Origin of the sequence: Micromonospora sp. C97, from assembly GCF_018070385.1 — a bacterium.
Taxonomy (GTDB): Bacteria; Actinomycetota; Actinomycetes; order Mycobacteriales; family Micromonosporaceae; genus Micromonospora; species Micromonospora parva.
The window spans coordinates 340,494-395,019 of record NZ_JAGPXU010000002.1 but is presented as its reverse complement, the minus strand read 5'-3'; the positions used below and the strand labels follow the sequence as shown (position 1 = coordinate 395,019).

61 protein-coding genes, 2 pseudogenes and 1 riboswitch (2 of these 64 only partly in view) are annotated in these 54,526 nt (G+C 72.2%); of the genes and pseudogenes, 33 read left to right on the top strand and 30 right to left on the bottom strand.

Going from position 1 to position 54,526, the window contains the following annotated elements:
* Positions 1–504, bottom strand: partial view of an FAD-binding oxidoreductase gene (locus KBX26_RS05045; RefSeq protein WP_030327796.1) — the start only. It extends 897 nt beyond the left edge of the window; the window shows 504 of its 1,401 coding nt (coding positions 1–504); its start codon is at positions 502–504; its stop codon lies beyond the left edge, outside the window.
* A gap of 68 nt (positions 505–572) precedes the next feature.
* Here KBX26_RS05045 and KBX26_RS05040 point away from each other — a divergent pair, with 68 nt between their 5' ends.
* Positions 573–857, top strand: coding sequence for a DUF4031 domain-containing protein (locus KBX26_RS05040; protein ID WP_030327795.1), 285 nt, complete (start codon positions 573–575; stop codon positions 855–857).
* Here the strand turns inward: KBX26_RS05040 and KBX26_RS05035 are convergent.
* A complete protein-coding gene (locus tag KBX26_RS05035) occupies positions 829–1,485 on the bottom strand; it encodes a metal-dependent phosphohydrolase (RefSeq protein ID WP_245233485.1) in 657 nt (218 codons plus the stop codon). The genes KBX26_RS05040 and KBX26_RS05035 overlap by 29 nt on opposite strands.
* Positions 1,486–1,567: 82 nt before the next feature.
* Between KBX26_RS05035 and KBX26_RS05030 the strand changes: the two genes are divergently transcribed.
* Positions 1,568–2,827, top strand: coding sequence for an FUSC family protein (locus KBX26_RS05030; RefSeq protein WP_051708135.1), 1,260 nt, complete (start codon positions 1,568–1,570; stop codon positions 2,825–2,827).
* 24 nt (positions 2,828–2,851) lie between these two features.
* Here KBX26_RS05030 and KBX26_RS05025 read toward each other — a convergent pair whose 3' ends face one another.
* Positions 2,852–4,111, bottom strand: a complete 1,260-nt coding sequence (locus KBX26_RS05025; RefSeq protein ID WP_210862467.1) for an aminotransferase class V-fold PLP-dependent enzyme — start codon at positions 4,109–4,111, stop codon at positions 2,852–2,854.
* Positions 4,112–4,157: 46 nt separating this feature from the next.
* A riboswitch (SAM riboswitch) is annotated at positions 4,158–4,278 on the bottom strand.
* Between the two features lie 23 nt (positions 4,279–4,301).
* Here KBX26_RS05025 and KBX26_RS05020 point away from each other — a divergent pair.
* Positions 4,302–5,792, top strand: a complete 1,491-nt coding sequence (locus KBX26_RS05020; protein ID WP_210864820.1) for a PrsW family intramembrane metalloprotease — start codon at positions 4,302–4,304, stop codon at positions 5,790–5,792.
* A gap of 32 nt (positions 5,793–5,824) precedes the next feature.
* On the opposite strand, the gene KBX26_RS05015 is transcribed toward KBX26_RS05020, so the two are convergent.
* Positions 5,825–5,992 carry a hypothetical protein gene (locus tag KBX26_RS05015; protein WP_167337262.1) on the bottom strand — a complete coding sequence of 56 codons (168 nt, stop codon included), beginning with the start codon at positions 5,990–5,992 and terminating at the stop codon, positions 5,825–5,827.
* Positions 5,993–6,085: 93 nt separating this feature from the next.
* Positions 6,086–6,424, bottom strand: a complete 339-nt coding sequence (locus KBX26_RS05010; protein WP_030327790.1) for a co-chaperone GroES — start codon at positions 6,422–6,424, stop codon at positions 6,086–6,088.
* A 159-nt stretch (positions 6,425–6,583) separates the two neighbouring features.
* Here KBX26_RS05010 and KBX26_RS05005 point away from each other — a divergent pair, with 159 nt between their 5' ends.
* On the top strand, positions 6,584–7,894 hold the full coding sequence (locus tag KBX26_RS05005) for an AI-2E family transporter (RefSeq protein WP_030327789.1): 1,311 nt from the start codon (positions 6,584–6,586) through the stop codon (positions 7,892–7,894).
* 229 nt (positions 7,895–8,123) lie between these two features.
* Here the strand turns inward: KBX26_RS05005 and KBX26_RS33150 are convergent.
* A pseudogene (locus KBX26_RS33150) lies at positions 8,124–8,819 on the bottom strand (ATP-dependent DNA helicase); the annotation flags it as partial.
* 111 nt (positions 8,820–8,930) lie between these two features.
* Positions 8,931–10,328 (bottom strand): annotated as a pseudogene (locus KBX26_RS33145) (ATP-dependent DNA helicase); the annotation flags it as partial.
* Between the two features lie 102 nt (positions 10,329–10,430).
* Here KBX26_RS33145 and KBX26_RS04995 point away from each other — a divergent pair.
* Entirely contained in the window at positions 10,431–10,937 is a 507-nt protein-coding gene (locus KBX26_RS04995) for a DUF402 domain-containing protein (RefSeq protein ID WP_210861133.1), read from the top strand.
* Between the two features lie 10 nt (positions 10,938–10,947).
* Here KBX26_RS04995 and sigJ read toward each other — a convergent pair whose 3' ends face one another.
* Complete coding sequence (gene sigJ, locus KBX26_RS04990; protein ID WP_210864819.1) at positions 10,948–11,913, bottom strand: RNA polymerase sigma factor SigJ; 966 nt, start codon at positions 11,911–11,913, stop codon at positions 10,948–10,950.
* Between the two features lie 189 nt (positions 11,914–12,102).
* On the opposite strand from sigJ, the gene KBX26_RS04985 reads away from it, so the two are divergent.
* The 3 genes from KBX26_RS04985 (at position 12,103) to KBX26_RS04975 (ending at position 14,810) form a co-directional block, all read left to right on the top strand.
* Complete coding sequence (locus KBX26_RS04985) at positions 12,103–13,044, top strand: PPK2 family polyphosphate kinase (protein ID WP_030327785.1); 942 nt, start codon at positions 12,103–12,105, stop codon at positions 13,042–13,044.
* A gap of 127 nt (positions 13,045–13,171) precedes the next feature.
* Complete coding sequence (locus KBX26_RS04980) at positions 13,172–13,798, top strand: DUF47 domain-containing protein (protein ID WP_030327784.1); 627 nt, start codon at positions 13,172–13,174, stop codon at positions 13,796–13,798.
* Positions 13,799–13,802: 4 nt separating this feature from the next.
* Positions 13,803–14,810 (top strand): inorganic phosphate transporter, encoded by a 1,008-nt coding sequence (locus KBX26_RS04975; protein ID WP_030327783.1) that lies wholly within the window; start codon positions 13,803–13,805, stop codon positions 14,808–14,810.
* A gap of 56 nt (positions 14,811–14,866) precedes the next feature.
* On the opposite strand, the gene KBX26_RS04970 is transcribed toward KBX26_RS04975, so the two are convergent.
* Positions 14,867–15,835 (bottom strand): Gfo/Idh/MocA family protein, encoded by a 969-nt coding sequence (locus tag KBX26_RS04970; protein ID WP_210864818.1) that lies wholly within the window; start codon positions 15,833–15,835, stop codon positions 14,867–14,869.
* A 218-nt stretch (positions 15,836–16,053) separates the two neighbouring features.
* Between KBX26_RS04970 and KBX26_RS04965 the strand changes: the two genes are divergently transcribed.
* Complete coding sequence (locus KBX26_RS04965) at positions 16,054–16,887, top strand: NUDIX domain-containing protein (RefSeq protein ID WP_210864817.1); 834 nt, start codon at positions 16,054–16,056, stop codon at positions 16,885–16,887.
* A gap of 178 nt (positions 16,888–17,065) precedes the next feature.
* Here the strand turns inward: KBX26_RS04965 and pstB are convergent, their stop codons facing one another.
* The 7 genes from pstB to KBX26_RS04930 form a co-directional block, all read right to left on the bottom strand.
* Positions 17,066–17,842 (bottom strand): phosphate ABC transporter ATP-binding protein PstB, encoded by a 777-nt coding sequence (pstB, locus tag KBX26_RS04960; RefSeq protein ID WP_030327780.1) that lies wholly within the window; start codon positions 17,840–17,842, stop codon positions 17,066–17,068.
* A 17-nt stretch (positions 17,843–17,859) separates the two neighbouring features.
* Complete coding sequence (gene pstA / locus KBX26_RS04955; RefSeq protein WP_030327779.1) at positions 17,860–18,948, bottom strand: phosphate ABC transporter permease PstA; 1,089 nt, start codon at positions 18,946–18,948, stop codon at positions 17,860–17,862.
* Positions 18,945–20,036, bottom strand: coding sequence for a phosphate ABC transporter permease subunit PstC (gene pstC / locus KBX26_RS04950; protein ID WP_030327778.1), 1,092 nt, complete (start codon positions 20,034–20,036; stop codon positions 18,945–18,947). The genes pstA and pstC overlap by 4 nt, the downstream gene beginning before the upstream one ends.
* 34 nt (positions 20,037–20,070) lie before the next feature.
* Entirely contained in the window at positions 20,071–21,177 is a 1,107-nt protein-coding gene (gene pstS / locus KBX26_RS04945) for a phosphate ABC transporter substrate-binding protein PstS (RefSeq protein WP_030327777.1), read from the bottom strand.
* Positions 21,178–21,467: 290 nt separating this feature from the next.
* On the bottom strand, positions 21,468–22,394 hold the full coding sequence (gene mshD / locus KBX26_RS04940; RefSeq protein ID WP_030327776.1) for a mycothiol synthase: 927 nt from the start codon (positions 22,392–22,394) through the stop codon (positions 21,468–21,470).
* A 58-nt stretch (positions 22,395–22,452) separates the two neighbouring features.
* A complete protein-coding gene (locus KBX26_RS04935; RefSeq protein WP_036410602.1) occupies positions 22,453–23,322 on the bottom strand; it encodes a polysaccharide deacetylase family protein in 870 nt (289 codons plus the stop codon).
* Between the two features lie 154 nt (positions 23,323–23,476).
* A complete protein-coding gene (locus KBX26_RS04930) occupies positions 23,477–24,196 on the bottom strand; it encodes a response regulator transcription factor (protein WP_209444464.1) in 720 nt (239 codons plus the stop codon).
* Between the two features lie 241 nt (positions 24,197–24,437).
* Between KBX26_RS04930 and KBX26_RS04925 the strand changes: the two genes are divergently transcribed.
* From KBX26_RS04925 to KBX26_RS04900, 7 genes are all read left to right on the top strand, one after another.
* Positions 24,438–25,496: a hypothetical protein gene (locus KBX26_RS04925; RefSeq protein ID WP_030327773.1), complete on the top strand. Its 1,059-nt coding sequence runs from the start codon at positions 24,438–24,440 to the stop codon at positions 25,494–25,496.
* A 104-nt stretch (positions 25,497–25,600) separates the two neighbouring features.
* Positions 25,601–26,389 (top strand): DUF2993 domain-containing protein, encoded by a 789-nt coding sequence (locus KBX26_RS04920; protein ID WP_210862595.1) that lies wholly within the window; start codon positions 25,601–25,603, stop codon positions 26,387–26,389.
* Positions 26,390–26,494: 105 nt separating this feature from the next.
* Entirely contained in the window at positions 26,495–26,572 is a 78-nt protein-coding gene (locus tag KBX26_RS33140) for an Ms5788A family Cys-rich leader peptide (protein WP_310503780.1), read from the top strand.
* Between the two features lie 206 nt (positions 26,573–26,778).
* Positions 26,779–27,627, top strand: coding sequence for a sulfurtransferase (locus tag KBX26_RS04915; protein WP_030327771.1), 849 nt, complete (start codon positions 26,779–26,781; stop codon positions 27,625–27,627).
* A gap of 2 nt (positions 27,628–27,629) precedes the next feature.
* Positions 27,630–27,950: a DUF1416 domain-containing protein gene (locus KBX26_RS04910; protein WP_030327770.1), complete on the top strand. Its 321-nt coding sequence runs from the start codon at positions 27,630–27,632 to the stop codon at positions 27,948–27,950.
* 193 nt (positions 27,951–28,143) lie between these two features.
* Positions 28,144–28,584, top strand: coding sequence for a winged helix-turn-helix domain-containing protein (locus KBX26_RS04905; protein ID WP_247680255.1), 441 nt, complete (start codon positions 28,144–28,146; stop codon positions 28,582–28,584).
* A gap of 71 nt (positions 28,585–28,655) precedes the next feature.
* Positions 28,656–29,519, top strand: coding sequence for a hypothetical protein (locus KBX26_RS04900; RefSeq protein WP_030327768.1), 864 nt, complete (start codon positions 28,656–28,658; stop codon positions 29,517–29,519).
* A gap of 18 nt (positions 29,520–29,537) precedes the next feature.
* On the opposite strand, the gene KBX26_RS04895 is transcribed toward KBX26_RS04900, so the two are convergent.
* From KBX26_RS04895 to KBX26_RS04885, 3 genes are all read right to left on the bottom strand, one after another.
* A complete protein-coding gene (locus KBX26_RS04895; protein ID WP_030327767.1) occupies positions 29,538–31,592 on the bottom strand; it encodes a glycogen debranching N-terminal domain-containing protein in 2,055 nt (684 codons plus the stop codon).
* On the bottom strand, positions 31,589–31,969 hold the full coding sequence (locus tag KBX26_RS04890) for an SCP2 sterol-binding domain-containing protein (protein WP_030327766.1): 381 nt from the start codon (positions 31,967–31,969) through the stop codon (positions 31,589–31,591). The genes KBX26_RS04895 and KBX26_RS04890 overlap by 4 nt, the downstream gene beginning before the upstream one ends.
* A 79-nt stretch (positions 31,970–32,048) precedes the next feature.
* Entirely contained in the window at positions 32,049–32,423 is a 375-nt protein-coding gene (locus KBX26_RS04885) for a DsrE family protein (protein ID WP_030327765.1), read from the bottom strand.
* Positions 32,424–32,435: 12 nt separating this feature from the next.
* On the opposite strand from KBX26_RS04885, the gene mtfM reads away from it, so the two are divergent.
* Entirely contained in the window at positions 32,436–32,540 is a 105-nt protein-coding gene (gene mtfM, locus KBX26_RS32670) for a small membrane protein MtfM (RefSeq protein WP_030327764.1), read from the top strand.
* 5 nt (positions 32,541–32,545) lie between these two features.
* Positions 32,546–33,136 (top strand): FABP family protein, encoded by a 591-nt coding sequence (locus tag KBX26_RS04880; RefSeq protein WP_030327763.1) that lies wholly within the window; start codon positions 32,546–32,548, stop codon positions 33,134–33,136.
* Positions 33,137–33,139: 3 nt separating this feature from the next.
* Here the strand turns inward: KBX26_RS04880 and KBX26_RS04875 are convergent, their stop codons facing one another.
* Positions 33,140–34,021: an aminotransferase class IV gene (locus KBX26_RS04875; RefSeq protein ID WP_051708108.1), complete on the bottom strand. Its 882-nt coding sequence runs from the start codon at positions 34,019–34,021 to the stop codon at positions 33,140–33,142.
* A 68-nt stretch (positions 34,022–34,089) separates the two neighbouring features.
* Here KBX26_RS04875 and KBX26_RS04870 point away from each other — a divergent pair, with 68 nt between their 5' ends.
* The 4 genes from KBX26_RS04870 to KBX26_RS04855 all read left to right on the top strand — a co-directional run bounded on the left by KBX26_RS04870 (position 34,090) and on the right by KBX26_RS04855 (position 37,532).
* On the top strand, positions 34,090–34,518 hold the full coding sequence (locus KBX26_RS04870) for a Fur family transcriptional regulator (RefSeq protein ID WP_030327761.1): 429 nt from the start codon (positions 34,090–34,092) through the stop codon (positions 34,516–34,518).
* Entirely contained in the window at positions 34,515–35,627 is a 1,113-nt protein-coding gene (locus tag KBX26_RS04865; protein ID WP_030327760.1) for a folate-binding protein YgfZ, read from the top strand. The genes KBX26_RS04870 and KBX26_RS04865 overlap by 4 nt, the downstream gene beginning before the upstream one ends.
* A gap of 23 nt (positions 35,628–35,650) precedes the next feature.
* Positions 35,651–36,478, top strand: a complete 828-nt coding sequence (locus tag KBX26_RS04860; protein ID WP_210859728.1) for a 3-keto-5-aminohexanoate cleavage protein — start codon at positions 35,651–35,653, stop codon at positions 36,476–36,478.
* A 94-nt stretch (positions 36,479–36,572) separates the two neighbouring features.
* Positions 36,573–37,532: an asparaginase gene (locus KBX26_RS04855; protein WP_210864815.1), complete on the top strand. Its 960-nt coding sequence runs from the start codon at positions 36,573–36,575 to the stop codon at positions 37,530–37,532.
* A 185-nt stretch (positions 37,533–37,717) separates the two neighbouring features.
* Here the strand turns inward: KBX26_RS04855 and KBX26_RS04850 are convergent, their stop codons facing one another.
* The gene (locus KBX26_RS04850; RefSeq protein WP_307857748.1) at positions 37,718–38,515 is read right to left on the bottom strand and encodes an alpha/beta hydrolase; all 798 of its coding nucleotides are present in this window, start codon (positions 38,513–38,515) and stop codon (positions 37,718–37,720) included.
* A gap of 112 nt (positions 38,516–38,627) precedes the next feature.
* On the opposite strand from KBX26_RS04850, the gene KBX26_RS04845 reads away from it, so the two are divergent.
* The 6 genes from KBX26_RS04845 to KBX26_RS04820 all read left to right on the top strand — a co-directional run bounded on the left by KBX26_RS04845 (position 38,628) and on the right by KBX26_RS04820 (position 42,873).
* The gene (locus KBX26_RS04845) at positions 38,628–39,236 is read left to right on the top strand and encodes a helix-turn-helix transcriptional regulator (protein WP_210864814.1); all 609 of its coding nucleotides are present in this window, start codon (positions 38,628–38,630) and stop codon (positions 39,234–39,236) included.
* Positions 39,233–39,883, top strand: coding sequence for a hypothetical protein (locus KBX26_RS04840; protein ID WP_030327755.1), 651 nt, complete (start codon positions 39,233–39,235; stop codon positions 39,881–39,883). The genes KBX26_RS04845 and KBX26_RS04840 overlap by 4 nt, the downstream gene beginning before the upstream one ends.
* Before the next feature lie 71 nt (positions 39,884–39,954).
* Positions 39,955–40,269, top strand: a complete 315-nt coding sequence (locus KBX26_RS04835) for a DUF2516 family protein (protein WP_030327754.1) — start codon at positions 39,955–39,957, stop codon at positions 40,267–40,269.
* Complete coding sequence (locus KBX26_RS04830; RefSeq protein WP_030327753.1) at positions 40,266–41,153, top strand: alpha/beta fold hydrolase; 888 nt, start codon at positions 40,266–40,268, stop codon at positions 41,151–41,153. Before KBX26_RS04835 ends, KBX26_RS04830 begins: the two co-directional genes overlap by 4 nt.
* 11 nt (positions 41,154–41,164) lie before the next feature.
* Entirely contained in the window at positions 41,165–41,902 is a 738-nt protein-coding gene (locus KBX26_RS04825) for an alanyl-tRNA editing protein (RefSeq protein ID WP_030327752.1), read from the top strand.
* Between the two features lie 56 nt (positions 41,903–41,958).
* On the top strand, positions 41,959–42,873 hold the full coding sequence (locus tag KBX26_RS04820) for an SDR family oxidoreductase (protein WP_030327751.1): 915 nt from the start codon (positions 41,959–41,961) through the stop codon (positions 42,871–42,873).
* Here KBX26_RS04820 and KBX26_RS04815 read toward each other — a convergent pair.
* From KBX26_RS04815 to KBX26_RS04795, 5 genes are read right to left on the bottom strand one after another with little or no spacing between them, the layout of a single operon-like run.
* Positions 42,864–43,832 (bottom strand): YafY family protein, encoded by a 969-nt coding sequence (locus KBX26_RS04815; RefSeq protein WP_030327750.1) that lies wholly within the window; start codon positions 43,830–43,832, stop codon positions 42,864–42,866. The genes KBX26_RS04820 and KBX26_RS04815 overlap by 10 nt on opposite strands.
* Positions 43,833–43,855: 23 nt before the next feature.
* Positions 43,856–44,497 (bottom strand): response regulator transcription factor, encoded by a 642-nt coding sequence (locus KBX26_RS04810; RefSeq protein WP_030327749.1) that lies wholly within the window; start codon positions 44,495–44,497, stop codon positions 43,856–43,858.
* The gene (locus KBX26_RS04805; RefSeq protein WP_247680194.1) at positions 44,494–45,762 is read right to left on the bottom strand and encodes a sensor histidine kinase; all 1,269 of its coding nucleotides are present in this window, start codon (positions 45,760–45,762) and stop codon (positions 44,494–44,496) included. The genes KBX26_RS04810 and KBX26_RS04805 overlap by 4 nt, the downstream gene beginning before the upstream one ends.
* A gap of 11 nt (positions 45,763–45,773) precedes the next feature.
* Positions 45,774–46,508 (bottom strand): ABC transporter permease, encoded by a 735-nt coding sequence (locus tag KBX26_RS04800; protein ID WP_210858934.1) that lies wholly within the window; start codon positions 46,506–46,508, stop codon positions 45,774–45,776.
* Positions 46,509–46,520: 12 nt separating this feature from the next.
* The gene (locus KBX26_RS04795) at positions 46,521–47,429 is read right to left on the bottom strand and encodes an ABC transporter ATP-binding protein (protein ID WP_210858932.1); all 909 of its coding nucleotides are present in this window, start codon (positions 47,427–47,429) and stop codon (positions 46,521–46,523) included.
* Positions 47,430–47,627: 198 nt separating this feature from the next.
* Here KBX26_RS04795 and KBX26_RS04790 point away from each other — a divergent pair, with 198 nt between their 5' ends.
* From KBX26_RS04790 to KBX26_RS04770, 5 genes are all read left to right on the top strand, one after another.
* Complete coding sequence (locus KBX26_RS04790; protein ID WP_051708107.1) at positions 47,628–48,458, top strand: EI24 domain-containing protein; 831 nt, start codon at positions 47,628–47,630, stop codon at positions 48,456–48,458.
* Position 48,459: 1 nt separating this feature from the next.
* Positions 48,460–48,975, top strand: a complete 516-nt coding sequence (locus KBX26_RS04785) for an O-acetyl-ADP-ribose deacetylase (RefSeq protein ID WP_210858929.1) — start codon at positions 48,460–48,462, stop codon at positions 48,973–48,975.
* Between the two features lie 235 nt (positions 48,976–49,210).
* Positions 49,211–50,341: an FtsX-like permease family protein gene (locus tag KBX26_RS04780; RefSeq protein WP_030327743.1), complete on the top strand. Its 1,131-nt coding sequence runs from the start codon at positions 49,211–49,213 to the stop codon at positions 50,339–50,341.
* On the top strand, positions 50,338–51,069 hold the full coding sequence (locus tag KBX26_RS04775) for an ABC transporter ATP-binding protein (RefSeq protein WP_030327742.1): 732 nt from the start codon (positions 50,338–50,340) through the stop codon (positions 51,067–51,069). Before KBX26_RS04780 ends, KBX26_RS04775 begins: the two co-directional genes overlap by 4 nt.
* A 64-nt stretch (positions 51,070–51,133) precedes the next feature.
* Positions 51,134–51,718: a TetR/AcrR family transcriptional regulator gene (locus KBX26_RS04770; protein WP_030327741.1), complete on the top strand. Its 585-nt coding sequence runs from the start codon at positions 51,134–51,136 to the stop codon at positions 51,716–51,718.
* Between the two features lie 16 nt (positions 51,719–51,734).
* Here the strand turns inward: KBX26_RS04770 and KBX26_RS04765 are convergent, their stop codons facing one another.
* From KBX26_RS04765 to KBX26_RS04750, 4 genes are all read right to left on the bottom strand, one after another.
* Positions 51,735–52,631 (bottom strand): GNAT family N-acetyltransferase, encoded by an 897-nt coding sequence (locus KBX26_RS04765; protein WP_210864812.1) that lies wholly within the window; start codon positions 52,629–52,631, stop codon positions 51,735–51,737.
* Position 52,632: 1 nt separating this feature from the next.
* Positions 52,633–53,046, bottom strand: a complete 414-nt coding sequence (locus tag KBX26_RS04760) for a RidA family protein (RefSeq protein ID WP_210864811.1) — start codon at positions 53,044–53,046, stop codon at positions 52,633–52,635.
* Between the two features lie 180 nt (positions 53,047–53,226).
* Positions 53,227–54,234 carry a LacI family DNA-binding transcriptional regulator gene (locus tag KBX26_RS04755; protein WP_030327738.1) on the bottom strand — a complete coding sequence of 336 codons (1,008 nt, stop codon included), beginning with the start codon at positions 54,232–54,234 and terminating at the stop codon, positions 53,227–53,229.
* Positions 54,235–54,253: 19 nt separating this feature from the next.
* A protein-coding gene (locus tag KBX26_RS04750) for a GH1 family beta-glucosidase (RefSeq protein WP_210864810.1) crosses the window boundary here: on the bottom strand, positions 54,254–54,526 show its final stretch. 1,140 nt of this gene lie beyond the right edge of the window; only the last 273 of its 1,413 coding nucleotides appear in the window; the start codon falls outside the window, past its right edge — the gene reads right to left on this strand; its stop codon occupies positions 54,254–54,256.

Sequence of the window (54,526 nt, the reverse complement as noted above, 5' to 3'; positions counted from 1 at the left end):
CAGGCCGAGTACGTACTCGGTGGTCACGCCGTACTTGACGCAGCACATGCCGCCGGCGTTGGTGGCCACGTTGCCGCCGATCGTGGACGACTCCCAGGAACCGGGGTCGGGCGGGTACCAGAGGCCCTGCTTGGCCACCGCACCGGCCAGCGCCGCGTTGACCACCCCCGGTTGGACCACAGCGATCCGGCTCACCGGATCGATCTCCCGGATCTCGTTCATCGCGACGGTGCTGAGCACCACCGCGCCGTCCACCGCGTTCGCCGCGCCGGCCAGCCCGGTCCGCGCACCCTGCGGCACCACCGGTACGCCGTGTCGCGCCGCGGCCTGGACCACGGCGACCACCTGCCCGGTGTCGCGCGGGCGGGTCACCACCAACGGCAGGCCGGCGGCGCACAGGTCGGCCTCGTCGCGCTGGTGCATCAGCAGCAGGTCCGGGTCGGTGAGCACGGCGTCGTCACCGAGCGCGGCGCGCAGGTCGTCGAGGAGCGCGGTGGCAGCCATGCAGCCGAGGCTAAGCCGCCGACCGGCGATCAACAACATGATCGACTCGACGGGATAGCTTGGACATCATGCTCTACCTGGACCGGCCGGCCTGGCCGTGGCGCGGCCGGCTCTGGTCGCACCTGATCAGTGACGTCTCGTACGCCGAGCTGCACGCCTTCGCCGAGACGCTCGGCGCGCCGAGGCGCGGCTTCGACCGGGACCACTACGACATCCCGGCCGACCGGTTCGCGGCGGCGGTGTGGCTCGGTGCGCAGGTCGTGCCGAGCCGGGAACTGGTCCAGTTGCTCCGCAGCACCGGCCTGCGTCGCCCGAAGCACCTGGTCAGCCCGCGTTCTGCGGCTCCCCGCTGAGCGCGGCGAGTTCCCGGCGCACGTTGGCCCGGGCAGGCTCTTCCCACCGGGTCGCCAGCGGCGGCAGCCGGAACAGCGCGGGCAGCGCCAGCAGGCCGGTCAACACCGCGGCCCGTCCAGCCCGGAAGGCCGGCTCCGGCACGTGGGCGTACTCCCGGCGGATCGCCGCCGCGTACCGCTCGTAGCGGGCCGGCGGCGCGGCCAGCACGGCCAGGTCCGCATCGCAGAGCAGCGCGCCGTCCCGGTCGTCCGGGGTCACCGAGTGCCCGGCGGTGAGCACCACCAGCCGGTGCACCTCGGCCACCGTGGACGTCGGCACCCCGAGCCCGGTGAGCACGCTCCCGGCCAGTGCCGCGCTGTCGCGTTCGTTGGCGTCGCCAGCGGCCCGGGGGTCGTAGACCACGTCGTGGAACCAGGCCGCCAACCGGACCACGTCGACCCGATCGGCCAGGTCGGCGTGCTGGTCCACCACATCGAGCACCGCCGTCAGATGGGCCAGCGTGTGATAGTGCCGGTGCGGCTCCCGCCACCGGGCGATCACCATCTCCCCGGCCCGGGTCGTGTCCGGGTCGGGCCTCGCGCCGGCATCCCGGGCCGCCGCCCGCCACCGGTCCAGCAGATCAGCCACCGCCCGAGTCTGCCGCATCCGCCCGCGACGCGCCGGACGGGAGGATTCAGCGAGCCCACCACGGGTAGTCGCGCCCATGGCCGTGGCCCGCGACAAGCGACCTCCGGTGGTACGACGTACCGCGCTGCGTGAAGGGCTGGTGGACATCGACGGCGCGCGGATCGCCGAAGCCACCCAAGAGCTGCGTCACCGCGGTCGAGCCACCCTGCACGACCGGCTGCACCGGGTACGGATGGCCGGTGGGCTCGCCGTGCAGGCCGGGCTGGCGGCCGGGCTCGCGTACTTCGTCTCGCACCGGCTGCTCGGCAACCCGCAACCAGTCTTCGCGCCGATCTCCGCGGTCGGCACCCTGGCCGCCTCGGTCGGTCAGCGGTTCCGCCGGACGGTGGAGCTGATCGTCGGGGTGGGCGTCGGGGTGGCAGTCGGTGACCTGCTGATCTACTTCCTCGGCACTGGCGCGTGGCAGCTCGGCCTGGTGGTCACCGTGGCGATTCTGCTCACCATCTTCGCCGGGGCGAGCGTGGCGATCGTCATCCAGGCGGCGGCCACCGCGGTGCTGATCGTGACGCTGAGCCCGTCGACCCAGAACCTGGAGATCCCCCGCTTCGTCGACGCGTTCCTCGGCGGTGGGATCGCGCTGCTGGTCACGGCGGTGCTGCTGCCGCTGAACCCGCTCCGGGTGATCAACCGGGCCGCCCGACCCGCCCTGGACCTGCTCGCCTCCCAGCTCGACGCCACCGCCGACGGGCTGCGCAACCGGGACCGCGCCACCATCCAGGGCGCGCTGGAGAGGTTGCGCAACAACAAGGAGGAGTTGGCCACGCTGGGCGAGGCGATCGAGGGGGCGAAGGAGACCGCCACCCTCTCCCCGGCCCGTTGGCACCGCCGCGACGAACTGACCCACTACGCCGAGGCGGCCGACCCGATCGACCGGGCGATGCGCAACAGCGGCACGTTGATCCGCCGGTCCGTCACGCTGGTCGAGGACGAGGAACCGGTGCCCGATCCGATGCCGGACGCGATCGGCCACCTCGCCGAGTCGGTCCGGCTGCTCAAGCACGAGTTCGCCGCCGGTGAGGAGCCGGAGAAGGCCCGGGAACGGTCACTGCGGGCGGTCAGCGAGGCCGGCCGGGCGTACGGCGAGGGGGTCGGCTTCTCCGGCAGTGTGGTGGTCGCCCAGGTCCGCACCACAGCGAGCGACCTGCTGGTCGCCTCCGGAATCGAGCAGGAGGAGGCGAACCGGTGGATCCGCACCGCCTTCGGGGAGCAGGAACGCCCGGTCGGTGAGCCCGCCGAGCCCGGCGAGGCGCCGAAGCCACCCACCGCCCCGCCGATCGGCTGAGCGCGGGCCGCCGCCGGCCGGGCCTCAGCCCAGCTCGGCCAGCGCCGCGAGCAGCCGGTCCACCTGGGCGGCCGTGCTGCCCAGCCCGATGCTGGCGCGCAGCGCGGTGGGCGGCAGGTCCCGCCGGCCGGTACGTCCCGCCGCCTCACTGAGCAGCCGCCGGGCCAGCGGGTGGGCACAGAACAACCCGTCCCGTACGCCGATGTGGTGCTCGGCGGCCAGCCGGGTGGCCACCTCGGTGGAGTCCCGACCGGCGACCACGAACGAGACGATGCCGACCCGGGGCGCGTCCGGGCCGAAGGTGCGCAGCTCCACGACGTGCGGCAGGGCGGCGAGGCCGGTCCGCAGCCGGGCCAGCACTGCCTGCTCGTGGGCGGCCAGCGCGGCCCGGTCCGCGTCGTCGAGCGCCGCGCACACCGCCGCCAGCGCAACCGCGCCGAGCAGGTTCGGGGTGCCGCCCTCGTGGCGGGCCGGACCGGTCGCCCAGGTCACGTCGTGGGTGGCCGGACCGACGTGACTGGTGGCCCCGCCGCCGGCCAGGTACGGCGGCGCGGCGTCCAACCAGTCCGCCCGGCCGATCAGCACGCCCGCGCCGAACGGCGCGTACAGCTTGTGGCCGGACACGGCCAGATAGTCGACGTCCAGCGTGAGCAGGTCGACCGGGGCGTGCGGGGCGAGTTGCGCGGCGTCGAGCACGATCCGGGCACCGTGCCGGTGGGCCACCCGCGCCAACTCGGCGACCGGCCACCGCTCACCGGTCACGTTGCTCGCACCGGTCACCGCGACCAGCACCGGCAGCGCCGGGTTGCTGCCCCGACGCAGCTCGGTCAGGGCGGCGGCGAGATCGCGTACCGCCCCGTCGGGATCGGTGGGCACCGGCAGCCGCACCGATCCGCGCGGCCAGGGCAGCAGGTTGGCGTGGTGTTCGCCGGCGAACGTGACGACCGTCGTGCCGGCCGGCACGGCCCGCGCCAGCAGGTTGAGCGCGTCCGTGGTGTTGCGGGTGAAGATCACGTGATCGTCGGCGCGAGCGCGGAAGTGGTCCCCGATCGTCTGCCGGGCCTGCTCGTAGGCGAGGGTGCAGCGTCGCGACAGCGCTCCCGCGCCGCGGTGCACGCTGGCGTACCAGGGCAGCAGCTCGGCCACCGCGTCGGCGGCGGCCCGCGCGCACGGTGCGCTGGCCGCGTAGTCCAGGTTGATCTCGCCGGGCACACCGAGGACGTCGAGCGGCGCGGACGGCCTGGCGGGCACTGTGGGCAGCGAGGGAACGAGGGTGACGGACACGCCGGAACCTCCGGGGTCAGGGACCCCGGGTGCGACATCGGGACGGGGTCCGCGCTTGCCCAGCACACCGATCGGGCTGGGCCCGGTCATCACCCGGGGCACCCCACCGCGAACTCGACGAGGGTTGCCGGCCAGCAAACCGGGGTTTGACGCTGGCGCTCGTGACCTGCCGGCAGCATAGCGGCTACCGATGCGGCCGAACCAGCCGGCGGTGGATGGCTACGCTGACCGCATGGCCGACACCCCGCCCGGTTCACCGCTGCCGCCGTCGCCCGCCGGCCCGCCCGCGCCCGCCGCCCCGCCGGTGGCCGAGACGCCCCGGATGCCGCTGCGCCGACTGGGCTGGCGGCGGTTCCTGGTGCTGGCCGGGGTGGTGCTGTTCATCGCGGCGTGCGCGGTGTTCATGGTCTTCACGCTCGGCCAGTCGCTCGGTGCGCAGGCCCTGCTGATCGGGGTGGTGGCCGCCATCCTGCCGGTGCCGGTGCTGGTCGGCTGCTTCCTCTGGTTGGACCGGTACGAACCCGAGCCGCTGAAGTATCTGATCTTCTGCTTCGCCTGGGGTGCGTTCGTCTCCACCGCCGCCTCGCTCACTGTGAACGACTTCGCGGCCAACCGGTTCGCCGACTGGGGCCTGCCGTCCGCGCTCACCGGGGTGCTGGTGGCGCCGTTCATCGAGGAGTTGACCAAGGCGCTGGGCCCGATCCTGCTGCTGGTGTTCCGCCGCCGCGAATGGTCCGGGATCACCGACGGCCTGGTCTACTGCGGGCTCTCCGCGGTCGGCTTCGCGATGGTGGAGAACATCCTCTACCTGGGCGGGTTGGGCTACGCCTCCGGTGCCGACCGCTATGGCCCGGCGACCGGCATCCAGCAGGTCATCGCGATCTTCATCCTGCGGATCCTGCTGTTCGGGTTCGCCCATCCCCTTTTCACCTCGATGACCGGTGTGGGGCTGGGGATCGCCTCCCGGACGGCCGACCGGCGCATCCGGGTGCTCGCCCCGATCGCCGGCCTGCTGCTCGCGATGATGCTGCACGGCACGTGGAACCTGCTGCCCACGCTCACCCAGGCCACCGGCGAGGCGGTGATCATGCTGTACGGCTTCCTGGGCCTGATGGTGCCGGTCTTCTTCGGCACCGTGGGGCTGGCGCTGTGGCTGCGCGCCTGGGAGGGGCGGCTCACCGAGCGGGTCCTGCCCGACTACGTACGCGCCGGCTGGCTCAGCCCGCCCGAGGTGGCCGCCCTGAGCAGCCTCGGCAGACGACACGCCGCCCGCAGTTGGGCGCGGCGGGTGGCCGGCGACGCCGGGGTGCGGGCGATGCGGGGTTACCAGTCCGCCGCGACCCGGCTGGCCCTGCTGCGCGACGGGACGCTGCGCGGTCTGGACCGCAAGCCCGCCGACCAGGAGCGGACCGCACGTGAGGAGCGGGAGTTGCTGGACGCGATCAGCGCGTACCGGACGTTCTTCGTCGGTCGGGACCCGCAGGCCCCGGCGGGGGTCTGGGACGGCAGCCGCTACCACCTGCGCTTCCCGGACGGCACCCAGCGCCCGGTGGACGCGCCGCACGAGCCGGTGGTGCCGATCCCGGTGGTGCTGGCCCCCGCCCCGGCTCCGGTGGGGTACGCGGCACCCGGCTGGCCGGGGCCGCGGTCGGCGCCGCCCTGGCCGCCGACGCACCCCTGAGCGCTGCCGACGGGCGGCGGGCGGCGGGCGGCTCAGGTCATCAGCGAGGTGAGGAAGTCACCGAGGCCCTGGAACATCGCGATCAGCGCGGCCCCGATCGCCCGGAACATCTGCGCGGCACCGTCCGGCCGGAAGGCCATGAAGTAGATCAGGAACGCGACACTGCCCCAGGTCAACAGCTTCTTCACGAATACCGGCATCGTCCCTCCCCAGGGCCACGGTCGCCGGATGGCTTCCCGTCGTGCGGCCGGGCAAACGGTGCGCGACGGGGCCTGGTGGCCGGGGGAGGTGCGTCAGAGGTAGAGGCCGGTCGAGTCGTTCTCGATCCGCTCGGCGGCGACGGCGTGCACGTCCCGCTCCCGCAGCAGCACGTAACCGCGGCCGTGCAGCTCGACCTCGGAGCGGTCGTCCGGGTCGAAGAGCACCCGGTCGCCGGAGACGATGGCGCGTACGTTCGGCCCCACCCCGACGGCGGTGGCCCAGGCGAGGCGCTTGCCGACCGCCGCGGTCGCCGGAATGACGATGCCGGCGGTGGAGCGGCGTTCGCCCTCGCTGCCCTCCATGCGTACCAGCACGCGGTCGTGCAGCAGGCGGATCGGCAGGCCGGCGTCCAGATCGTTGTCGGCGGTCACGCCGCAGACGCTACCGTGTGGGCCGACGGCTACCGGCCGGTGGTTACGCCGGAGGTGGTCGGGGCATTGTGTGGCGGAACCCCCTACGGTGTCGGGAACGGACGTATGCTGTCCGACCTGTCACCGTGGGCGGGCCGGGTTCTCTGCCAGGAGGTGCGCTTGAGCCGCTTCGAGCGGGTACGCGGGCGGCTTCGCCGCGCCTACCAGTCACGACAGGCGTCGGCGCGCGCCGACGAGGGCGCGGCGGATGACGCGCTGAACGACGCGTCGCCGGCCGCCCGGGTGGCATCGCCGGCCGTGCCGGGGCCGACCGCGCCGACGAGCGCCACTGTCTACGGCGCGGAACCACCGGTGGACCTGCACAGCTCCACGTCCAGCCGGGACGACGCCGACGTTCCGCACGGGCTGCGGATCGCCGCCGCGTGGTGTTGGCGACTGATCGTGATCGGCGTGGTGGCCTGGGCCCTGCTGCGGATCGTCGGCACGATCAAGATCGTGATCATTCCGCTGGCCATCGCGCTGCTGCTCTCGGCGCTGCTCGCGCCGGCGGTGGGCTGGCTGCTGCGGATCCGGTTCCCCCGGTCGCTGGCGACCGCTGTGGTGCTGGTCGGCGGCCTGGCCGCGGTGATCGGCACGCTGACGCTGGTGGTCAACGAGTTCATTCGTGGCGTACCGGAGCTGAGCGAGAAGTCGTCGGAGGGTGTCCGGCAGATCCAGAACTGGCTGAAGACGGGGCCGCTGCACCTCTCGGACACTCAGCTCGACCGCTACATCGACGAGGCGCAGGCCTGGATCAACTCCAACACCTCCAATCTGACAAGTGGCGCCCTGAGCACCGCCGCGACGCTGGCCGAGGTGCTGACCGGCACGCTGCTGGTGCTCTTCGCGACGTTCTTCTTCCTGCGCGACGGCAACCGGATCTGGCGCTTCCTGGTCCGGCTGCTGCCGGTGGCCGCCCGGTGGAAGGTCGACGACGCGGGTCGCGCCTCCTGGCACACGCTCGGCGCCTACGTCCGCGCGACCGTGCTGGTCGCCTTCATCGACGCGGTCGGCATCGGCATCTTCCTGGTCGTCTTCGACATTCCGTTCGCCTTCCCGCTGGCCGCGCTGGTCTTCCTCGGCGCGTTCATCCCGATCGTCGGTGCGGCGCTCTCCGGCGGCGTGGCGGTGCTGGTGGCCCTCGTCGACAGCGGCCCGGTCACCGCGTTGATCATCCTTGGCGCGGTGATCGGCGTGCAGCAGATCGAGGGCCACGTGCTCCAGCCGTTGATCATGGGCCGGGCGGTCGCCCTCCACCCGCTCGCGGTGATCATCGGCATCGCCGCCGGTGTGGTGCTCGCCGGCATCACCGGCGCGCTGGTCTCCGTGCCGCTCATCGCGGTGCTGAACACCGCCGTCCGCAGGCTCGCCGCCCGGAGGGTCCCGGACACCCCGCCCGACGCCGTGGTGGTCGCCGCCCAGGCCCCCTAGCTCCGGGCGCGCCCGCGCCTTGTGCGCCCGGACCCGATGGGTCACGCCGTCGACCGCCTGATCACGCACGAACAGGGAAAGAGTGGCCCCCAGTGCGGGAGGCCACTCTTTCCCTGTTGTAGCGCGATCTTGGCCGTGCGCCGTGCGCCGTGCGGCGGGGCGGCCCGGCGGAGGGCGGCGGGGCCTGGCGGCGGGACGTGGCGCGAGGGGCGAGGGTGGACGGGGCGGGTCAGGACTTCGCCAGGCGCTCCAGGGCGCCGCGGGCCACCTCGGGGCGGGTCGTGTACCAGAACGGTGGCAGCGAGCGCCGCAGGAACGGCCCGTAGCCCCGGGCCGTCTCCAGCCGGGAGTCGAGCACCGCGACCACACCCTTGTCGCCGGTCGCCCGGATCAGCCGGCCGACGCCCTGCGCCAGCCGGACCGCCGCGATCGGCACGCTGACCGCCGCGAAGCCCGAACCGCCGCCCGCGTCCACCGCCGCCGCGCGGGCCGCCGCCAGTGGTTCGTCCGGGCGGGGGAAGGGCAGCCGGTCGATGACCACGAGCTGACAGGCGTCACCCGGCACGTCCACCCCCTGCCAGAGCGACATCACCCCGAACAGGCAGCTGGCGCGCTCCTCCCGGAAGCGACGCACCAGCAGCGGCAACGCCTCCTCGCCCTGGAGCAGCACCGGCAGGTCGGTCCGCGCGCGCAACAGCTCCGCCGCCTGCTGCGCGGCCCGCCGTGAGGAGAAGAGCCCGAGAGTACGACCACCGAGCGCCTCGACCAGCCCGAGCAGCTCCTCCCCGGCAGCGTCGGGCAGCCCGGAGACGCTGGGGCGGGGAAGGTGCGCGGCGACGTACAGGATGCCCTGCCGGGCGTAGTCGAACGGCGAACCGACGTCGAGCGACCGCCACCCGGGGCCCTCGGTGGCCGGTACGACGGCGTTCGGGGCGGCGTCGCCGGCGAGGCGGCGGCCCGGCGTCTCGGCGGCCGGACGACCCGGGCCGCTGCGGGCGGCCAGCGCGGCAGCGGCGGGGGTCGGCGGGGCGGGCGGTGGCGCGTCCAGCCCGAGGGCGCGGGCGACGGTGTCGAACCGACCGCCCAGCGCCAGGGTCGCCGAGGTGGCGACGACGGTGCGTTCGTCGTACAGGTGGGTGGCGAGGGTGCCGGCCACCGACAGCGGCGCGACCACCAGTGCGCGGCGGCTGCCGCTGTCGTTCTTCTCCACCCAGGCCACGTCGTGGTCGGCCTCCTCCAGCAGCCGCTGCGCGGTAGTGGAGAGCTCGTCCAGGGCGGCCTTGGCCTGCTGCTTGCGCACCGGGTCGGGGTCGTCGGCCTTGATGTCGCCGATCGCGTCCAGGGCGGTGCGGGTCGCCGCGTCGAGCAGCGTGCACGCCTCCCGCAGCGGCGTCGGCAACCCCGCGGTTATCCGCCCGGCAGGCGCCTCGGCCAGGCCGACGGCGAGGGCGTCGCCGGCGGCGGTGAGCGCCTCGGCCGTCTCCGGCCGCAGCAGCGTCCGGGCCCGCCGGGTGGTCCGGTCGATCAGCTCCGGCACCAGTTCCGCCTGGGCCGCCGAGGAGACCCGGTCGGCCAGCTCGTGCGCCTCGTCGACGATGAGCAACTTGTGCGGTGGCACGATGTGCCGGTCGGCGAGCATGTCGACAGCGAGCAGGCTGTGGTTGGTCACCACGATGTCCGCCTCGCGGGCACGGGCCCGCGACGCCTCGGCGAAGCACTCCTGCCCGAACGGGCAGCGGGTAGCGCCGACGCACTCGCGGGCCGGCATCGACACCAGCCGCCAGGCCTGGTCGTCGACGCCCGGGTCCAACTCGTCCCGGTCGCCGGTGGCGGTCTTCTCGGCCCAGTCCCGCAGCCGCTCGATCTGCTTGCCCAACCGGCCCGCCTCACCGAGCCACTTCGTGCCGCCGCCGGGACGTGCCGCGGGAGCGTCGAAGAGGGTGTCCTCCGGCTCCTCCTCGGTGGAGTTGTCCAGTCGGGCCAGGCAGAGGTAGTGGTGGCGGCCCTTGAGCACGGCGAAGGTGGGCCGCCGGCCGAGCACCGGCTCGACCGCGTCGGCGAGCCGGGGCAGGTCGTGGTCGACCAGCTGGGACTGCAACGCCAGGGTGGCGGTGGAGACCACCACCGGGCCGTCCACAGTGAGCGCCGGCGCGAGGTACGCCAGCGACTTGCCGGTGCCGGTGCCGGCCTGGACGAGCAGATGCTCACCGTCGGCCACGCACGCCTCGATCGCTGTGGTCATCTGCAGCTGGCCGGGGCGTTCCGCGCCACCGGGCACCGCGCCGACCGCCGCCGCCAGCAGCTCGGTGCCACTGGGCCGGGCACCCCGCCGCCGGCCCTTCGCACGGGCCGACGGGGTGGCGGAACCGGTGGCGGTGCGGGGCGGAGTCACCGTGCGACGGTACCCGGCGCCGCCGACACCGGTAGCGCCCATCCGCCGCGTGGCGTGCCACCGACCGGGCCGGGCGGTGCGGGCGACGCCGTCCGGTTACGGCCGCGCTACGACGCGTGGGCAGTATCGGTTAGGGTGCGAATCATGCCGAGCGACATGGTCCGAGTGATCTACCGCAAGTACGACGGCAGCGCCCACCGCGACTACCCGGCCCGCCGGCTCACGGAGGACGATCTCGGCATCTGGCTCGGAGTGCCCGAGGGCACCCAGTCGGTCTACCACGGCCGCCCCTCGGTGGAGAAGATCCCGTTCGTGCTGCTGGTGCCGCACCGCGCCTGGTGGACGGCCATGTTCAACCCGCCGCCGCGCACCAGCGAGGTCTACTGCGACATCACGACCCCGGCCCGCTGGGAGTCCGACGACACCGTCCACCTGATCGACCTTGACCTGGACGTCGTCCGGCGTCGGGCCACCGGCCTGGTGGAGCTGCTCGACGAGGACGAGTTCGCCGAGCACCGGGCCCGGTTCGGCTACCCGGACGACGTGGTGGTCGAGGCGGAGGCGGCGGCACAGCGGCTGTTCGGGGCCTTGGGCGACGGCACCGAGCCGTTCGCCACCGCGTACCGCAAGTGGTTGGCCCTGGTGGTCTGACCGGGCCGGCTCACCAGCGTGGCGGCCAGCCGTCGTCGGCGTCCAGCGGCGGCAGGTCGGTCAGCTTCTCCGGGTTGAGCTGGTTGTAGATGGCGGTGATCCGGCCCCGGTCCACGGCGAATGCGGTGACCAGGCGGATCGGTCGCCCGTCGCTGTGTGCCGTCTCCATCTGCAGGCCGAGCGCGCCGTCGACGAGCACCGGCCGAGCCAGCACCCGGTCGGCGTACCGGCCGGTCCGGCCGAACAGGCCGAGGGTGAGGCGACCCACGGCGTCGGCGCCGAGCACCGGCCGACGGGCCGCGGGGAAGTGCCCGCCCGAGTCGCCGACGAAGACCACGTCCGGTGCGAGCACCTGGAGGAGTTGGTCCAGCTCGCCGGACTCGGTCGCGGCGACGAACGCCTTGAGCACCCGGCGTTGCTCGGCCGGGTCCGCGGTGTGCCGGGGTACGTCCGGCGCGCTGACCGCCCGACGGGCCCGGGAGGCGAGCTGCCGGGCAGCCGCCTCGGTGGTGCCGAGCACCCCCGCGACCCGGGCGAACGGCAACGCGAACACGTCGTGCAGCACCAGCGCGACCCGTTGCTCCGGTGCGAGCCGCTCCAGCACCACCAGCAGCGCCGTGCCGACCTGGTCGGTGCGGACCGCCCGCTCCGCCGGGTCGGGCGCGTAACCGTCGGCCGACGACCGACCGTCCACCGGGCTCACCACCGGCTCCGGCAGCCACTGTCCGGGGTACGCCTCCCGGCGGACCCGGGCCGAGCGGAGCACGTCCAGGCAGATCCGGGCGCAGGTGGTGGTCAGCCACGCGGACAGGTCACGGATCTCGGCGCGGGCCGCCGGGTCGGCCAGCGCCCCGGCGTAGCGCAGCCAGGTCTCCTGGACCGCGTCCTCCGCCTCGCTGCGGCTGCCCAGCATCCGGTGGCCCACCGCGAGGAGCCGGCCCCGCTCGGCCTCGAACTCCGTCGCCAGTTCCCGCACGACCCACCACCCCTTCCGGTCGGTGTCCCGGCCTCCATCCTCCCGCCTGGCGGAGGTGCCGGCAGCCCCGGAACGCCCCGGTGGGCCGGTGCCTGCGGTGGGCGCAGGTCGAGGGTGTCGGTCACCGGGCCGGGGTCCGTCGACGGCTCTCGGCGGGCGGATCGGCGGCGGTTGGGTGATGATCCGTGCATGAGCGCACCCCAGCAAGGGCAGATCGTGGGGCCGGACGGCGGCTCGATGCGGGAACTGCTGCGGGTCACCGCGCCGGTGGATCTCGGCGCGATCGACCCGCGGTCCATGCCCGGCCTACCGGTGCCGGCGGACCGCGCCGAGCACCGTAAGACCTGGGCGCGGGAGCAGGTGGAGCTGGTCGGTGAGGAGCTGGGCCGGCAACAGGAGATGCTCTTCGCGATGGCCAAGACCGGATCGGAGCGGCCGGCCCGCCGGGTGCTGCTGGTGTTGCAGGCCATGGACTGCGGCGGCAAGGACGGCACGATCAAGCGGGTGGCGGGCGCGATGAACCCGCTGGGCCTGCACATCCGCTCGTTCGGGCCGCCGACGCGTCAGGAGCTGCGGCACGACTTCCTCTGGCGGATTCGCCGGGAGTTGCCGCCGCCGGGGTACGTGGGGATGTTCAACAGGTCGCACTACGAGGACGTGTTGATCGCCCGGGTCGGCTCGCTGGTGCCGGAGGCGACCTGGCGGGCCCGCTATGACGAGATCAACGCGTTCGAGCGGGAACTGACCGAGGACGGCGTGACGCTGATCAAGGTGATGCTGCACATCTCGTACGCCGAGCAGGGCAAGCGCCTGCTGGACCGGCTCACCGACCCGCGCAAGCACTGGAAGTACAACCCCTCCGACATCGACTCGCGGGGGCACTGGGACGACTACCAGGCCGCGTACGCCGAGGCGCTGAGCCGGTGCGGCACGGACGCCGCGCCCTGGTTCGTGGTGCCGGCGGACCGCAAGTGGTACCGGGACTGGGCGGTGGCCCACCTGCTGCGTGAGACGTTCGACACGCTCGATCTGGGGTATCCGGCTGCCGATTTCGACGTGGCCCGGGAGCGGAGGCGCCTGTTGGCTGGGGGAGCGGGTGCCGGTGGGACGGTCGAGGTGAACGGCAGGTGAACGAGCGGTGAATGGTGCCTGGCCAGGGGTGGGCCGGCGAATTCCCGGTTCTGCCGTTTCCTAGCATTCACCGAGCGGGCGCTCTCGGGTGCCGCCACCCTTCCACCGACGCGACGAGGTCTGTGCTGTGAAGTTTTCCTTCCGCCCCACCGAGGGCGCCTTCTACGAGCTCTTCACCAGGGCCGCGCAGAACCTGGTCCGGGGCACGGCGCTGCTCAACGAGCTGGCCCTGCCCGGCGTGGACGTGCAGTCCGTCAGCGAGCGGCTCACCGAGGTCGAGCACGACAGCGACCAGATCACCCACGAGCTGTACAAGAAGATCAACTCAACCTTCATCACCCCGTTCGACCGGGAGGACATCTACCGGCTCGGCTCGCTGCTGGACGACGTGATGGACCACCTGGAAGCGGTCGGCGACCTGCTCTACCTGTACGGGCTGACCGAGCTTCCGGCGCTGCCGCGCGAGCTGCACGAGATGGTCAACGTGCTCGACCAGCAGGCCAAGCTGACCGCCGACGCGATGCCCCGGCTGAAGTCGATGAAGGATCTTGAGGACTACTGGATCGAGTGCAACCGGCTGGAGAACGAGGGCGACCGGATCAACCGTCAGTTGCTCGTCCGCCTCTTCTCCGGCGAGTACGACGCGCTCACCGTGCTGAAGATGAAGGAGGTCGCCGACGAGCTGGAGGCTGCCTGCGACGCCTTCGAGCACGTGGCGAACACCGTCGAGACCATCGCCGTCAAGGAGTCCTGAGCCGGTGTCTCCCGAACTCATCGCCGTCCTGGCGGTGATCGCGGTAGCCCTGGCGTTCGACTACACCAACGGCTTCCACGACGCTGCCAACGCGATCGCGACAAGCGTCTCGACCCGCGCGTTGACCCCCCGGATCGCGCTGGGGCTCGCCGCGGTCGGCAACTTCGTCGGCGCGCACTTCGGCGCCGGAGTGGCCAAGACCGTCGGCGACGGCCTGGTCACCCTGCCCACCGGCATCAGCAGCCTGGGGGTGGTCTTCGCCGGGGTGCTCGGCGCCATCGCCTGGAACCTGATCACCTGGTACTTCGGTCTGCCGTCGTCCTCCTCGCACGCGCTCTTCGGTGGTCTGGTCGGGGCGACCCTGCTGTCCAGCGGCGGCATCGTGCAGTGGGTCAACATCGGCGAGAAGGTCATCCTGCCGATGGTGCTCTCGCCGATCGTCGGTCTGACCCTCGGCTACCTGCTGATGCTGGCCATCCTCTGGATGTTCCGGAAGGGGCAGCCGGGCAAGCTCAACCGGGGCTTCCGGTGGGCGCAGACCGCCTCGGCCGCCGCCATGTCGGTCGGTCACGGCATGCAGGACGCCGCCAAGACCATGGGCATCGTGGTGCTGGCGCTCTACACCGGTGGTTTCCAGGAGAGCAAGACGCACATCCCGGGCTGGGTGTTCTGGACCTCGGCGACGATGCTGGCCCTCGGCACGTACGCCGGTGGTTGGCGGATCATCCGCACCCTCGGCCGCAAGATCATCGACTTGGGCCCGCCGGAGGGCTTCGCCGCCGAGACCGTCGCCAGCGCGGTGCTCTACTTCAACGCCCTGGTGCTGAAGGCGCCGATCTCCACCACCCACACCATCACCTCGGCGATCATGGGTGTCGGCGCGACCAAGCGACTCTCCGCGGTTCGCTGGAACGTGGCCGGCAACATCGTGCTGGCCTGGATCATCACGTTCCCGGCCGCCGCACTGATCGCGTGCCTGACCTACCTGCTGGTCCGGCCGCTGTTCGGCTGAGCGCACGAAAGGGCCCCCGGTCACGGTCTCGCCGTGGCCGGGGGCCCTTTGCCTGTTCAGACGTACCGGACGCCGATCTGCTCGCGGACCGTGTCCAGCAGGGCCATCACCTCAAGGGTGGTGGCATGCGGCACCACCGGGCTCTCGGTCAGGCCGGCGGCCAGGCAGCGCTGCACCTCGATCGCCTCGTACTGGTAGCCGTTGCCGGCCTCGTCCGCCGTGAACGTCTCCGGCTCGGCGCCGACCCGGTGCAGTGTGAACGAACCCGGTCGGAAGAACGGCTCCGGCACGTCGATCCGCCCCAGGGTGCCCGTGATCGAGGCGGTCTGCCCGCTCAACCCGACCATGCCGCAGCTCAACGTCGCCAGCGCTCCGGTGTCGTAGCCGAACAGCATGCCGGTGTTCTCGTCCGTCCCCTCCGGGCCGAGCTGCGCCCAGGACCGGATGTGCTGCGGCACGCCGAGCAGCAGGTGGGCCACGCTGATCGGGTAGATCCCCAGGTCCAACAGGGCGCCTCCACCCAGCGCCAGGTTGCGCATCCGGTGCTCCGGCGGGAACGGCCCGGCCACACCGAAGTCGGCCCGGACGCCGCTCACCGTGCCGATCGCCCCGTCCGCGATCAGCTCGACCATCCGCAGGATCATCGGGTTCAGCCGCATCCACATGGCCTCCATCAGGAAGACCCCGGCGGCGCGGGCGGTGTCCACCAGCTCGGTGCTGGTGGCCAGGTCGAGGGTGAACGGCTTCTCCAGCAGCACTGCCCGCCCGGCGGTCAGGCAGGTCATCGCCGCCTCGTAGTGCGCGGAATGCGGGGTCGCCACGTAGATCGCGTCCAGCTCCGGGTCGGCGGCCAACTCCACCCAGGAGCCGTAGGCGCGCTTCGCGCCGTACGTGTCAGCGAAGCGCTGTGCGCTCTGCGCGGCGCGGGAACCGACCGCCACCAACTCGGCGTCCGGCACCAGCCGGAGGTCTTCGGCGAAACGGCTGGCGATGTGGCCGGTGGCCAGGATGCCCCAACGAGTCATGCCGAAACGCTAACCGAGCCAGCTGAACCGCCCGCTGCCCGGTCTGCGGCCTGCTGCCACACCCCGACCCGACGCCTCGGGCCTGACGGCCTGACGAGCGTGATGCCTCTGAGGCATTTTGATGCCTCAGAGTCATCACGCTCAAATCGTCGACCGAGCCACCGCTCATCGCCCCAGCGCGCGGCCGGCGTTCCGCTGTCGGGAACTAGGCTCGCGGCATGACGATCGACAGTGCCGGCTTCGCCGCCCCGGCAGCCCTGGTCGAGCACGCCCGCCGGTTCCAGGCCGAGGGTGGCACCCCGGCCACGCCGCGGGTCGCGGCCACCGTCCTGCTGCTGCGCCCGACCGATGCCGACTTCGAGGTGTACGTCATCCGCCGGGTCGCCGCGATGACGTTCGGCGGGATGTACGCCTTCCCCGGCGGCGGGGTGGACCGCTCCGACTCGGAGGCGCACCTGGACTGGGCGGGGCCGGCACCGGGCGAGTGGGCGGGCCGGCTCGGCGTGGCTTCGGACGCCGCGCAGGCGGTGGTCTGTGCCGCCGCGCGGGAGGTCTTCGAGGAGGCGGGTGTGCTGCTCGCCGGCCCGAACCGGGAGACCGTGGTGGGCGACGTCAGCGGCGACGACTGGGAGGCGGCCCGGCAGGACCTGGAGGGTCGCCGGCTGGGCTTCGCCGCGCTGCTCGCCGACCGGCAGCTCACCCTCCGGTCGGACCTGCTGCTGCCGTGGAGCCGGTGGATCACTCCGGAGTTCGAGCCGCGGCGCTTCGACACGTACTTCTTCGTGGCCCTGCTGCCGGCGGGGCAGCGGACCCGCGACGTCTCCGGCGAGGCCGACCACACCCTGTGGATCCGGCCGGCGGACGCGCTGGCCCGCGCGCGGGCCGGGGAGCTGACCATGCTGCCACCGACAATGGTCACGCTGGCCCAGGTGGCGGCGGCCGGCGACCTGGCCGGTGTGGCGCGGGCGGCGGCCGACCGGGACGCCGCCACCCCGATCACCCCGCGCCTGGACCTCCCCCCGAACGGCGAACCCCGCTTCGTCCTCGCCTGACCCGCACCGCTCGCGTGCCGCCCCTCACCCAAGATCGCGACCCGCACCGCTCGCGTCCCGCGCCTCAGCCAAGATCGCGCTCGAACAGGGAAGTAGTGGCCTCACGGCGCGCCGAGACCACTACAACCAGGATCGAGCGCGATCTTGGCAGGTTCCTCGTGGAGCGGGAACCGGCGGCTCAGCCGAAGCGGCCGGTGATGTAGTCCTCGGTCTTCTTCACGCTCGGGTTGCTGAAGATCTTCTGGGTGTTGTCGTACTCGATCAGCCGGCCCGGGTCGCCGGTCTTCTCGATCGAGAAGAAGGCGGTCCGGTCCGACACCCGCGCGGCCTGCTGCATGTTGTGCGTCACGATGATGATCGTGAACTTGTCCTTGAGCTGGAACATCAGGTCCTCGATCGCCAGCGTGGAGATCGGGTCCAGGGCGGAGCACGGCTCGTCCATCAGCACGACCTGCGGCTCGACAGCGATGGTCCGGGCGATGCAGAGCCGCTGCTGCTGACCGCCGGAGAGGCCCGCGCCGGGCTTGCCCAGCCGGTCCTTGACCTCGCCCCACAGGTTCGCGGCGCGCAGGGCCTTCTCGGCCGCGTCCTCCAGGATCGACTTCTTGCGGACCCCGTTGAGCTTCAGCCCGGCCACCACGTTCTCGAAGATGCTCATGGTGGGGAACGGGTTCGGCCGCTGGAAGACCATGCCGATCGTGCGCCGGACCGCCGTGACGTCCACGTCCCGGTCGTAGATGTCCTGGTCGTCGATGGTCAGGCTGCCCTCGACCCGGGCCCCCGGCAGCACCTCGTGCATCCGGTTGATCGACCGCAGGAACGTCGACTTGCCGCAGCCGGACGGCCCGATGAGGGCGGTGACCGTCTTCGGCTCGACCGTCAGGTTGATGTTCTCGATCGCCTTGAAGCCCCCGTAGTACGCGGTGACGTTCGTGGCGGAGACGCGCTTGGCCATGGTGGTACCTCCGGGGTTCATCGGCTGAGCCTGTTGCGACGGGCCAGCAGCTTCGCCGCGATCGTCAGGATGAGCACGAGGGCGACCAGGGTGAGTGCCGCGGTCCACGCCCGTGCCGGGGCGTACTTCGACGCGTCGCCGGCCTGCTGGTAGACGAAGAGGGACAGCGACGACTGGTTGTTCTCGAAGGGGTTGGTGTTGATCGCCGCGCCACCGCCGGCGACCAGCAGCACCGGCGCGGTCTCACCGGCCGCGCGGGCGATGGCGAGCATGACGCCGGTGACGATGCCGGGCAGCGCCGTCGGCAGCACCACCCGCAGGATGGTCTTCCACTTGGGTACGCCGAGCGCGTACGCGCCCTCGCGCAGTGGCGCCGGTACGAGGCGGAGCATCTCCTCGGTGGACCGGACGATGGTGGGCAGCATGAGCACGCTCAGCGCGAGCGCGGCGGCGAAGCCGGAGAAGCTGGGCCGACCGTCGTTGAACCACGGCGACACGATCAGCACCCAGAACGCCAGCACGAAGAGGCCGGAGACGATCGACGGGATGCCGGTCATCACGTCCACGAAGAACCGGATCGCGAAGGCGAACTTGCCCCGCCCGTACTCGACGATGTAGATCGCGCAGAGCACGCCGAGCGGGACGGTGATCAGGGTGGCGATACCAACCTGCTCCAGGGTGCCGACGATCGCGTGGTACGCGCCGCCGTTGGCGTCCCGGGCCCCGATGTTGTTCATCGAGGTCTGGAAGAAGTTGGCGTCCAACCGGCTGGCGCCCTTGCTGACCAGCGTCCAGACCACCGACACGAGCGGCAGCACCGCCAACACGAAGGCGGAGTGGATCAGGGCGCTCCAGGTGCGGTTGCGGGCCGAGCGGCGCCCCTCGACCGCGTTGGCGGCGGTGAAGAGCCCGACCAGGTAGAGGATCGCACCGAGGACGACCACGAGGACCGGGCCGCCGACGCCGGCGCCGTAGACGATCACGGCGGAGAGCGCCAGGGCCACCACGGCGATGGCCGGGGCGGCGTACCAGGGCAGCCGCTTGGCCCGCAGCGAGTCGGGCTGGGCCGGCGGCCGGGTGCGGTGGGAGGTGGCGGTTGTGGTCATGCGGCCGACTCCGTGAACTCCCGGCGGCGGTAGATGATCGCCCGCGCGGTGATGTTGACGATCAGCGTGATGGCGAACAGCACCAGGCCGGAGGCGATCAGAGCGCCACGGCCGGTCGCGTTCGCCTCGCCGAACGCGTTGGCGATGTTGGCGGCGATGGTGTTGCCGCCGTTCTGGATCAGGTTGAACGAGATGCCGAAGGTGATGCCGAGGGTCAGTGCCAGGGCGATGGTCTCGCCGAGCGCCCGGCCGAGGCCGAGCATCATCGCGGCGATGATGCCGGGGCGGCCGTAGGGGAGCACCGCGGTGCGGAGCATCTCCCAGCGGGTGGCCCCCAGGGCGAGGGCGGCCTCCTCGTTCGCGGTGGGCGTCTGGAGGAACACCTCGCGGGAGAGCGAGGTGATGATCGGCAGCACCATGATGGCGAGCACCAGGGCGCCCAGCATGACGGACGCCCCGAAGGGGCCGTCGCCGCCGAAGAGCGGGATCCAGCCGAAGTGCTGGTTCAGCCAGACGGAGAAGTCCCGGACCGGGCTGCTGAAGACGTCCCGTCCCCAGAGGCCGAAGACCACGCTCGGCACGGCGGCGAGCAGGTCGACCAGGAAGCCGAGCGTGGTGCCCAGCCGGCGGGGTGCGTAGTGCGAGAGGTAGAGGGCGATGCCCAACGCCACCGGCACCGCCATGAGCAGTGCCAGCGCCGAGCTGAGCACGGTGCCGAAGGCGAGCGCGCCGATGCCGAACTTCGGCTGTGTCTCGTTGGGAGACCAGCCCTCGTAGGACCAGAAGTTCTCGGTGTTGGCGCGTAGGGCCGGCACCGCCTTGACGACCAGGAAGATCGCGATGGCGGCGATGATGACCAGAACGGCGGTGCCGGCGGCCAGTGTGAGACCGCGGAAGGCCCGCTCGGCGCCGAACCTACGGCTGCGCGGCAGCGCGCCGCCGCCGCCCAGCCCGGTGCCGCCCGGGGTACGGGTGCTGACTGGTGCCTCGGCCACACGCGCCGAGGCACCGGCGGGCCACTCGTGACTCTGGGTCACGCGCGTCCCGCCGGTGCCGGCGTCGGCCGAGCGGTGGGGGGTTTCACCCATCTGCTCGCTCGATTCGATTGCGGAGTGGTGTCGGTCAGGAGATGTTCTTGACTGCGGCCTCGACCTTGGTGCGGACGCTCTCCGGCAGCGGGGCGTAGCCCAGCTCGGTCATGGCAGCCTGGCCCTCGGTGCTGGCGGCGTAGCCCAGCAGACCCTTGACCAGCGGCAGCTTGTCGGCGGCGAGGCCCTTGCTGCAGACGATCTCGTACGTCGCCAGGACGATCGGGTAGGCCCCGGCCTCCTTGGTGTTGTAGTCGATCGACAGCTTGAGGTCGTCGCCCTGGCCCTCGACCTTGGCGCCGGCGATGGTCTTGCCGGCCGCCTCGGCGGTCAGCGCGGCGAACTCGCCCGCACCGTTACCGATCTTGGACATCTTCAGGCCGGCGTTCTCGGCGAACGACCACTCCATGTAGCCGATGGAGCCGTCGGCACCCTTGACCCGGCTGGCCACGCCGTCCGAACCCTTGGCGCCGGTGCCGCCCGGGGCCTTCCACGCCTTGGCCTTGCCGAAGGTCCAGTCCGCCTCGGCGGTCTTGGAGAGGAAGTTGGTGAAGTTGTCGGTGGTGCCCGACTCGTCCGAGCGGTGGACGGTCTGGATGGTGGTCGCCGGGAGCGTGGCACCCGGGTTGTCGGCCTTGATCGCGGCGTCGTCCCACTTGGTGACCGTGCCGGCGAAGATCTTCGCCAGGGTGGCCGGCTTGAGCTGGAGGTTGTCCACGCCGCTGACGTTGTAGGCGACGGCCACCGGGCCGATCACCATCGGCAGGTGGATGGCCTTGCCGCCGACGCACTTGGCGTCGGCCTGCGGCTGCTCCTCCGGCTTGAGCGCGGAGTCGGAGCCGGCGAAGTCGGCGGTCCCGGCGATGAACGCCTGAATACCGGCGCCCGAGCCGCTGGGCTCGTAGTTGATCGTTACACCCTGGCACTTCTGCTGGTACGCCTTGATCCACTCGGCCATGGCGTTCTTCTGCGCCGACGAGCCCTGGGCGTTCAGCGTGCCGGTAGCGCAGTCGACCGCGGCGGCCGAGCCCGAAGCGCTGGCGCCGGAGGCGGGCTCGTTGTTGTCCGAGCCGCATGCGCTGAGACCGAGCGTCGCAGCAAGGGCGAGGCCGGCAATCGCGCCGTACCGCTGGAGCTTCACCTGAGGGGTTTCCCTTCGCGTCTGACTTGGCGCCCCGATCCGGGGCCCGAGGACCGGCACTGACCGGCTGACACGAAAGTTAGAAGTGCCAGGTAGCCGGTTCGCCGGTCGCAAGTGAACGCGAGGTGAACACGTACGGCCGTTGAGGTGACCGCTCGCTGAGGGTGAGTTGTCCGTTAAGTGAACCGGGATGCACCTGTCGGAAGTATGGGTATATTTCCGGTTCGCTGTTATGTCGCCGACGCCCGGCCGTTACCCGCCGGTGACCCGCTCGGCGCGACGGCGGACGGTCAGCCCAGGTGGTAGTTGATGTGCGCGGACCAGCGGGCGAAGCCCAGCCGCTCGTAGAGCGCGACGGCCCCGGTGTTCGAGTCGTCCACGTAGAGCATCACCCGGTCCAGGCCGCGCTTGTCCCGCAGGTGCGCCAGCCCGGCGGTGGTCAGGGCCCGGCCGAGCCCGCCGCCGTGCGCGGTCGGCTCCACCCCCAGCACGTACACCTCGCCGATCCGGGCCGACCCCGGCCGCTCGTGCACCTTGGTCCAGTGGAAACCGAGCAGCCGGCCGGTAGCTGTCTCCTCGGCGAGCAGGAAGCCCGCCGGGTCGAACCACGGCTCGGCGAGGCGGACCCGCAGGTCGTCCGACGTCCACCGGCCCTGCTCGGGGTGCTCGGCGAAGGCCCGCGCGTTGAGGGCCAGCCAGGCCGCGTCGTCCGCCCCGGGTCGGAACGCGCGCAGCGTCACCCCGTCGGGCAGGCGTGGCTCACCCAGCGGGGCGGCCAACGGTCGGCGCAACTGCCAGAGCACCCGGGCCCGGGTGAAGCCGAGGTCGACGGCGAGCGCGGCGGCCGACGGGTGGTCGCCGTGCGCCCACGCCCGCAGCGGCCCGGTGGCCGAGGCGAGTACGCCCCGGGCCAGCGCCCGGCCGGTGCCCCGTCGCCGGTACGCGGGGTGCACCACCAGCTCGACCCCGATCCCGTCGACCGGGTCGGTGGTGTCCAGGTGCGCGTACCCGGTGAGGGTGCCGTCGTCGGCGCGGGCGATCAGGTGCACGGCGGCGGCGTCGGGGTCGCGCAGCCGGAGCAGGACGTGTTCGTCGAGCGGGTCCGCCCCGTCGGTGTCACCCGCTGAACTGGCGAGGGCCAGTACGTCGGCGATCTCCGCCGCCGCCAGTCGGTCGGTCCGGGTCACCTGGTCGCTGGTCGGCTCCGCGCTGCTCATTCCGCCACCGTATCCGCTGCGTGTCGTGACGCCCGGACCGTCGCCGCAAAGCCGCGGCTCAGGTCGGGTCGGTGGGGAGGGCCTCCAGCTCGAAGCGGGCGGTCAGGTCGGGCAGGATCTGGCGCAGCGCGTCCACCGTGCCCTGCCGGTCCCCACCGGCGTCGTGCAGCAGCACCACCGAGCCCGGTTCGGCCTGGCTCAGCACCGTCGCGGTGATCTTGTTGGCGCCGGGCAGGTCCCAGTCCGACGGGTCCACCGACCAGTGCAGCGGGGTCATGCCGAGCTGCCGGGCCGTCGACACCACCGGGTACGTCCAGGCCCCGCCCGGCTGGCGGTACCAGACAATCGGGGCGTTCGGCACCGCCGCCCGGATCGCTGCGTTGGTGCGAAGCAGGTCGGAGCGGATCGCGTCGGCCGACCGGGCGCCCAGGCCGACGTCGTGGTGCCAGGAGTGGTTGCACAGCGTGTGCCCGTCGTCCACTATCGACTGGACCAGGTCGGGGTGGTTCTGCGCGTTCTCGCCGACCACGCAGAACGTGGCGCGCACGTCGTATTCGCGCAGCAGGGCGAGGACCTGCGGGGTGTAGCGCGGGTCCGGCCCGTCGTCGAAGGTCAGCGCGAGCCGCGGCGTGCCGGTGGTGGAGTGCGCGCCGAACAGTTTGTCGCCTCCGGCGTCTCGCCCGGACCCGTCCTGGCCGGTCTCGACCGGGCCGGCGCTGCTGCTGGCGCCCGGTGTCGCGCCCGGCTCACCGACGCTGGGTTGGTCGGCGTAGTGCGGTCCGTCGGCGTTCGTGGTGACGCCGGCGGTGTGCGGCGGCGTCTGGTCGGGGACGAGGCTGCGGCCGAGCACGTACGCGGAGCCGAGCAGGCCCGCCACCACCAGCGTCACTATCCCCGCGGCCCGCGCGGTGGAGTTGCCCCCCGTCACGACTTCCGCCCGGCCCGCCGGTCACGCCGGCCCGTCGCCCCCGTGTTCAGTGCGCGCACCATCGCCCCTTTCTCCGACAAACCCGGCAGTCAGAATAGAGCCGCCAAGCTGCACAAAAAGGGCATATGGGAAATCGCCCGGGGTGGTCCGCGAATCAGACCGGCACTGGGGCGTGCTCCGCCTCGGGAAGCGACCGCGACGGCGGAACGACGAACTTGTAGCCGACCTGGCGGACGGTGCCGATCATCGACTCGTACTCCGAGCCGAGCTTGGCGCGCAGTCGTCGGACGTGCACGTCCACCGTGCGGGTGCCGCCGAAGTAGTCGTAACCCCAGACCTCGCGCAGGAGCTGGTCGCGGGTGAACACCCGACCCGGGTGCTGGGCCAGGAACTTCAGCAGCTCGAACTCCTTGTAGGTGAGGTCGAGCGGGCGACCCTTGAGCTTCGCCGCGTAGGTGTCCGGATCGATGGTCAACTCGCCGGCCCGGATCGAGCCGCCCGCGCCGGCGGTCGCGTTGCTGAGCCGGCCCACCGCCAGCCGCAGCCGCGCCTCGACCTCGGCGGGGCCGGCCGAGGCGAGGATGACGTCGTCGACGCCCCAGTCGGCGTTGAGCGCGATCAGACCGGCCTCGGTCACCACCGCGACCAGCGGCACGCCGAGCCCGGTGGCGTGCAGCATCCGGCAGGTCGCCCGGGCCTCGCTCAACTCCGATCGGGCGTCCACCATCACCGCGTCCGGGCTCGGGCCCGCGACCAGGGTGCGAACGTCGCGCGGCGCGGTGCGGACCGAGTGCGGCAGCAGGTCGAGTGCCGGCAGCACAGCCGACGGTTCCCCTGCACGTGCGGTCACCAGCAGCAGGATCTCCACGATCACCTCCGTCCCGGCGGCGCGAGGCCGCACGCGACCAGTCGCACTCGTCGGGGAGTGCGCTGAGAAATTGCGTGGTCCCGGCGTCGCTGACGGGCGGGTAACGCGTTGAGCGTAACTGATCGCCTCGGCCGCACCGTCAGGCCAAATCCTGTTTGTCTATCTTGCCCCTGATCGTGGCCTGGTTTTTAACGTCGCTGAAACCCGTGACCACCGCGGCGGGCGGTCGGTCTGGCACGATCGGGTCGTGTTTCCCTCCACCTCGCCCGAGGCCGGCCGTGAATCGTGGCCCGCCGGGTCCCAACCGGGCCCGGCCGCCGCACCGACGCGCGGCCAACCGCCCGCGCCGCGTACCGGTCCGGCCACCACCGACGGCGATCGCCGCGAACGGGGTGGGCCCCGCCGGGCCCGTCGCTCCGGTGAGCCGGCCCGCCGATCCGAAGACGAGGTCGACGAGCCGGAAGAGGAGGTCATCCCCCCGGTCGAGGTGCACCGCCAACTGGCGCTGACCATCGCCGGCTTCGCCGCGCTGCTCGGCGTCGGCCTGGTGCTCGGTGCGCAGACGTCGGGCCCCGGCCACCGGCTGCCGTTCGCCGCCATCGTCTTCGGCGTCCAACTGCTGTTCGTGCTCGCCTGGACGATGGCCATGCGCCCGCCGGCGTTGCTGGTGGTCGCCGGGATCAGCGCCGTGGTCGCGGCGCTGGCCGACACCGCCGCGGTGCGGACCGACGTCGCCGGCCTGGCACCGCTGGGATACCTGGCCGTCGGCGGGTTCCTCGCCGCGGTGCTCGGCCAGCTGGTCCGCCGGGTCGACCGGGTCCGGGTCACCGACTCACTCGGTGCCACCCTGCTCATCGTGGTCGGGGTGGTGGCCCTCGGCACCCTGATCGTGCTCAGCCGCATCCCGGCCGGCACCCAGGCGATCACCGTCTGCCTGACCGCGAGCGGTGTCGCGCTCACCGTCGCCCGGCTCACCGACGCCGTCCTGCCGTGGCCGCGGCTGGCCCCGCAGGTGCCCCGGGGCGCCGCCGGCGTGGTGGCCGGCGCGATGGTCGGCACGCTGACCAGCGCCCTGCTCGGCAGCTACCTGGTAACCCCCTTCACGCCAACCCGGGCCGCCGTGATCGGCCTGGTCGCGGCGGTCACCGCCGTCCTCTCCGACCTCGCCGTGGGGTACGCGGAGGCGGGCCGGTTGATGGCCGGTGAACCGCCCACGATGTGGGTGGCCCGGCACATGCAGGGTCCACTCGGTGGCTTCGCTCTGGCGGCGCCCGCCGCGTACGCCATGTGCATGCTCTTCCTCTGAGTCACGGTTGAGCGCGGAGCCGGTCGGGTACCTACGGGTGCGCCGCCCTGCGGCGTCGGTACGAACGCCCCGTCGCGGCGCGACGGGCGGAGACAGGAGGCGGCGTGGCGCGGGACTATCCGGTGGACGAGGCGCGACCCCGACGGCGTGGCCGCAAGCTGCTCATCGGGCTGTTCGTTCTGCTCCTGCTGCTGGCGGGGTTGCTGGTGGTCGCCGACCGGGTGGCGGTCGGGGTTGCCGAGCGGACCATCGCCGACCGGGTGCGGCAGGAGATCGCCAAGCAGGGCGCGCAGTCCGCCGCCCCTGAGGTGGAGGTGGGCGGAGTCCCGTTCCTCACCCAGGTGCTCGATGGCCGTTACCAGCGGATCACCATCAACCTGCGGGACGTGCAGGCCTCGGTCGAGGGCGACGCCGTCCGGCTGCCGGTGCTGGACGTGACCGCCCGTGACGTGCGCGCCTCGCTGGACACCCTGCGCACCGGCCAGGGCGACATCGTGGCGGACACCGTCAACGGCGCCGGCACGATCAGCTACGAGAGTCTGGCCGCGTTGCTGAACCGCCCAGGGCTCACCCTCGGCGAGCAGAACGGCAAGCTCACCGTCACGGCCCCGGCCGACATCCTCGGTCAGCGGCTCACCATCAGCGGCACCGCCGACGTCACCGTCGCCGACAACGGCGCGGTCGCGCTGCGCTTCAACGACCTGGACGCCGCGGGTCTGCCGAACCTGCCGCTGGCCCGTGCGTTCCTGAGCAACTACGCCAAGAGCATCTCCATCGACGTGCCGCTTCCGGAACTGCCGTTCCAACTCGCCGTCCGGGAGGTCCGTCCACTGCCGGAAGGGCTGGCGGTCACCGCCGACGCGAAGAACGTGCCGATCAACTCGGTCGGCTGACGCCGGAGGCGCGGTGGGACGCCGAAATCCTTGGCAGGCCCGTCGATTCCCGGATGGTGGTCGGCTGAGTGGCAGCTCGGTCACTGGCTGGTAGGCTCCCTGGCCATGGGGACCCACCTCACCAAACGGCGCGCGGTCGACCTGTGCCGCGTGGCCACCTGCCTGTGTCGCCCCGTCATCTGACGGCGGGGCTGTCTCCGGCCGCCTGACGGCGGCCACCGGCACAGGGTTCTCGCACCCTCCGGTTATCCCACCGAACGCCCGGCAGCGGCGCCGTCGCACGAACCCGTGATCCCGTCCTTCAGCTGGGTCCCGCGCGTGGTGCGACAGATACGTCAACCGATTCGCGCGCGTTGGCTCACCATCCATCCTCACCAGGGAGTGATTCGATGAGTCGCGACACCGCACTCGTTTCGGCCGAGTGGGCCGAGAAGAACCTCGACGCCCCGGGCGTCGTCTTCGTCGAGGTCGACGAGGACACCTCGGCCTACGACACCGGCCACATCGCCGGTGCCATCAAGATTGACTGGAAGACCGACCTTCAGGACCAGGTCCGCCGGGACTTCGTCAACAAGACGCAGTTCGAGGCGCTGCTCTCCGAGCGGGGCATCAGCAACGACGACGTCGTGGTCCTCTACGGCGGCAACAACAACTGGTTCGCCGCGTACGCGTACTGGTACTTCAAGCTCTACGGCCACCGCGACGTGAAGCTGCTCGACGGCGGTCGCAAGAAGTGGGAGCTGGACGCCCGCCCGCTCGTGACCGACCAGGTGTCCCGCCCGGCGACGCAGTACGTCGCGCAGGAGCCGGACACCTCCATCCGGGCCTTCCGGGACGAGGTCGTCGCCGCGATCGGCACCAAGAACCTGGTCGACGTGCGCAGCCCCGACGAGTTCGCCGGTCGCCTGCTCGCCCCCGCCCACCTGCCGCAGGAGCAGGCGCAGCGGGCCGGCCACATCCCCACCGCGATCAGCGTGCCGTGGTCCAAGGCGGCCAACGAGGACGGCACCTTCCGGTCCGACGACGAGCTGCGCAAGATCTACGGCGACGCGGGGCTCGACGACGGCAAGGAGACCATCGCGTACTGCCGGATCGGTGAGCGCTCGTCGCACACCTGGTTCGTGCTCCAGGAGCTGCTGGGTCACCGCAACGTCAAGAACTACGACGGCTCCTGGACCGAGTACGGCTCGCTGGTCGGTGTGCCGGTGGCGCTCGGCGACGAACCCGGGGAGGCCTGATCATGACTCTTCCCACCGCTGCGGGCTGCGCCGCACCGGACCAGGCCGCGCCGCTGCCGGCCAGCCTGGACCTGGAGAAGGAAACCGTCATCACCGGTGTCGTCCGCTCCGCCGAGGCCGAGCCGGTGCCGGGGGCGTACGTCCGGTTGCTCGACTCGACCGGTGAGTTCACCGCCGAGGTGGTCACCTCGGCCGCTGGGCAGTTCCGGTTCTTCGCCGCGCCGGGCTCATGGACGCTGCGGGCGTTGTCCCGGCACGGCAACGGCGACACCGCGGTCACCGCCGGCCGGGGTGTCAACGAGGTTGCCGTCACCGTCGCCTGACCCACTGCTCTGATCGATCGGGGCCGGTCACCCTCCCGGGGGTGGCCGGCCCCGGTCGTGTCCCGTCGACGCGCCGGGGCGGGTGCCGAAATCCATCGGCATGCGTCACTATCTTCTGGTGGAATTCAGGGATGAAAGTGGCGTGTCCGACGAAGGGGTCCCCATCGTCCTCTTCGTGGGCACCGACAGGTCGATGCGGCAGCGGGTGCTGAGCCAACTCGACGGGCTCGCCCCGGTGCGCAGCTGCGCCGACCTGGCCGAGCTGCGTGAGCTGCTGTCGTCACCGGCGGGCCTGGTGCCGGTCGATCCGCGCGCCAAGGCGCGCGGCCTGGTCGAATGGGGTGGGCTCGTCGTCGACCGGGCCGGACACCGGGTCACCTGGCGCGGCGACCCGGTCCCGCTGACCCCGGCCGAACGCGAGCTGCTCGCCCTGCTCATCGGCCCGCCGCTGGTGGTGTGGAGCTACGAACAGCTCTGTGCCGCCGCGCTGGGTGGCGCTGACACCACCGCGCTGCGGTCCACGATCAAACGGCTTCGTCGCCGGTTGCGGGGCCTGCCGGGCGGACCGCAGGTGCACACCGTACGAGGGGTCGGCTACCGGCTCGACCGGCCGCCGCGGCGCAACGACCACTGACCCGCCGTCGCCCGGCAGTGCCGACCGGCTCCGCCGCCGGCCCGGCGGCGGGCCCGTGACACCATGACCGGGTGAGCGGTGCTGTCCAGACGGGTTGGGCCTCCTCGGCCGGCCCCGCCGCGCCGGCACCAGCCGGGTCGCGGCGGCGGTGGCTGCTGGTCGTGACCGTGGCCTGGGCGGTGTTGCTGGCCGGGCTCACCTGGGTGTCGGTGCGGGACGACCCGCCAACGGTGCGCGAACAGCGGTCCCTCGACCAGGCCGGCCCGGTGGTCGACCGGGCGGTCGGCGAGCTGGCCCTCGCGGCCGGTGCCGCGGGTCTGCTGGAGCTGGGCCCGGCGCGGATCGCGTCCGGCTGCCGGGTCACCCCGTTCGCCGACGGGGCGAGGCTGCGACGTGAGGTCGGTGTGCTCGCGGCCACCGGCGACGAGCGGGCCGTGCTGTCCGGCATCGCCGAACGGCTGCCGGCCAGCTGGCGGGCCGGGGTCTGGACCGGAGTGGACGGCCCCGAGCTGCGCGCCGACGCCGGAGAGTTCGTGGCCGTCGAGGGGCGGCCGACAGGTGACGGCCGGGTGCGACTGGTCGTCGACACCGGTTGCCGGCCGGTCGGCACCGGCTACTCTCCGGCCCCGGCCACCGCCGCCGGCCCGGAGACCGCCGCGCTGAGCGCCGCGCTGCTGGCACTCGACCGGCCGGGCGACACCGCGCCGGAGCTGGTCACCGCGCCCTGCCCGGGCGGCGGGTTCGCCCGTACCGCGCGGTCCGCCAACGGTCCCGGTCCGGCGGCCTCGACGGCCGCACTCGCCCCGCTGGCCGGCAACGCCCCACTGGTGGACCAACCCCCGGTGTACGCGTACCGCACCGGTGCCGTCACGGTGCTCGCCGAGATCGGCCCGGACGCCACCCGGCTGGCCGCCACCGTCGGCTGCCCGGGCTGAGCCGGCAGCCGGGCCGGGTCAGCCCCCGCCCGGCCGTTCCTCCGGGTCGCGGCTGCGGCCCAACGCGTCGACAGTGCCCCACCGACCGGGAATGTCCAACAGCTCGACGCGGCCCATCCCCGATGGCACGGCCGGGTCGATGATCAGGTGTTCGCCCTGCGGCTCCAACCCCAGCATCACCCGCAGCAGCAGCAGTGGGGTGCCCGTCGACCAGGCCTGCGGGCTGCACGCGGTCGGGTACTCCACCGGATAGTTGGTGAGGTCGCGGGCGTAGCCGGCGAACGCCTCCGGCAGCCGCCCCCCGAAGTACCGGGACGCGGCCAGCATCGTCTCGCAGATCAGCCCGGCCTCGTCCCGGAAGCCGTACCGCCACAACCCCCAGGCGATGATCGAGTTGTCGAACGGCCAGACCGTGCCCACGTGGTAGCCGATCGGGTTGTACCGCCCCTCGTCGGCGGCGAGCGTCCGCACCCCCCAGCCGGAGAACAGGCGCGGCCCGAGCAGGTGCTCGACCACCTTGCCGGCACGTGACTCGTCCACGATGCCGCTCCACAGCAGGTGCCCGATGTTCGAGGTCAGCGCGTCCACCTGCCGGCCGTCGGCGTCCAGCGCGAGCGCGTAGTGCTCCCGCTCGGGGATCCAGAAGTCGCGGTCGAACCGCTGTTTCAGGTCGGCGGCCTCCCGCTCCAACGTGTCGGCGAACTCCGGGTCGTTCCAGAACTTCCGGGCCAGCCGGGCGGCCCGGATCTTCGCGTCGTACGCGTAGCCCTGCAGCTCACAGGTGGCCCGGGGGAAGCCGGGCAGTTGGCCGTCGGCGTACGAGATGGCGTCCCAGGAGTCCTTCCAGCACTGGTTCTGCAGGCCGGTCTCCGGGTTGCGGGTCTGGTACCAGAGGTAGCCCGTGCCGAGCAGGTCACCGTAGGTGTCGATCCACTTCAACGCCGCGCGGACCTGCGACTCCAGCTTGCGAACGAGGGCGGAGTCCCCGGTCCACAGCTCGTACTCGTCGAGCAGGATGATGAACAGCGGTGTCGAGTCGGCCGACCCGTAGTACGGCGAGTGGGGCTGCTCCTCGAAGCCGGCGGTCTCGCCGTACCGCAGCTCGTGCAGGATCTTGCCGGGTTCCTCGTCCCGGAAGTCGTCCACCCGGTGACCCTGGAGCCCGGCCAGCATCAGGATGGTCGGCGGGACCAGCTCCGGCAGGAACGGCAACACCTGCAACGAGGTGATGATGCTGTCCCGGCCGAACAGGGTCATGAACCAGGGCAGCCCGGCGGCGATCAGCCGCACGCCCAGGGCGATCGACTCGTAGCGCAGCGCGGCCAGGTCGTTGAGGCTGCGCCGGTACGCCCCGGCCAGCGGCTCGCAGTCGCAGCCGAGCTTCGGCGCCCGGTCGATCAGCTCCTGCTGTTCGGCCCGGATGGCGTCCGCGCTGCGGCTGCCGCCGTACGGGAGGGTGGCTCTGATGTCCTGGCTGCGGGCCCCGAAGACGACGCTGGACACGTGCAGCCGGGTGCTCCACCTGCCGTTGCGGGCGATCCGGATCCGGAAGGTCATCCCGGTCTCGTCGATCCGGGCCGGCGCGGTGGTCCGGAGCACCATCTCCCGGTGGAACTCCTCCCGTCGGTAGGCCAGCCGCAGCTCGTTCTCGCCGACAGTGATGGTGGTCCGACCCCGCTTCTGCCGAGCGTTCTTGATCTCGAACAGGTCGGCGAAGTCGGCCCCGACCTCGATGCGGAGGGTGCACTCGACCTCCGCGCCGAGGTGGTTCAGCACGGTCAGCTCCTCCTCGAAGCTGCCCACTATCGCCCGGCTGCGGATCACCGACGCCTTCGCGTCCAGGTAGTGGGTGGGTTCGCCGGGGGCGAGGAAGAACGTGGTGCGGTACGACTCGGAGTCGTCGACGGAGAGGGCGTGCAGCCGTTCGCCGTCCAGGGTGAGCACCCAGGTGGACAGGAAGCGGGTGTCGAAGGAGAACAGCCCGGTGGGGAAGTCGTAGGACGGCTCGATGTCGCCACGTCGGTCGCTGACCAGGAAGGTGTTGCCGTCCAGGATGCTGACGAGGTCTCTCACCGTTGTCGCCCGGCTGCTCGGCGGGCCGTTTCGCGGGGGTCGCGGGTGCCGGGCGGGTCCGGAAAGAACCGCCGGAAGGCGAGGAAGAGCACCACGTTTCCGCTGAACGTGCTCTCGTTGCGCAGCACCGCCGCGATCCCCTGGGCCTCCCCGGAGATCAGCCGGTCGAAGAGGGCGGCGCTGCTGTACCAGATCGCGTCGGCCGGGCCACGCTCGCGGCTGACCCGCACGGACCCGGGCCGCATCCGGACCAGCCAGTGTTCGGTGCGGTGGTTGTCGCCGAGGTCGATCTGGAGGGTGCCGTCGGCCAGGCCGCCCAGGATCTCCGGGGCACGCGACGGCAGCGCTTCGAAGAACCTCTCCGCCGCCTCGGTCACATCCGAATCGTAGGCAGCTGTCCGAGATGTCGGGTCGGTATCGGCACTCCGCTCGGATCGACCCACCGCCGCCGTGCGGTCAGTAGACGAGCGCCTGCGCGCCCTCGGCCAGCGCTTCCTCGACGAAGACCGCGGCACCGGCGATCCGGACCCCGGGGAGTACGTCGTCCGGGCCGATCTCCCGTCGGGCCGCGCACTGCGTGCAGGCGGTCACCCGACCGCTGGTCAGGATGACGTGCAACAACTCGGCCAGCGGTGCGGAGTGCGGCAGGTCGAACTGCTGGGCGCGGCCGGGCACTGCGAACCAGGTGGACTCACCGGTCAACCAGAGTGAGACGTCCACCCCGGCCGCGACCGCCGTCGCGGCGACGGTGAATGCCTGTGCGCACCGCTCCGGGGCGTCAGCCCCCGCGGTGGCCTTGACGACGAGAGTGCGGGCCATGTGGCCCAGCATAGGATGGCCGGGATGGTTACCGAGATCGGGTTTGTCAGCCTGCTGGTCGCTGGCCTGGGCGGGCTCGCCGGTGGCCTGGTTTACCTTGCCGTACGCATTTCGAGAGGACGCTGGTGACGCTGGTGAGCGACGAGAATCCGCTGCAGCCGCCGTGGCTGAACGCGCCGCCGGTCGAGGAGTACCCGTTCGAGGAGAGCCACGACCTGCGGGTCGGGCCGAAGCTGCACCCCGCGCTCGACGCCCTGCTGCCGTACATCGGGCTGTGGCGTGGCCGGGGCAAGGGCGGCTTCCCCACCATCGAGGATTTCGACTACGCGCAGGAGATCCGGATCAGCCACGACGGCCGGCCGTTCCTGCACTACGAGTCCCGTGCCTGGATCCTCGACGAGCAGAGCAGGCCGGTCCGTCCGGCCGGTCGCGAGGTCGGCTGGTGGCGTCCGGTGCTCGTGGACGGGCGCGCGACCGACGAGCTGGAGGCGCTGCTGACCACCCCGACCGGGGTGATGGAGCTGCACCTGGGAAAGCGCACCGGCACGCAGGTCGAGTTCGCCACCGACGCGGTGATCCGGACTCCGACCGCCAAGGAGGTCACCGGCGGCCACCGGCTCTTCGGCATCGTCGAGGGTGCGTTGCTCTACGCCCAAGAGATGGCCGCCATGGGTCACGGGCTCAGCCCGCACCTCTCCGCCCGGCTGGTCCGGGTCGGCGGCTGACGCTCAGTCGACGGGGAAACCGAGCAGGGCGTGCAGGGCGGGGGTGCGCGGGCAGTGCTCCCGGCGCACCCCGTCCAGCATCCGCACCTCGGCGAGCCCGCGCACCGATGAGCTGAACCAGACCCCGTCGGCGGCGTGCAGCTCGGCCGGCGTGACCATCCGTTCGGAACCGTCCAGGCCCAGCTCGTCGGCGTGGGCGAGCAGCCAGGCGGCGGTGGTGCCGGGCAGGATGCCGGTGGTGGCGGCGGGCACGGTGCAGAGCGTGTCGCCGGTGAGCCACACCACGTTGGCGATGGGTCCCTCCAGCGCGTACCCATCGGACGAGACCCAGAGCACGTCGTCCACGCCAGCCCGGCGGGCCCAGCGGCGGGCGGCGCTGTTGACCGCGTACGAGGTGGATTTGATTCCGGCCGGTAGCCAGTCGAGCCCGGTGCGCGCGTCGGCGGGCACCCCCAGCGGCAGGATCGCCACGGTGATCCCGTTGCGTCGAGCTGCCTGGGAGGACGCCGGCACCGGGTTCACTGTGGCGTAGACGGTCGGCGGGCCGCCGGCTTCCGAGCCCCGGGTGCAGACCAGCCGTAGCGCGCCCTCCACCGTCGCCGGCCAGCCCGCGCGCACGGTGTCGAGCAGGTCGATGAGCGCGTCGACGGGGGGCAGCTCAAGGTCGACGGCGGCTGCCGCCGTGGCCAGCCGGGCCAGGTGCTCGTCGCGCAGCCACGGCCGGCCCTGGCGCAGGTGCATTGACTCGAAGAGGCCGTCGCCGTGCAGGACACCCAGGTCGTCGGCGCGCAGGACGGGTTCGTCGGCCGGGACGAGACCCCGGCCGAGAACAGCGATCCGGGCACTCGCTGCGGTCGGGGCCGTGCCGACGGGTGGCGTCACCATGACCGTCGAGCGTAGCGGCGGCCCGTCGCAGGCAGGAGTGGCCGCGATTGCCGAACTATGATCGGACGGTGTCCGAATCCTCCCTCGCGGAAATGCTGCGGTCCCGTGGACTGCGGCTGACGGCCCAGCGGCAGCTCGTCCTCCAGGCGGTGCTCGATCTGGGCCACGCCACCCCGGAGCAGGTGCACACCGCGGTGCGGGAGGTCGCCGCCGGCGTCAACATCACCACCATCTACCGCACGCTTGAGCTGCTGGAACGGCTCGGCCTGGTCACCCACACGCACCTGTCGCACGGCTCGCCGACCTATCACGCGGCCGGTGAGCACCAACACGTCCATCTGGTCTGCCGGGAGTGTGGCGCGATCGACGAGATCGATCCGGAGCTGCTGCGCCCCCTCGCCGACCAGTTGGCCGCGCAACGGGGGTTCCGGGTGGACATCGGGCACGTGTCACTCTTCGGCGTCTGCGTACGCTGCGAGAACGGGGACGACAAATGATCGACATCGCGGGCGCGGTGGCCGTCGAGAGCATCGACGAGGCCAGCCGCGACCAGCCGGATCCGGCGCACGTCGCGGCCGGCGTGCGGGGAGTGGCCGCGCACTACGGCGACCCGCTGCGTGAGCAGCGCACCCTCGACACCGCTGTCGGTCTGGTCGACCGGTCGCATCGAGGGGTCATCGCGGTGCCCGGGGAGGACCGGGCCGGCTGGCTGCACACGATCACCTCGCAGCACCTGAGTGCCCTCTCCGCCGGTGACGGCACCGAGTTGCTGGTGCTGTCGCCGCACGGCCACGTCGAGCAGCACGCCATGGTCGCCGAGGACGGCGAGACCACCTGGCTGGACACCGAGCCCGGCGCCACCGAGGGCCTGCTGACCTACCTGGAGAAGATGCGGTTCTTCAGCAAGGTCGAACCACGCGACGCGACGGCCGAGCGGGCGCTGTTGTCGCTGGTCGGGCCGGCGGCCATGGAGGCGCTCGGCACGTTGGGCGTGACCGGGCTGGCCGCGCCGGACGTGGTCGCGGTGCCGGGTCCGAAGTTTCCGCACGGTGCCGTGCCACAGCGGGCCGGCGCTCGGTACGACGTGAAACCGCTGCCGATCGGCGGCTGGGCCCGACGTGGCCCGCTCGGGGTGGACCTGCTGGTGCCCCGGTCGGCGATGGACCAGGTGGTGGCGGAGTTGCGCGGCGCCGGCGTGCCGGTCGCGGGGCTCTGGGCGTACGAGGCGATCCGGGTGGCCGCCCGGCAGCCGCGGGTCGGGGTGGACACCGACCATCGGACCATCCCGGCCGAGGTCGACCTGATCGCCCCGGCGGTGCACCTGGACAAGGGTTGTTACCGGGGGCAGGAGACGGTGGCGCGGGTGCACAATTTGGGTCGGCCGCCGCGTCGCCTCGTACTGCTACATCTGGACGGGGTGACCACCGATCAGCCGCCGGTGGCCGGTACGCCGGTGACCCTCGACGGCCGGGCCGTCGGCTTCGTCGGCACCGCCGTGCTGCACCACGAGCTGGGTCAGGTCGCCCTCGCGGTGCTGAAGCGCAACGTGCCGGACGACGCCGCGTTGCTGATCGGCGAGACGGCGGCGGCGATCGACCCGTCCTGACCGGGCCGTCTAGGATCGCCGGCATGACAACAGGGACGTTGATCACGGTGGCCCCGACCGGCGCTGAGTCGGCCAAGGCGGAGGTGCCGGCGCTGCCGGTGACCCTCGACGAGTTGCTGCTCACCGCCAAGGAGTGCGAGGCGCTCGGCGCCGCCGTGATCCACGTCCACATCCGCGACGACGAGGCCCGGCCGACGCTGGACCCGGTGCGGCTGGCCGACACGGTGGCGGCGCTGCGGGAGGGCACCGACCTGATCGTGCAGCTCTCCACCGGCGGTGCGGTGACCGACCCGGAGGCCGCCCGGCTCGCCGTCCTCGACGCCCGTCCGGACATGGCCTCCTGCACCATGGGCACTGTCAACTTCGGCGACGACGTCTTCCTCAACCGCTGGGAGTTCATCGTCGACCTGCACACCCGGATGCAGGAACGCGGGATCGTGCCGGAGTACGAGATCTTCGACCTCGGCCACCTGTCGGCGTTGCAGCGGTTGCTCGGCAAGTACGGGCTGCCGGCCGGCGGGCACGTGCACGTCGACTTCGTGATGGGTGTGCCGGGTGGCATGCCGGGCACCACGGAAACCCTGGTCGCGGCCCACCGGATGCTGCGGGACCTGCCCGAGGGCACCACCTTCTCGGCCACCGGTGTCGGCCGGAGCACACTTGCGGTCCTGCTGGCCTCGCTGTCGGCGGGCGGGCACCTGCGGGTCGGTATGGAGGACACCGTGACGTACGCGAAGGGTCGCCCGGTGGAGTCCAACATGCAGCTGGTCGCCCGCGCGGTGGGTTTCGCCCAGCTCGCCCAGCGTCCGCCGCTGACCACCACCGAGGCCCGCGAGCTGCTCGGGCTGTAAGGCCGGGTCTGTCCCGCGCCCCTGTCACCCGGGCGGTGGATGTCCTGGTCACCCCGGTGCCGGGCACCCCCGAACCGTCGGTACCGTCCACCGCGTGACGAAGACGTACGAGGGCGGCGCGCCGCTCGCCGAGGTGGTCCGGTCCGGGTTCGTGGAGGGTGCGCACCGCGGCTCGGTGGTGGTGCAGGACGCCGCCGGTGTCGCGGTGGCGTCCGCCGGGGACGTGGTCTCGCCGATCTTTCCCCGTTCGGCCAGCAAGCCGATGCAGGCGATCGGGATGCTCCGGGCCGGCCTGGCGTTGAGCGACCCGGCCGACGTGGCGCTGGTCTCGGCGAGTCACGCGGGCGAGGAATTCCACCTGGCCCGGGTCGGTGCGCTGCTGGAGCGCGCGGGGCTGGACGAGTCGGCGCTGCACTGCCCGCCCGACCTGCCGGTGGGCGCCGCAGCCCGGGAGGCGGTGCTGCGCGCCGGTGGCGGCCCGAGTCGGGTGCAGATGAACTGCTCCGGCAAGCACAGCGGGATGCTGCTGACCTGTGAGGCGGCCGGTTGGCCGCGGGACGGCTACTGGCGGCCGGAGCACCCGCTGCAGCAGCGGTTGCGGGCCGCCATCGAGGAGTTCACCGGCGAGCAGGCGGCGGCGGTGGGGGTCGACGGCTGCGGCGCCCCGGTGCTCGCCGTGTCGCTGACCGGCCTGGCCGGGGCGTACCTGCGGCTGGTCGACGCCGAGCCGGGCTCGGTGCCGCGCGCCGTGGCCGACGCGATGCGGGCGTACCCGGAGATCGTGGGTGGCACCCAGGCCGACGACACCCGGCTGATGCGTGGTGTTCCGGGACTGCTGGCCAAGGTCGGCGCGGAGGGTGTGATCGCCGTGGCGGTGCCGGGCGTCGGCGCCGTCGCGTTGAAGATCGACGACGGCGCCGACCGGGCGCGGATGCCGGTGCTGGTCTCCGCGCTGCGCCGACTCGGCGTGGACGCCCCGGTGCTGGCCGAGTACGAAGAGGTGCCGCTCTTCGGCGGCGGGGTGCCGGTCGGAGCGGTCCGCCCGCTCTGGTGAGCGGCACTCCGGCATCGGTGGGGACGGCCGGCGTGGCTCACCGTCGGTGACCGTGCCGGCTGGCGGTGGCCCGAACATCGTGATGCCACAGCGGCATCACGATGCCGCTGTGGCATCACGCTCATTCGCGGGTCGGGCTCCGAACGGCCCGGTGTGCGTGCGGCCCGGCCTGCGTGCGGGGTTGATCAGCTCAGGAAGTCGAGCAGTGCGGCGTTGACCGGCTCCGGACGCTCCAGCGGCAGCAGGTGCGCGGCGTTCGGCACGTCGGGTAGGCGCACCGCGCCGGAGACCTCGGCGGCGATCCGGTCGGCGAGTCGGCTGATGTCCGGTACGTCCGCGGCGCCGGCGGTGACCAGGACGGGGATCGCCAGCTCGCCGAGACGGCCGATCGCCGGCGGGGTCAGCTCGCCCACCTCGACCGCGCCGAGCGCCAGCTCGGCGGCGAGGGCCCGCTGGTCCATCTCCTGCGCGAACGCGACCAGCTCGCTGTCGACGTCCTCCGGCTGCCGTCCCGGGCCGACCACCCAGAAGCGCACCTCACCGGCCGCGCCCGCGACGAAGTCGTCGGGGTCGACCTCGCCGACCAGGTTGTCCCACAGGTCGTTCGCCTCGTCGGACCACTCGTTGCCGGAGACCGCCGTGTCGAACAGCGCGAGCGCGCTCACCCGATCGGGGTGGGCCAGCGCGGTGTCGATGGCGACCGCTCCGCCGAACGAGCAGCCGACCAGGGCCGCCCGGGGCAGGTCGAGCGCGTCCAGCAGCCCGGCCACGTCGTCGTGGTGCGTGAACGGGGCCGGGGGGAGCTCCGAGTCGCCGTAGCCGCGCAGGTCAGGGACGATCACCCGGTGTCGGGTGGCGAGCGCGGACACCTGCCCCCGCCACATCCGCCGGTCGGCGATGCCGGCGTGCAGCAGGACGACGGGTGAACCGGTGCCGGCCTCGTCGTACGCGATGCTTGCTCCATTGACTGTGATCTTGTGCACGGTCGGACCGTACGGATCGACGGAGCGGCGCGCAAACGGGATGTTGAGACCTTGCTAACTATGGTTAGCATTTTGCTTGCAGGAGCTAGCGCCAGCGATTAGCGTCGCGGTCATGGCCACACCCAAGGACCTTCCCGACGTCGGCGGGTTCATCCGCGATCTGCGGCGCAACGCCAAGATCTCGCTACGGCAGCTCGCCGAGCAGGCCGGGGTCAGCAACCCGTACCTCAGCCAGATCGAGCGCGGCCTGCGCAAGCCCAGCGCCGAGGTGCTCCAGCAACTGGCGAGCGCGCTGCGGGTCTCCACGCCGGCGATGTACCTGCGCGCCGGTCTGCTGGACGACAAGGAAGGCCACGGGGTGCTCGCCGCCATCGCCGTGGACGCAGACCTGACGATGGCGCAGAAGCAGTCGCTCAGTCAGATCTACGAGACGTTCCGCCGGGAGAACACCCGGCTGGCCGAGGCCCAGGCCGAAGCCGACGCGGCTCAGGCCGGAGCCGGGGCGGCCCAGGCCGACCAGGCCGCCGACCAGCCCGCCAGCCAGGCCGCCGATCTGGCCAATGTGGCCGCCACCGGCCCCACCACCGTGGGCGGCACCCCGACCGAGGCCGTGCTCGAGTCGGTCGCCGTCACCGAGGCGGGCACCGCCCCCGCCCCGGGCAGCACCAGCATCCCCCAGAAGAAGAAGGCCGCCGAGGCGGCCGAAGAGGAGACGTCATGAGCGAGCCGAAGACCAACCGCATCCCCGCCCCGATCTACGCCGCAGCCGGTGCCGGCGAGCTGGCCATCGAGCAGCTGCGCAAGCTGCCGGCCGTGGTCGGCGTGCTCAGCACCCGGGTCGTCGCCGACCTGGGTGGTCGGGCTGTGCTGACCGGTTTCGAGCTGAAGCAGAAGGCCACCGAGACGCTGCGTACCGCCAACGAGAGCGCCGACCTGGCCAAGCTGCGCGAGGTGGCCGACATCGACAAGCTGCGCGCCGCCGCGACCCGCAACGCCGCCCTGGTGGTCGCGAGCGCCCAGGTCGCCCAGGAGCGGGCGTTCGCCGCGTACGGCGCGCTGGTCGCCCGGGGCGAGCGGGTCGTCGGCGCCGGCGTGCTGGAGGCAGCCGAGACTGTCAACGCCGACATCGAGGCCACCGAGGCCGTGACGCCGACCGCCACCGCCGCGACCGCCACCGCCGCCACCACCACCGCCCCGGCCCCGGCCCCCGTCGACACGCCGACCCCGGCCGACGTGGCCGAGATCGCCGAGGCCAAGCCGGCCGCGGTCAAGAAGGTCGCCCGCGCCCCGAAGGCCGTCAAGCAGGCCGAGACCCCGTCGGCGAAGCTGCCCCGGGCCACCAAGCGGACCCGCCCGGCGGCCGAGTAGCTCATCGGGTCGACGACCCCGGCGGCGTCCTTGTCGGACGTAGCCGGGGTCGTGGACATAAACTTGCCGACATGGCCAACGCCGCGCCGATCTTCGCGTTCGAAGTCCGCTACGTGATCGAGCTGATTCTGCTCGTCTTCGCGCTGATCATCCAGGGTGTCGCGCTGGTGCACGCCGTCACGCAGCGCTCCGACGCGTTCCCCGCTATCGGCACGCTGCCCAAGGGCGGCTGGATCGCCATCCTGGCGGTCTGCCTCGTGCTCACCCTGCTCGGCTTCGGTCCGATCAGCCTCTTCGGACTGATCGGCATCGCCGCCGCGCTCATCTACCTGCTCGACGTCCGGGTCGGTCTGCGCGACCTGAGCGACGGCAAAGGGTTCTGGTGAGAGGTTTTCGCTGGCCGCCCCCACCCGACAGCGGTCCCCGCACCTGGGGGCCGGGGCCGGGTGGGCCGCGTACCGGCCGGCCGGCGCTGCCGGAGCCGGAGACCGAGCTGGTCACCACCCCGCACGGCGTACGGCTGGAGCGGCTGGTCACCGGCACCGGTGACCCGGTCACCGTGTTCGCGCACGGTCTGGGCAACGGCATCGCCACCACCCGCCCGTTCGGCAGCGGGGTGAACGGCCGCAAGGTGTTCTTCCAGTTCCGCGGTCACGGCCGTTCCGATTCCCCGGACGGTCCGTGGGACTACCTGGACCTGGCCCGGGATCTGCGGGCGATCGCCGACCTCGGGCGGGCCAGCCGAGCGTTCGGCGCGAGCCTCGGTGCGGGTGCCCTCTGCCGGCTCCTCGCGGAGAGCCCGGAGCGTTTCGACAGGCTGGTCTTCTTCCTGCCGGCGGTCCTCGACGAGCCACGCGGGCCGGCCGCCCGGGAACGCATCACCGACCTGCTGGAGGCGGTGGAGAGCGGGGACGCCTCGGCGGTCGCCGACATCGTCACGCTGGAGTTGCCCCCGGCGGTGCGCAACACCCCGGCCGGCTGGGCGTACCTGCGGCAACGGCTCGACCAACTGCTCCGTGACGGTCTGGCCGACGCTCTGGCCACGCTCACCGACCAGACGCCGCTGCGCCGGATCAGTGACCTGGCGGCGGTCACCGCGCCGGCGCTGGTGATCGGTTGTGCGGGCGACGACCTGCACCCGGTCGAGGTCGCCGAGCGGCTCGCCGCCGCGCTGCCCCAGGCCACCCTGCACGTGTACGACCGGCCCGGGGTGCTCTGGTCGGAGCGCGCCGACCTGCGCGAGCGCATCTCCGGCTTCCTGAACGAGTAACCTGCCCTGTCATGGGCGTCACACAGCATGGCCGTACGCACCGGCTGGATCTTGCCGACCCGACACTGCGCGAATGGACCTGCACGGTGCTGCACGCCGATGCGGAGCAGGGCATCGTGCTGGACCGTTCCGCGTTCTACCCGGGCGGCGGGGGTCAACCACCCGACCACGGCGTGCTGCTCTGGCAGGGCGTGCAGACCCGGATCGTCGGCACCCGCAAGGGCGACGACCCGTACCTGATCCCCGCCGAGGGTGACCCGTTGCCGCCGGTCGGCACCGCTGTCGTGGGCGCGGTGGAGGACGAGCGCCGCACCCGGCTGATGCGCACCCACTCCGGGCTGCACGTGCTCTGCGGTGTGGTGTTCCGCGACTTCGGCGCGCTGGTCACCGGCGGGAACATGGAGCCGGGCGAGGCCCGGATGGACTTCAACCTGCCCGAGGTGCCCCCGGACTTCAAGGCCCGCATCGAGGAGCTGGTCAACGCCGAGGTGGCCGCCGACCGCTCGGTCGCCACGCGGGTGCTGCCGCGCACCGAGGCGCTGGCCCTGCCGGACATCATCCGCACCCAGTCCAACCTCATCCCGCCGGACGAGCAGGAGGTCCGCATCGTCGACATCGTCGGGCTGGACGTGCAGGCCGACGGCGGCACCCATGTCGCCTCCACCGCCCAGATCGGCAAGGTGCAGGTGGTCAAGGTGGAGAGCAAGGGCCGCGCCAACCGTCGGGTCCGCGTCCGGCTCGTTGATTAGATCGGGTAACCGAATTCGGACGTCGGCTGTCAGGTATTCCTGACACCGTCGCAGACATGACGCAACCGCTAACCGGAAAGATCGCGCTCGTCGCCGGTGCCACCCGGGGTGCCGGGCGGCAGATCGCCGTTCAGCTCGGCGCGGCCGGTGCCACTGTCTACGCCACCGGTCGCAGCACCCGGGCCGGCCGCTCCGAGATGGACCGACCGGAGACCATCGAGGAGACAGCCGAGCTGGTCAGCGCGGCCGGCGGCACCGGCATCGCCGTTCAGGTCGATCACCTGGTGCCCGAGCAGGTCCGCGACCTGGTCGCCCGGATCGACGCCGAGCACGGCCAACTCGACGTGCTGGTGAACGACATCTGGGGCGGTGACCCCCTGGTCACCTGGGACAAGCCGGTCTGGGAGCAGCCGCTCGACGCCGGCTTCCGCACCCTGCGACTGGCCGTCGACACGCACATCATCACCAGCCACTTCGCCCTCCCGCTGTTGATCCGCAAGCCCGGCGGGCTGGTGGTGGAGATGGGCGACGGGACCAAGGCGTACAACGACGAGAACTACCGGCTGTCGGTCTTCTACGACCTGGCCAAGGTCTCGGTCAACCGGCTCGCCTTCAGCCAGGCGCATGAGCTGAAACCGTACGGCTGCACCGCCGTCGCGCTCACCCCCGGCTGGATCCGCTCCGAGGCGATGCTGGAGCACTTCGGCGTGACCGAGGAGAACTGGCGTGACGGCGCCGCCACCGACCCGAACTTCCTCATCTCGGAGACCCCTGCCTTCGTCGGCCGGGCGGTGGCCGCGCTCGCCGCCGACGACGACAAGGCCCGCTGGAGCGGCAGGTCCGTCGACGCCGGCAGCCTGTCCAAGGTGTACGGGTTCACCGACCTCGACGGCAGCCAACCCGAGGGTTTCCGCTACATCACCGAGGTGGTCGACGCGGGTAAACCGGCGGACGTGACCGGCTACCGGTAGAGCGCGGCGAGCCGGTCGGCGCTCTGCGCGAACAACTGCCGCAGCTCGGGTGGGTCGAGGACCTCCACCTCGGGGCCGAGCCCCAGCAGTTGGTGGTACGCCACCGGGACCGACTCGACGGGCAACCGGGCCACCACCCACCCCTGCCCGTCGGGTTCGTTGGCGGTGGCGACCAGTTCGTCGTACACGAAGGGGGCATCGACCAGGTGCCGGAGCTGGCGCAGGCCGGCGGGGCTCAGCCGGACGGCGACCTCGGCCCGCAGCATGGTCCGCAGGAACGACCCGGCCTGCTCGCGCCAGTGCCCGGCCAGGTCGAAGCCCTCGTCACGGTCGAAGTGCTCGTCGCCCACCTCGACCCCGGTGACCCGGTCCACCCGGTAGGTGCGCACGTTCTCACCGACCCGGCCGACGAGATACCAGACCCCGCTCTTGAGCACCAGGCCGTACGGCTCCACGCGGCGGGTCACCTCCCGGTCGCCGCGTCGGTAGCGCAGCTCCACCACCCGGTCCGCCCAGACCGCCCGGGCCAGCTCGGGCAACCACTGCGGTGCCGCGGTCTCCCGGAACCAGCCCGGCACGTCCAGGTGGAACCGCTGCCCGGCGCGGGCCGGCGCGTCGCGCAGCGCGGGTGGCAGCGCGGCGAGCACCTTCAGCTCGGCGGACGCCACCGCGTCGGCGAGTCCCATCTCGCCCGCCGGCCCGGGCAGCCCGGCGAGGAACAGCGCCTCCGCCTCGTCCCTGGTCAGCCCGGTCAACCGGGTGCGGTACCCACCGAGCAGACGGTAACCGCCGGCCCGCCCCCGGTCGGCGTAGACCGGCACGCCGGCGGCGGAGAGCGCCAGCACGTCCCGGTAGACGGTCCGCTCGGAGACCTCCAACTCCCGGGCCAGCTCGCTCGCGGTCATCGACCCGCGCGCCTGCAGCAGCAACAACAACGAGATCAGTCGGGACGCGCGCACCCGCCCATCCTGCCCGGCCCCGCTCACCGCCCGCCGGGGGTCAGCAACCCCCTGTCGTACGCGGTGGCCACCGCGGCGGCCCGGTCGTTGACCCCGAGCTTGGCGTACACGTGCAGCAGGTGGGTCTTGACGGTGGCCTCGCTGATGAACAGGCGAGCCGCAGCCTCCCGGTTGGAGGCACCGCGCGCCACCATCGTGAGCACCTCCAGCTCACGCTGGCTCAGCGGCTCCTCCACCGGCGCGCGCAGCCGGCCCATCAGCCGGCCGGCGACGCTCGGCGCGAGCACCGAATCACCCCGGGCGGCGGCCCGTACCGCGCGAACCAGTTCCTCGCGAGGCGTGTCCTTGAGCAGGTAGCCGGTGGCACCGGCCTCGATCGCCGGCAGCACGTCCGCGTCCGTGTCGTAGGTGGTGAGCACCAGCACCCGGGCGGTGCTGCCGGCGCGGGTCAGGCGACCGATGGCGGTCACCCCGTCCATCCCGGGCATCCGCAGGTCCATCAGCACCACGTCCGGTAGCAGCGTCGCGACCAGTGCCAACGCCTCCGAGCCGTCCGCGGCCTCGCCGACCACCTCGAAATCGGGGTCGCCGGTGAACATTCCCCGCAGGCCGTCCCGTACCACCGGATGGTCGTCGACGATCAGCAGCCGGATCGAGGTGGTCACCCGGCACCTCCGGGTAGCGCGGGAACGGACGCCGAGATGGCGGTGCCGCCGCCCGGTTCGGACTCGACCGCCAACTCGCCGCCGACCCGGGTGACCCGTTGCCGCATGACGGTCAGCCCGTACCCGCCAGTCGGCTCCCGGGACGTCGGTTGGTCGGTGACCTCGAAGCCGGCCCCGTCGTCGCGCACGTCCAGGGTCACCACGTCGGCCATGTACGACAGGGTCAGCCCGACCCGTGAGGCGGCGGCGTGCCGGGCCACGTTGGCCAGCGCCTCCTGGGCGGCCCGCAGCAGGGTCACCTCGATCTCCGGGTGCAGTGGACGGGGCGTACCGGTGGTGGCGACCTCGGCCCGTATCCCGTGCAGGTCCGACCAGCGCCCGCCCAGCTCGACCAGGGCGTCCGGCAGCCGGGCCGTCTCCAGCGATTCCGGGCGGACCGCCCGCACCGAGCGGCGGGCCTCGGTGAGGCTCTCCCGGGCCAGCGCGAGCCCGTTGTCGACGTGCCGGCGCCAGTCGGCGGACCGGTCGCGGGTCTGCTCGGCCGCCTCCAGTTGGGTGATGATGCCGGCCAACCCCTGGGCGAGGGTGTCGTGGATCTCCCGCGCCATCCGTTGGCGCTCGTCCAGCACGCCGGCCTCCCGTGCCTGGATGAGCAGTTGGGCGTGCAGCCCGGCGTTCTCCCGGACCGTCTCGGTGAGTTGCCGGTTGGCTTCGCCGAGTTCCGCCATCAGTCGTCGGCGTTTGGCGTCCTCCTGTTCGGCGATGATGGCGAACCAGCTCACCGAGCCGGCCACGATCAGGTTGAAGAGCACCAGCAGCAGCCAGAGCGGCCAGTGCGACATCGCTATCACCAGGCCACCGCCCTGAGAGGTGGCGATGATGGCGGCGGTGGCTGTCACCCCGGCGATCCGCCAGCGCCTGGGCAGGACCGGAAAGGCGTGGATGTAACCGATCCAGGCGAAGAAGCCGTACCACGGACTGGCGGCTACCAGTGCGGCGCCGAAGGTGAGCAACCCGGCGTAGTAGACCGCCATCAGCCCGCGCCGGCTCTGCCAGCCGGGGTGCACTGTGACGAACCAGGCGACCCAGCATCCGGCTACCACGGCGATGGCGAGGGTGGGCAGCGCGCCGAGATGATGGGGTGCCGGTGCGACGAGGGCCAGCAGGGTGCCCAAGGCCAGCCCGCCGTAGGGAACCACGCGATAGAGGGTCGCTTCGTTCTTGCGCCACCTGGTCAGACGGTCGTGCTCGCCGCTGCTGGCCATCGAATCCCCGATCACTCCCAGCGGAACAGTTTTGCCGCGCCGGCGCCGGCCGCCAGCGCGACCACCGCCATTATCCCGAGGTGCGACAGGTGTGGCGATGCCCCGGTCCACGAGTCGAGCAGCGCCTGGACCCCGGGTGGCGTGTAGTCGCCGATCCGGACCAGGAAGTCCGGCAGGATGAACCGGGGCACGTAGACGCCACCGAAGAACATGACGGCCATGAACAGTGGCACGGCCATCGCCTGCGCCGACTTCGCCGTCCGCGCCACCGCCGCCACGAGCAGGCCGAGTGCCAGCAGGGCCGCCGTGCCGAGGAGGAGGGCCAGTGTGAAGCCCAACGGATGCCGGGGCAACGGCACGTCGAACGCCAACCGGCCCACCGCGATGAGCAGCACCGCGCTGACCAGGATGGTGGCGAGGGAGATGAGCAGTTGGGCGGCCAACAGCGCGGCAGGGCTGGCCGGGGTGGTGGCCAGCCGGCGCAGCACCCCACGTTCCCGGTAGGTGGCCAGCACCGTGGGCAGGATGTTGACCGCCGACATGGCGAGCGTGATCACCAGCAGTGAGGGTGCGAAGTACTGGATGAAGGACAGGTCACCGAACTGGACCTCCGGCTGCCGTGCCGCCGGGACCAGCCCGAACACCACCAGCAGCGCGACCGGTAGGACGACGGTGGTCAGCGGCGAGCCGAAGTCCCGCAGGAAGAGTCGTGTCTCGATCTTCAGGATCTGCCCGAAGGCGTGCATGTCGGTTCTCCTTCAGGCGACGGGCCGGTGCCCGGTCAGCTCGACGAACGCGTCGTCGAGGGTGGACTGTTCCAGCCGCAGGTCGGCGGCGACGATCTGGTTGCGGGCGAGCACCGAGGTGACCGCGTGCAGCAACTCACCGGTGCCGGTCACCACCACCTGGCTGCCGGTGCGCTGCACCGCGGAGACCTCGGGCAGGTCGGTGAGGAGCCGGTCGTCGATCGGAGCGGAGGGCCGGAACCGGATCCGCTGCTCGGGAGCCACCGACGACACCAGGCCCGCCGGGGTGTCCAGCGCTACCACCCGGCCCTTGTCGATCACCGCGATCCGGTCACAGAGCCGTTCGGCCTCCTCCATGAAGTGCGTGACCAGCACGATCGTCACTCCGCTGCTACGCACCTGCTCGATGAGGCTCCAGGTGTCCCGCCGAGCCTGCGGGTCCAGCCCGGTGGTCAGCTCGTCAAGGATCGCGATCTCCGGGTTGCCGACCAGCGCCAGCGCGATGGAGAGTCGCTGCTTCTGACCACCGGAGAGCTTCTTGTACGCGGTGTTCCGCTTCGCGCCGAGACCCAGCCTCTCGATCAGCTCGGCCGGGTCGGCCGGATCGCGATAGAACGACGCGTACATTTCCAAGGCCTCGGCCACCCGGAGCTGGTCCGGCAGTTGGCTCTCCTGAAGTTGCACACCGACCCGCTGGCGTAGCTGGGCCGCGTCCCGGCGGGGGTCGAGCCCGAGGACCGACACCCCGCCCCCGTCGGGGACACGCAGCCCGGCGACACACTCCACGGTGGTGGTCTTGCCCGCGCCGTTCGGGCCGAGGACACCGAAGATCTCACCCGCCTCCACAGCGAACGACACCTCGTCCACCGCCACCAGATCGCCGTATCGCTTGTGCAGTCTGGTCACCTCGATGACCGGCATCTCGCCGCCCTTTCGCCGCTTTTCCCGTACCCCTCAAGGGTTGTCGGGGTGGCCCGGCGGCGAATCGACCGGTCGGCGATGATCACCGGCGACCCCGGTTGACCACATCCATCCGTCAACCGGTTGATGTGCGACGCGGGCGTCGTTGCTAGTGCTGCACCCGGCGGATTCGACGGCCGCTCGTTAGGCTGCTCGATCGTGGATGTCAGCAGAGTCGCCAGCCCGGTTACCGGGGCCGCCGGACGTTTCCTCGCCGGGGCCGGCCTGCTCCTGCGTGGCCTGGGCCTCTACGTTCGTAGCCCCGGTCTGATGCTGCTCGGCGTCGTGCCGGCCCTGATCTCCGGCGCGCTCTTCGTGGCGGCGTTCGCCACCCTCGTGTACTTCGTGGACGACCTCGCCGCGCTCGTCACACCGTTCGCCGACGACTGGTCGAGCACCGCCCGCAGCCTGGTCCGGGTGATCGCCGGACTGGCCTTCCTCGGGGTCGGTGGTCTGCTGGCAGTGCTCACCTTCACCGCTGTCACCCTGGTCATCGGAGACCCGTTCTACGAGAAGATCTCCGAGCATGTCGAGCAGCGCTACGGCGGCACACCGGGTGCGGTGGACGTGCCGTTCTGGTCGTCGCTGCGCCGCAGCGTCGCCGACTCGGTACGCCTGGTGGCGCTCACCGCGCTGGTCGGCATCCCCCTCTTCCTCGCCGGTTTCATCCCGGTGGTCGGCCAGACGGTCGTCCCGGTGATCGGGGCGGCGGTGGGCGGCTGGTTCCTCGCCGTGGAGCTTGTCGGGGCGCCGTTCTACCGCCGGGGAATGCGGCTGCCGCAGCGTCGGGCGATCCTGAAGGCCGACCGTCCCACCGCCCTCGGGTTCGGGGTGGCGGTGTTCCTCTGCTTCTTGATCCCGCTCGGTGCCGTGCTGGTCATGCCGGCGGCGGTGGCCGGCGCGGCGTTGCTGGCCCGCCGTTCGCTCGGCCAGCCGATCGACGGCCCGCTGGCCGCATCGGCCACCGGTCGGCCGGTCGGGGAGCGCTGACGTGGAGATCGTCCTGATCGAGGGGGACATCACCGCACAGCGGGTGGACGCCGTCGTGAACGCCGCGAACTCGTCCCTGCTCGGCGGCGGCGGGGTCGACGGTGCCATCCACCGCCGTGGCGGCCCGGCGATCCTGGCCGAGTGCCGGGCCCTGCGGGCGTCCCGGTACGGCCGGGGTCTGCCCACGGGACAGGCCGTGGCGACGACAGCCGGTGAGCTGCCGGCCCGCTGGGTCATCCACACCGTCGGGCCGGTCTGGTCGGCCGACGAGGACCGCTCGGCGCTGCTGCGGGACTGCTACGCCAACAGCCTGCGGGTGGCCGACGAGCTGGGCGCGGTGACGCTCGCCTTCCCGTTGATCTCCGCTGGCATCTACGGCTGGCCGGTCGACGACGCGGTCCGTCAGGCCCTGTCGGTGCTGCGCACGGCCACCCCCGCCACCGTCGCCGAGGCCCGCCTGGTGCTGTTCGGGGCGGACACCCACGCCGTGGCCCGCCGCGTCCTCGACGCCGCCTGAGCACCACGTCGGGCGGCCGTCGCTGCCTGATCACCACCAGTCGGGCGGCCGTCGCCTGATCACCCACGTCGGGCGGCGGTTCCCGCCTGATCGATGCGGGCCTGGATGGCGTCCGTGGTGGGGCCACTTCCGCAGGCTGCGGTGTGGTGGGGTCGACAGCTGCGGTGTGATATTTGCCGACACGCTGTTGATAACATGCCGACATGATGTCGACAATTTACGAGGGCGCGCGCTGATGTTCCTCGCGATTCGTGAACTCAACTTCGCCCGGTTGCGGTTCGCTCTGATGGGCGCGGTGATCGCGCTGATCGCCGTGCTGATGGTGATGCTGTCCGGGCTGTCGGTCGGGCTGGTCCGCGACGGTGTGTCCGGGCTGCAGAACCTGCCGGTCACGTCCTTCGCCTTCGCGCAGGACGTGCAGCGCGACTCCGCGTTCTCCCGCAGCGTGGTGGACATGACGGCGGTGGACGAGTGGGCCGACCAGCCGGGCGTCGCCGACGCGACGCCGTTCGGCAACACGCTCGTGAACACGCGCACCGATCGGGGAACCGAGGTCGACCTGGCGCTGTTCGGCGTCCAGCCCGACTCGTTCCTGTCGCCCCCGGTCAGCCAGGGTGACCGGCTGGGCACCGAGGACGGCATCGTGGTGAGCCCCACGGCGCTGGACGCGGGCCTGCAGATGGGCGACGTCGTCACCATCGACCGGCTGGGCACCCGGCTGCGGGTCGTCGGCGTCACCGAACAGCAGGACACCTTCGGGCACGTGGACGTGGCGTACGTGCCGCTGGCGGCGTGGCAGGCCATCAAGTCCGGCACCGCCCCCGGCACGGCGCTGCCGCAGCGCGCCGCAACGGAGATCACGGCGGTGGCGGTGCGCGCGGCCGACGGGAAGTCCGTCGACCTGGCGGCGGGGGACACCGCGGCCGGCACCGAGAGCCTGACCCTGAAGGAGTCCTACGGCGCTTCGCCGGGATACACCGCCGAGACGACGACCCTGCAACTGATCCAGGGGTTCCTGTACGCGATCTCCGCGCTGGTCGCCGGCGCCTTCTTCGCGGTGTGGGCGATCCAGCGCAAGCCCGAGGTGGCCGTCCTGCGGGCCCTGGGCGCCTCGACCGGCTGGGTGTTGCGCGACGCGCTGACGCAGGCGTTCGTCCTGTTGGCGGCGGCTGTGGCCATCGGCGTGGGGGTCGGCCTCGCGCTCGGCGCCCTGATCACCGGCAGCGGCATCCCGTTCGCGTTGAGCATGCCGAGCATCTCCGCCGCCGGGGTCGGCCTCGTCGTCCTCGGCCTGGTGGGAGCCGGCGCGGCGGTCATCCGCATCACCTCTGTCGACCCGGCCACCGCTCTGGGAGGAAACCGATGAGCAGCCGTCCCGCTCCGACCGCTTCGACCACAACCGCCGACGACGCGTCCGACCGGCTCGGGCTGGTGATGCGTGGGGTGTCCCTGCGGCACGGCAACGCCGCCGAGACCGTGCAGGCGCTCGACAACGTCGACCTGACGGTGCGACCCGGCGAACTCGCCGCGGTCGTGGGTCCGTCCGGTGCGGGCAAGTCCAGCCTGCTCGCCGTCGCCGGCGGCCTGGCCCGACCCGACCAGGGCACCGTCACCGTCGCCGGTCAGGACATGACAGTGCCGAGTCGCCGGACCCGTACGGAGCTGCGCCGCCAGCACGTGGGGTTCGTGTTCCAGTCCGGTAACCTGCTGCCGGCGTTGACCGCCGCCGATCAGGTGCGGCTGCCCCTGCGGCTGGGGTCGAGGTCGCAGCGGTCCGGCCGTGACCCGCTGGAACTGCTCGCGGACGTCGGCATGGCGGACAAGTCCGACCGGCGCCCCCACCAGCTGTCGGGCGGTGAGCGCCAGCGCGTCGGGATCGCCCGGGCACTGGTCACCGAGCCCAGCGTGCTGTTGGTCGACGAACCGACGGCGGCGTTGGACCGGGCACGTAGCCACGAGATCGTGCGACTGCTGGCCCACGAGGCCCGGCAGCGGTCGGTCGCGGTGGTCATGGTCACTCACGACCACGATGTGCTGCAGTACTGTGACACCGTTTACGAGATGGTCGACGGCAAGCTTGCGACCAGCAGCTGACCACGACGGCAGGGTGCGGGCGCAGGACCAGGTAGGTCACGCTCGTCCGGAACAAGGGGGTGGCGTGCCGAAGATCCAGGCCGCGACCGTCGCCGAGCACCGGGCATCCCAACGCGCGGCGCTGCTCGACGCGGCCCGCACCCTGCTGTCGGAACACCCCGAGCAGATCCCCGGCCTGGCCGAGGTCGCCCAGCACGCCGGCCTGGCCCGCTCCAGCGTCTATTCGTACTTCAAGTCCCGCGCCGACATGTTCGACGCCCTCGTCACCGACACGTTCCCCCGCTGGTCGGCCTATGTCGAGAAGCGCATGGAGGCGGCCGGCACGCCCGGGCAGAAGATCCAGGCGTACGTGGATTCCAACCTGCAACTGGTTGCCCGAGGCGACCACGCGCTGGCCCGCGCGCTCGCGTCAGCCGGCAGCAGCGAGGCACTCGCCAGCTCCAGCCGACTCATGCACGACCGCCTGGAAGCCCCGCTGCGCGCCGCGCTCACCGACCACGGCTCCTCGGACCCGGTCCGGGTGGCCGAACTGGTGCAGTCGATCGTCTACGCGCTGAGCCGGATGATCGAGGGAGGGCTCGCGCTGGACACGGCGACCAGCCTCGCCCGCGAACTCCTCAGCCCGTACCTCGACCGCGACCGCCCCTGAGGCTCCGGCCCGCCGGTCAGGTCAGCTCCGCGAGGCAGGTCCACTGGGACGCCACCGGGCGGTAGCCGAGCCGGGCGTTGATCGCCAGCATCGGTGCGTTCGCCTCGTCGTTCGAGGTGTACGCGGCACGTACGCCGTTGGCGGCGGCCCGGTGCAGCGCCGCCGTCTTGGCCAGTCGGGCCAGCCCGCGCCCCCGGTACGCCGGGATGCTGCCGGTGTAGTCCGACCACATCCGGTCCCCGTCCCGCTTCACCAGACTGAACGCGACGATCTCACCGTCGACCTCGGCGGCGACGCTGGCCGTCTTGTCCAGGCCGAGGTTGTCCCAGACGTCGTACTGCCAGCTCTGGTAGCTCTTGCTGTCGACCGGCAGGTCGCCCGGCTCGTCGACGGCCGAGGCCACGTCCGCCGCGTACAGCAGGTGCGGGTCCACCTCGGCGATCGGGTGCAGCCGTACGCCCGGCGGTGGCGCGGGCAGCGCGGGCACCTGGTCCAGATCGAGCGCCGAGTAGCGCACCTCGCGGCTGGGCTCGTAGCCGTGCCGGCGGGCGAACGGCAGCGCCTCCGGTTGTGCGGTGGCACGCACCCGGCGGATTCCCAGCGGGCGGAGGTAGTCGGTCGCGGCTGTCAGCAGCCCGCCGCCGATGCCGCGTCGCCGATGTTCCGGGTGTACGTGCAGCAGGTTGATGCCGCCGACGTTCGCCATCGACGTCGTACCGATGCGTTCGGCGGACACCCAGCCGACCACCTGGTTGTCGACCTCGGCCACGAAGGCGGTCCAGGCCTCCTCGGGCGGCGGTTCGGCGATCATCTTGCGGGTCGACTCGACCCCGCGCACCAGGTACGGGTAGACCGTCGCCCGTAGCGCCACCACGCCCGGCGCGTCGTCGGGCCGCGCCCCCCGGATCCGCATGTCAGGCCCCCGTCTGGACGGCGGCGACGGCCTCGACCTCGACGAGCTGGTCGGTGTAGCCGAGCACCGCCACCCCGAGCAGGGTGCTGGGCGGATCGTGGTCGCCGAAGAAGTCCCGCACCACCTCCCAGACGGTGACCAGGTCCTTCTGCTGCGACGACGCCACGTAGACGGTGGTCTTCACGACGTCGGTCAGCCGCGCGCCGGCCGCGTCGAGAGCGGTCGTCAGGTTCGTCATCACCTGCCGGGCCTGCGCCGCGTGATCGCCCGGCGCGACAGTGCGCCCCTCGGCGTCCAGCGGGCACGCCCCGGCGGTGAACACCAGTCGGGCGGGTGCGTCGACGGTGGCCGCGTAGGCGTACTCGGCGACGTCGGAGAGGGCGGGGACGTGCAACAGCGCGAGAGGTTGCGGCATGTCGCGAGGCTAACCACGATCGCCGACCCGGGCGACGCAATAACGACGCGACCCACTTCGCCGGAGGCGACAACGTCACGGAAACAGTGGCCTCTGCGCGTCCTGAGGGGACTATTTCCGTGAAGTTGCGCGGATTTGCCGCGCGTCCGCCGGCCCGGGGCGGCCGCGCGGAGGGCGGGGTCAGGCGGAGGCGCGGCGGATCAGCTCGGTGGGGAGCATGACCGCCGGCTCGATGGTCTCCCCGGCGGCGAGCCGGAGCAGTTGGCGGGTCATCCGGCGGCCGAGTTCCACGATCGGCTGCCGGACGGTGGTCAGCGGCGGCTCGGTGTACGCGGCGGTCTCGATGTCGTCGAAGCCGACCACCGCCACGTCCTCGGGCACCCGCCGACCGGCCTCGCGCAGCGTCCGCAGGGCGGCGTGCGCCATCAGGTCGGAGGCGGCGAAGACGCCGTCCAGGTCGGGATGCTCGGTGAGCAGGTGCCGCATCGCCGCCGAACCGGACTCCCGGGTGAAGTCACCGATGGCGACCAACTCGGGCAGCCCCGCGTCGGCGACAGTGCTGCGGTAGCCACTGAGCCGTTCGATCCCGGCGACCATGTCCTGCGGGCCGGCGATGGTCGCGATCCGTCGGCGACCGCTGTCGATCATGTATCGGACGGCTGCTGTCACCCCGGCCACGTGGTCGACGTCGACGTACGGGACGGGCACGTCGCCGAGGGGCCGGCCGCTGACCACCACCGGGATGCCGAGCCGGGCCAGTGTGCCGGGCAACGGGTCGGCACCGTGCAGCGACGCGAAGAGCACACCGTCGACGTGCCGGCCGGTGGTGTACCGCTCGACCCGTTGGTGCCCCGCCGGCGAGCCGGCGAGCATCAGCACCAGTTGCTTGTCGGCCGCCTCCAGCTCCTGACTGACGCCCCTGATGATGCCGGGGAAGACCTGGTCGTCGGAGAAGACCCGGGTGGCGGCCTCCGGCATGACCAGGGCGACCGAGTCGGTGCGTTGGGTGACCAGGCTGCGGGCGGCCAGGTTGGGGACGTACCCCAACTCGGCGACCGCCCGGGTGACCGCCTCGCGGATCGGCTCGGCGACGGTGGTGGAGCCGTTGACCACCCGCGAGACGGTGGCGCGGGACACCCCGGCCCGCGCCGCCACCGCCTCGAGCGTCGGCCGCTGCGCCGTCGTCATCGCGCCTTCCCCCCGCTCGTCACAGCCCGTTCCGGGAGATCACCTCCTGGTACCACCGGGCGCTGGCCTTCGGTGTGCGCCGCTGGGTCAGGTAGTCGACGTGCACGATCCCGAACCGCTTGCGGTAACCCTCCGCCCACTCGAAGTTGTCCAGGAATGACCATACGAGATAACCGCGCAGGTCCACGCCCCGGGAGATCGCCTCGTGCGCCGCGCGCAGGTGCCCGTCGAGGTAGGCGATGCGATCGGCGTCGATCACCTGCGCCGGGCCGTCGGGCGAGTCGGTGCCGGG

Bases quoted from the DNA above. Each gene is read 5' to 3' on its own strand.
- KBX26_RS05040 (WP_030327795.1), top strand. From the start codon at position 573: ATGCTCTACCTGGACCGGCCGGCCTGGCCGTGGCGCGGCCGGCTCTGG.
- KBX26_RS05020 (WP_210864820.1), top strand. From the start codon at position 4,302: ATGCGGCCGAACCAGCCGGCGGTGGATGGCTACGCTGACCGCATGGCC.
- KBX26_RS05015 (WP_167337262.1), bottom strand. From the start codon at position 5,992: ATGCCGGTATTCGTGAAGAAGCTGTTGACCTGGGGCAGTGTCGCGTTC.
- KBX26_RS04995 (WP_210861133.1), top strand. From the start codon at position 10,431: ATGCCGAGCGACATGGTCCGAGTGATCTACCGCAAGTACGACGGCAGC.
- KBX26_RS04985 (WP_030327785.1), top strand. From the start codon at position 12,103: ATGAGCGCACCCCAGCAAGGGCAGATCGTGGGGCCGGACGGCGGCTCG.
- KBX26_RS04970 (WP_210864818.1), bottom strand. From the start codon at position 15,835: ATGACTCGTTGGGGCATCCTGGCCACCGGCCACATCGCCAGCCGTTTC.
- KBX26_RS04965 (WP_210864817.1), top strand. From the start codon at position 16,054: ATGACGATCGACAGTGCCGGCTTCGCCGCCCCGGCAGCCCTGGTCGAG.
- pstB (WP_030327780.1), bottom strand. From the start codon at position 17,842: ATGGCCAAGCGCGTCTCCGCCACGAACGTCACCGCGTACTACGGGGGC.
- pstA (WP_030327779.1), bottom strand. From the start codon at position 18,948: ATGACCACAACCGCCACCTCCCACCGCACCCGGCCGCCGGCCCAGCCC.
- pstC (WP_030327778.1), bottom strand. From the start codon at position 20,036: ATGGGTGAAACCCCCCACCGCTCGGCCGACGCCGGCACCGGCGGGACG.
- mshD (WP_030327776.1), bottom strand. From the start codon at position 22,394: ATGAGCAGCGCGGAGCCGACCAGCGACCAGGTGACCCGGACCGACCGA.
- KBX26_RS33140 (WP_310503780.1), top strand. From the start codon at position 26,495: ATGGGGACCCACCTCACCAAACGGCGCGCGGTCGACCTGTGCCGCGTG.
- KBX26_RS04915 (WP_030327771.1), top strand. From the start codon at position 26,779: ATGAGTCGCGACACCGCACTCGTTTCGGCCGAGTGGGCCGAGAAGAAC.
- KBX26_RS04910 (WP_030327770.1), top strand. From the start codon at position 27,630: ATGACTCTTCCCACCGCTGCGGGCTGCGCCGCACCGGACCAGGCCGCG.
- KBX26_RS04905 (WP_247680255.1), top strand. From the start codon at position 28,144: ATGCGGCAGCGGGTGCTGAGCCAACTCGACGGGCTCGCCCCGGTGCGC.
- KBX26_RS04885 (WP_030327765.1), bottom strand. From the start codon at position 32,423: ATGCTGGGCCACATGGCCCGCACTCTCGTCGTCAAGGCCACCGCGGGG.
- mtfM (WP_030327764.1), top strand. From the start codon at position 32,436: ATGGTTACCGAGATCGGGTTTGTCAGCCTGCTGGTCGCTGGCCTGGGC.
- KBX26_RS04875 (WP_051708108.1), bottom strand. From the start codon at position 34,021: ATGGTGACGCCACCCGTCGGCACGGCCCCGACCGCAGCGAGTGCCCGG.
- KBX26_RS04865 (WP_030327760.1), top strand. From the start codon at position 34,515: ATGATCGACATCGCGGGCGCGGTGGCCGTCGAGAGCATCGACGAGGCC.
- KBX26_RS04860 (WP_210859728.1), top strand. From the start codon at position 35,651: ATGACAACAGGGACGTTGATCACGGTGGCCCCGACCGGCGCTGAGTCG.
- KBX26_RS04845 (WP_210864814.1), top strand. From the start codon at position 38,628: ATGGCCACACCCAAGGACCTTCCCGACGTCGGCGGGTTCATCCGCGAT.
- KBX26_RS04840 (WP_030327755.1), top strand. From the start codon at position 39,233: ATGAGCGAGCCGAAGACCAACCGCATCCCCGCCCCGATCTACGCCGCA.
- KBX26_RS04835 (WP_030327754.1), top strand. From the start codon at position 39,955: ATGGCCAACGCCGCGCCGATCTTCGCGTTCGAAGTCCGCTACGTGATC.
- KBX26_RS04825 (WP_030327752.1), top strand. From the start codon at position 41,165: ATGGGCGTCACACAGCATGGCCGTACGCACCGGCTGGATCTTGCCGAC.
- KBX26_RS04820 (WP_030327751.1), top strand. From the start codon at position 41,959: ATGACGCAACCGCTAACCGGAAAGATCGCGCTCGTCGCCGGTGCCACC.
- KBX26_RS04805 (WP_247680194.1), bottom strand. From the start codon at position 45,762: ATGGCCAGCAGCGGCGAGCACGACCGTCTGACCAGGTGGCGCAAGAAC.
- KBX26_RS04800 (WP_210858934.1), bottom strand. From the start codon at position 46,508: ATGCACGCCTTCGGGCAGATCCTGAAGATCGAGACACGACTCTTCCTG.
- KBX26_RS04795 (WP_210858932.1), bottom strand. From the start codon at position 47,429: ATGCCGGTCATCGAGGTGACCAGACTGCACAAGCGATACGGCGATCTG.
- KBX26_RS04780 (WP_030327743.1), top strand. From the start codon at position 49,211: ATGTTCCTCGCGATTCGTGAACTCAACTTCGCCCGGTTGCGGTTCGCT.
- KBX26_RS04775 (WP_030327742.1), top strand. From the start codon at position 50,338: ATGAGCAGCCGTCCCGCTCCGACCGCTTCGACCACAACCGCCGACGAC.
- KBX26_RS04765 (WP_210864812.1), bottom strand. From the start codon at position 52,631: ATGCGGATCCGGGGGGCGCGGCCCGACGACGCGCCGGGCGTGGTGGCG.
- KBX26_RS04760 (WP_210864811.1), bottom strand. From the start codon at position 53,046: ATGCCGCAACCTCTCGCGCTGTTGCACGTCCCCGCCCTCTCCGACGTC.
- KBX26_RS04755 (WP_030327738.1), bottom strand. From the start codon at position 54,234: ATGACGACGGCGCAGCGGCCGACGCTCGAGGCGGTGGCGGCGCGGGCC.